The organism is Marimonas lutisalis, assembly GCF_005434965.1.
Lineage (GTDB): Bacteria > Pseudomonadota > Alphaproteobacteria > Rhodobacterales > Rhodobacteraceae > Marimonas_A > Marimonas_A lutisalis.
In genome coordinates, this window is sequence record NZ_SKCI01000001.1 from 1 (window position 1) to 56,280 (window position 56,280).

At 59.2% G+C, this 56,280-nt stretch carries 53 protein-coding genes and 1 tRNA gene (1 of these 54 only partly in view); 27 read left to right on the forward strand and 27 right to left on the reverse strand.

The genetic code is table 11. The features are described from left to right. The first annotated feature begins 713 nt into the window (after window positions 1-713). Complete coding sequence (locus E0501_RS00005) at window positions 714-1,394, forward strand: response regulator (protein WP_137699315.1); 681 nt, start codon at window positions 714-716, stop codon at window positions 1,392-1,394. Window positions 1,395-1,429: 35 nt separating this feature from the next. Here the strand turns inward: E0501_RS00005 and E0501_RS00010 are convergent, their stop codons facing one another. From E0501_RS00010 to E0501_RS00020, 3 genes are all read right to left on the reverse strand, one after another. Continuing rightward, window positions 1,430-3,661: a hypothetical protein gene (locus tag E0501_RS00010; RefSeq protein ID WP_137699316.1), complete on the reverse strand. Its 2,232-nt coding sequence runs from the start codon at window positions 3,659-3,661 to the stop codon at window positions 1,430-1,432. Between the two features lie 271 nt (window positions 3,662-3,932). Then, complete coding sequence (locus E0501_RS00015; protein ID WP_137699317.1) at window positions 3,933-4,523, reverse strand: rhodanese-like domain-containing protein; 591 nt, start codon at window positions 4,521-4,523, stop codon at window positions 3,933-3,935. Window positions 4,524-4,871: 348 nt separating this feature from the next. After that, complete coding sequence (locus E0501_RS00020) at window positions 4,872-5,126, reverse strand: hypothetical protein (protein WP_137699318.1); 255 nt, start codon at window positions 5,124-5,126, stop codon at window positions 4,872-4,874. Window positions 5,127-5,179: 53 nt separating this feature from the next. Here E0501_RS00020 and E0501_RS00025 point away from each other — a divergent pair, with 53 nt between their 5' ends. The 8 genes from E0501_RS00025 (at window position 5,180) to E0501_RS00060 (ending at window position 13,487) form a co-directional block, all read left to right on the forward strand. Then, window positions 5,180-5,794, forward strand: a complete 615-nt coding sequence (locus tag E0501_RS00025; protein WP_137699319.1) for a TetR/AcrR family transcriptional regulator — start codon at window positions 5,180-5,182, stop codon at window positions 5,792-5,794. Beyond that, the gene (locus E0501_RS00030) at window positions 5,791-6,204 is read left to right on the forward strand and encodes an organic hydroperoxide resistance protein (protein ID WP_137699320.1); all 414 of its coding nucleotides are present in this window, start codon (window positions 5,791-5,793) and stop codon (window positions 6,202-6,204) included. Before E0501_RS00025 ends, E0501_RS00030 begins: the two co-directional genes overlap by 4 nt. Window positions 6,205-6,216: 12 nt before the next feature. After that, window positions 6,217-7,254, forward strand: coding sequence for an NADP-dependent oxidoreductase (locus E0501_RS00035; RefSeq protein ID WP_137699321.1), 1,038 nt, complete (start codon window positions 6,217-6,219; stop codon window positions 7,252-7,254). Window positions 7,255-7,333: 79 nt separating this feature from the next. Then, entirely contained in the window at window positions 7,334-9,196 is a 1,863-nt protein-coding gene (locus E0501_RS00040; protein WP_137699322.1) for an AMP-binding protein, read from the forward strand. Between the two features lie 586 nt (window positions 9,197-9,782). Beyond that, window positions 9,783-10,859: a tyrosine-type recombinase/integrase gene (locus tag E0501_RS00045; RefSeq protein WP_137699323.1), complete on the forward strand. Its 1,077-nt coding sequence runs from the start codon at window positions 9,783-9,785 to the stop codon at window positions 10,857-10,859. An 86-nt stretch (window positions 10,860-10,945) separates the two neighbouring features. Continuing rightward, window positions 10,946-11,680: a hypothetical protein gene (locus E0501_RS00050; RefSeq protein WP_137699324.1), complete on the forward strand. Its 735-nt coding sequence runs from the start codon at window positions 10,946-10,948 to the stop codon at window positions 11,678-11,680. Window positions 11,681-11,816: 136 nt separating this feature from the next. After that, on the forward strand, window positions 11,817-12,020 hold the full coding sequence (locus tag E0501_RS00055) for a helix-turn-helix transcriptional regulator (RefSeq protein ID WP_137699325.1): 204 nt from the start codon (window positions 11,817-11,819) through the stop codon (window positions 12,018-12,020). Window positions 12,021-12,104: 84 nt separating this feature from the next. Continuing rightward, window positions 12,105-13,487: a phage/plasmid primase, P4 family gene (locus E0501_RS00060; protein WP_137699326.1), complete on the forward strand. Its 1,383-nt coding sequence runs from the start codon at window positions 12,105-12,107 to the stop codon at window positions 13,485-13,487. Between the two features lie 676 nt (window positions 13,488-14,163). Here E0501_RS00060 and E0501_RS00065 read toward each other — a convergent pair. From E0501_RS00065 to E0501_RS00120, 12 genes are all read right to left on the reverse strand, one after another. Further along, on the reverse strand, window positions 14,164-14,805 hold the full coding sequence (locus E0501_RS00065) for an HPP family protein (protein ID WP_235857777.1): 642 nt from the start codon (window positions 14,803-14,805) through the stop codon (window positions 14,164-14,166). A 357-nt stretch (window positions 14,806-15,162) separates the two neighbouring features. Further along, window positions 15,163-15,396 (reverse strand): hypothetical protein, encoded by a 234-nt coding sequence (locus E0501_RS00070; protein WP_137699328.1) that lies wholly within the window; start codon window positions 15,394-15,396, stop codon window positions 15,163-15,165. Further along, entirely contained in the window at window positions 15,393-16,109 is a 717-nt protein-coding gene (locus E0501_RS00075; RefSeq protein ID WP_137699329.1) for a CbiX/SirB N-terminal domain-containing protein, read from the reverse strand. Before E0501_RS00075 ends, E0501_RS00070 begins: the two co-directional genes overlap by 4 nt. Next, window positions 16,093-17,655 carry a nitrite reductase gene (locus E0501_RS00080; RefSeq protein WP_137699330.1) on the reverse strand — a complete coding sequence of 521 codons (1,563 nt, stop codon included), beginning with the start codon at window positions 17,653-17,655 and terminating at the stop codon, window positions 16,093-16,095. The genes E0501_RS00075 and E0501_RS00080 overlap by 17 nt, the downstream gene beginning before the upstream one ends. Continuing rightward, window positions 17,630-18,856: a heme d1 biosynthesis radical SAM protein NirJ gene (gene nirJ / locus E0501_RS00085; protein ID WP_137699331.1), complete on the reverse strand. Its 1,227-nt coding sequence runs from the start codon at window positions 18,854-18,856 to the stop codon at window positions 17,630-17,632. Before nirJ ends, E0501_RS00080 begins: the two co-directional genes overlap by 26 nt. Continuing rightward, complete coding sequence (gene ahbB / locus E0501_RS00090; protein WP_137699332.1) at window positions 18,856-19,344, reverse strand: siroheme decarboxylase subunit beta; 489 nt, start codon at window positions 19,342-19,344, stop codon at window positions 18,856-18,858. Before ahbB (E0501_RS00090) ends, nirJ begins: the two co-directional genes overlap by 1 nt. Beyond that, window positions 19,341-19,814, reverse strand: coding sequence for an Lrp/AsnC family transcriptional regulator (locus E0501_RS00095; RefSeq protein ID WP_137699333.1), 474 nt, complete (start codon window positions 19,812-19,814; stop codon window positions 19,341-19,343). The genes ahbB (E0501_RS00090) and E0501_RS00095 overlap by 4 nt, the downstream gene beginning before the upstream one ends. A gap of 1 nt (window position 19,815) precedes the next feature. Next, entirely contained in the window at window positions 19,816-20,808 is a 993-nt protein-coding gene (gene ahbB, locus E0501_RS00100) for a siroheme decarboxylase subunit beta (RefSeq protein ID WP_137699334.1), read from the reverse strand. A gap of 2 nt (window positions 20,809-20,810) precedes the next feature. Further along, on the reverse strand, window positions 20,811-21,956 hold the full coding sequence (locus E0501_RS00105; protein WP_137699335.1) for a cytochrome D1 domain-containing protein: 1,146 nt from the start codon (window positions 21,954-21,956) through the stop codon (window positions 20,811-20,813). Then, the gene (locus E0501_RS00110; protein ID WP_235857709.1) at window positions 21,953-22,267 is read right to left on the reverse strand and encodes a c-type cytochrome; all 315 of its coding nucleotides are present in this window, start codon (window positions 22,265-22,267) and stop codon (window positions 21,953-21,955) included. Before E0501_RS00110 ends, E0501_RS00105 begins: the two co-directional genes overlap by 4 nt. Then, on the reverse strand, window positions 22,260-23,027 hold the full coding sequence (cobA, locus tag E0501_RS00115; protein ID WP_137699337.1) for a uroporphyrinogen-III C-methyltransferase: 768 nt from the start codon (window positions 23,025-23,027) through the stop codon (window positions 22,260-22,262). Before cobA ends, E0501_RS00110 begins: the two co-directional genes overlap by 8 nt. Before the next feature lie 77 nt (window positions 23,028-23,104). Further along, window positions 23,105-24,862 carry a nitrite reductase gene (locus E0501_RS00120; protein ID WP_137699338.1) on the reverse strand — a complete coding sequence of 586 codons (1,758 nt, stop codon included), beginning with the start codon at window positions 24,860-24,862 and terminating at the stop codon, window positions 23,105-23,107. A gap of 165 nt (window positions 24,863-25,027) precedes the next feature. On the opposite strand from E0501_RS00120, the gene E0501_RS00125 reads away from it, so the two are divergent. From E0501_RS00125 to E0501_RS00165, 9 genes are all read left to right on the forward strand, one after another. Continuing rightward, complete coding sequence (locus tag E0501_RS00125) at window positions 25,028-27,043, forward strand: NosR/NirI family protein (RefSeq protein WP_137700788.1); 2,016 nt, start codon at window positions 25,028-25,030, stop codon at window positions 27,041-27,043. After that, window positions 27,040-28,239 carry an NnrS family protein gene (locus tag E0501_RS00130; RefSeq protein ID WP_137699339.1) on the forward strand — a complete coding sequence of 400 codons (1,200 nt, stop codon included), beginning with the start codon at window positions 27,040-27,042 and terminating at the stop codon, window positions 28,237-28,239. The genes E0501_RS00125 and E0501_RS00130 overlap by 4 nt, the downstream gene beginning before the upstream one ends. Continuing rightward, on the forward strand, window positions 28,188-29,102 hold the full coding sequence (locus tag E0501_RS00135; RefSeq protein WP_235857710.1) for an FAD:protein FMN transferase: 915 nt from the start codon (window positions 28,188-28,190) through the stop codon (window positions 29,100-29,102). The genes E0501_RS00130 and E0501_RS00135 overlap by 52 nt, the downstream gene beginning before the upstream one ends. A gap of 101 nt (window positions 29,103-29,203) precedes the next feature. Continuing rightward, entirely contained in the window at window positions 29,204-29,656 is a 453-nt protein-coding gene (locus tag E0501_RS00140) for a c-type cytochrome (protein ID WP_137699340.1), read from the forward strand. Window positions 29,657-29,668: 12 nt separating this feature from the next. Continuing rightward, a complete protein-coding gene (locus tag E0501_RS00145; RefSeq protein WP_137699341.1) occupies window positions 29,669-31,054 on the forward strand; it encodes a cbb3-type cytochrome c oxidase subunit I in 1,386 nt (461 codons plus the stop codon). 5 nt (window positions 31,055-31,059) lie between these two features. Continuing rightward, window positions 31,060-31,866, forward strand: coding sequence for a CbbQ/NirQ/NorQ/GpvN family protein (locus E0501_RS00150; protein ID WP_137699342.1), 807 nt, complete (start codon window positions 31,060-31,062; stop codon window positions 31,864-31,866). 9 nt (window positions 31,867-31,875) lie between these two features. After that, complete coding sequence (locus tag E0501_RS00155; RefSeq protein WP_137699343.1) at window positions 31,876-33,837, forward strand: nitric oxide reductase activation protein NorD; 1,962 nt, start codon at window positions 31,876-31,878, stop codon at window positions 33,835-33,837. Then, window positions 33,837-34,379, forward strand: a complete 543-nt coding sequence (locus tag E0501_RS00160) for a cytochrome c oxidase subunit 3 (RefSeq protein ID WP_137699344.1) — start codon at window positions 33,837-33,839, stop codon at window positions 34,377-34,379. The genes E0501_RS00155 and E0501_RS00160 overlap by 1 nt, the downstream gene beginning before the upstream one ends. 4 nt (window positions 34,380-34,383) lie before the next feature. Continuing rightward, a complete protein-coding gene (locus tag E0501_RS00165) occupies window positions 34,384-34,635 on the forward strand; it encodes a cytochrome C oxidase subunit IV family protein (protein ID WP_137699345.1) in 252 nt (83 codons plus the stop codon). Window position 34,636: 1 nt separating this feature from the next. Here the strand turns inward: E0501_RS00165 and E0501_RS00170 are convergent, their stop codons facing one another. Next, complete coding sequence (locus E0501_RS00170) at window positions 34,637-35,338, reverse strand: Crp/Fnr family transcriptional regulator (protein ID WP_137699346.1); 702 nt, start codon at window positions 35,336-35,338, stop codon at window positions 34,637-34,639. Window positions 35,339-36,342: 1,004 nt separating this feature from the next. Here E0501_RS00170 and E0501_RS00175 point away from each other — a divergent pair. Then, entirely contained in the window at window positions 36,343-37,356 is a 1,014-nt protein-coding gene (locus E0501_RS00175) for an arginase family protein (RefSeq protein ID WP_205123434.1), read from the forward strand. Between the two features lie 18 nt (window positions 37,357-37,374). Then, the gene (locus tag E0501_RS00180; RefSeq protein ID WP_137699348.1) at window positions 37,375-38,616 is read left to right on the forward strand and encodes an ester cyclase; all 1,242 of its coding nucleotides are present in this window, start codon (window positions 37,375-37,377) and stop codon (window positions 38,614-38,616) included. Window positions 38,617-38,888: 272 nt separating this feature from the next. Here E0501_RS00180 and E0501_RS00185 read toward each other — a convergent pair whose 3' ends face one another. From E0501_RS00185 to E0501_RS00200, 4 genes are all read right to left on the reverse strand, one after another. Beyond that, window positions 38,889-40,367 (reverse strand): tripartite tricarboxylate transporter permease, encoded by a 1,479-nt coding sequence (locus E0501_RS00185; RefSeq protein ID WP_137699349.1) that lies wholly within the window; start codon window positions 40,365-40,367, stop codon window positions 38,889-38,891. After that, complete coding sequence (locus E0501_RS00190; RefSeq protein WP_137699350.1) at window positions 40,367-40,948, reverse strand: tripartite tricarboxylate transporter TctB family protein; 582 nt, start codon at window positions 40,946-40,948, stop codon at window positions 40,367-40,369. The genes E0501_RS00185 and E0501_RS00190 overlap by 1 nt, the downstream gene beginning before the upstream one ends. A 61-nt stretch (window positions 40,949-41,009) precedes the next feature. Beyond that, window positions 41,010-41,951, reverse strand: a complete 942-nt coding sequence (locus E0501_RS00195) for a tripartite tricarboxylate transporter substrate binding protein (RefSeq protein ID WP_137699351.1) — start codon at window positions 41,949-41,951, stop codon at window positions 41,010-41,012. 26 nt (window positions 41,952-41,977) lie between these two features. Further along, the gene (locus E0501_RS00200) at window positions 41,978-43,384 is read right to left on the reverse strand and encodes an aldehyde dehydrogenase family protein (protein ID WP_137699352.1); all 1,407 of its coding nucleotides are present in this window, start codon (window positions 43,382-43,384) and stop codon (window positions 41,978-41,980) included. Between the two features lie 230 nt (window positions 43,385-43,614). Between E0501_RS00200 and E0501_RS00205 the strand changes: the two genes are divergently transcribed. The 3 genes from E0501_RS00205 (at window position 43,615) to E0501_RS00215 (ending at window position 47,242) form a co-directional block, all read left to right on the forward strand. After that, a complete protein-coding gene (locus E0501_RS00205; protein WP_161594514.1) occupies window positions 43,615-44,685 on the forward strand; it encodes an AraC family transcriptional regulator in 1,071 nt (356 codons plus the stop codon). A gap of 446 nt (window positions 44,686-45,131) precedes the next feature. Then, window positions 45,132-45,205: transfer RNA gene (locus E0501_RS00210), tRNA-Gly, on the forward strand. Between the two features lie 240 nt (window positions 45,206-45,445). Further along, window positions 45,446-47,242 carry an ABC transporter transmembrane domain-containing protein gene (locus E0501_RS00215; RefSeq protein WP_137699354.1) on the forward strand — a complete coding sequence of 599 codons (1,797 nt, stop codon included), beginning with the start codon at window positions 45,446-45,448 and terminating at the stop codon, window positions 47,240-47,242. A gap of 295 nt (window positions 47,243-47,537) precedes the next feature. On the opposite strand, the gene E0501_RS00220 is transcribed toward E0501_RS00215, so the two are convergent. The 3 genes from E0501_RS00220 to E0501_RS00230 are packed head-to-tail and all read right to left on the reverse strand — an operon-like array spanning window position 47,538 to window position 49,466. Beyond that, on the reverse strand, window positions 47,538-48,464 hold the full coding sequence (locus tag E0501_RS00220; protein WP_137699355.1) for an ornithine cyclodeaminase family protein: 927 nt from the start codon (window positions 48,462-48,464) through the stop codon (window positions 47,538-47,540). Between the two features lie 19 nt (window positions 48,465-48,483). Next, on the reverse strand, window positions 48,484-49,068 hold the full coding sequence (locus E0501_RS00225; protein WP_137699356.1) for a GNAT family N-acetyltransferase: 585 nt from the start codon (window positions 49,066-49,068) through the stop codon (window positions 48,484-48,486). Continuing rightward, entirely contained in the window at window positions 49,065-49,466 is a 402-nt protein-coding gene (locus tag E0501_RS00230) for a ketosteroid isomerase-related protein (RefSeq protein WP_137699357.1), read from the reverse strand. Before E0501_RS00230 ends, E0501_RS00225 begins: the two co-directional genes overlap by 4 nt. 172 nt (window positions 49,467-49,638) lie before the next feature. On the opposite strand from E0501_RS00230, the gene E0501_RS00235 reads away from it, so the two are divergent. Then, a complete protein-coding gene (locus tag E0501_RS00235; RefSeq protein ID WP_137699358.1) occupies window positions 49,639-50,835 on the forward strand; it encodes a benzoate/H(+) symporter BenE family transporter in 1,197 nt (398 codons plus the stop codon). Between the two features lie 234 nt (window positions 50,836-51,069). On the opposite strand, the gene E0501_RS00240 is transcribed toward E0501_RS00235, so the two are convergent. Continuing rightward, window positions 51,070-51,765 carry a helix-turn-helix transcriptional regulator gene (locus E0501_RS00240; RefSeq protein ID WP_137699359.1) on the reverse strand — a complete coding sequence of 232 codons (696 nt, stop codon included), beginning with the start codon at window positions 51,763-51,765 and terminating at the stop codon, window positions 51,070-51,072. A 90-nt stretch (window positions 51,766-51,855) separates the two neighbouring features. Here E0501_RS00240 and E0501_RS00245 point away from each other — a divergent pair, with 90 nt between their 5' ends. Then, window positions 51,856-53,463 (forward strand): FAD-dependent monooxygenase, encoded by a 1,608-nt coding sequence (locus tag E0501_RS00245; RefSeq protein ID WP_137699360.1) that lies wholly within the window; start codon window positions 51,856-51,858, stop codon window positions 53,461-53,463. Further along, the gene (locus tag E0501_RS00250) at window positions 53,460-53,639 is read left to right on the forward strand and encodes a DUF2783 domain-containing protein (RefSeq protein WP_137699361.1); all 180 of its coding nucleotides are present in this window, start codon (window positions 53,460-53,462) and stop codon (window positions 53,637-53,639) included. Before E0501_RS00245 ends, E0501_RS00250 begins: the two co-directional genes overlap by 4 nt. A 267-nt stretch (window positions 53,640-53,906) precedes the next feature. Here the strand turns inward: E0501_RS00250 and E0501_RS00255 are convergent, their stop codons facing one another. Beyond that, window positions 53,907-54,377: an arsenate-mycothiol transferase ArsC gene (locus E0501_RS00255; protein WP_137699362.1), complete on the reverse strand. Its 471-nt coding sequence runs from the start codon at window positions 54,375-54,377 to the stop codon at window positions 53,907-53,909. After that, the gene (locus E0501_RS00260; protein ID WP_137699363.1) at window positions 54,374-54,853 is read right to left on the reverse strand and encodes a UPF0262 family protein; all 480 of its coding nucleotides are present in this window, start codon (window positions 54,851-54,853) and stop codon (window positions 54,374-54,376) included. The genes E0501_RS00255 and E0501_RS00260 overlap by 4 nt, the downstream gene beginning before the upstream one ends. A gap of 236 nt (window positions 54,854-55,089) precedes the next feature. Here E0501_RS00260 and E0501_RS00265 point away from each other — a divergent pair, with 236 nt between their 5' ends. Further along, entirely contained in the window at window positions 55,090-55,686 is a 597-nt protein-coding gene (locus E0501_RS00265) for a rhodanese-like domain-containing protein (RefSeq protein WP_137699364.1), read from the forward strand. A gap of 19 nt (window positions 55,687-55,705) precedes the next feature. Here E0501_RS00265 and hisD read toward each other — a convergent pair whose 3' ends face one another. Continuing rightward, on the reverse strand, window positions 55,706-56,280 hold the 3' portion of the coding sequence (gene hisD, locus E0501_RS00270; protein WP_137699365.1) for a histidinol dehydrogenase. The gene runs 730 nt beyond the window's last position; 575 of the gene's 1,305 nt are visible here — the last part of the coding sequence; its start codon lies beyond the right edge, outside the window; it ends in the stop codon at window positions 55,706-55,708.

Consider the following 56,280-nt stretch of genomic DNA (forward strand, 5'->3'; position numbering starts at 1 on the left):
AAGGACCATCGAAACCCGGCGCTTGCTTCACCGCAAATCCGCCGCATAATCACAAAAACTAGATGAGCCAGATCCTCTCTTAGCTCAGGCGGCCATCTGTCCCAAAAACCCTGACGACGGACAATAGACGCAGGCGCCGACGCCATTCGCAGGGCTTTTGAGGAGGCGGTAGAGATTACACTCGACCCCCAGACGTCGCCTGGCTTGAGCGCTGCGCCATTATCCGTTGAGCCGCCGCAACAGCTTTTGTCGCAAATGTCGATGCTGTCGCATGTGTCGTGTCCGTCGCATTTGTCGACATCAATCTTTCATCGTTCCGACTGGGATGAACTCGAAAGGGATTTGTTCGAAGAGCGCGCAGCCATTCTCGAGTGCGAAGCAGGCTACCCGCGAAACTTGGCTGAGTACCTGGCGCGGAAGTTTATGGATTTTTGCCCGACGGATTGAATGAGCCAGGTCCGCGCGGAACAGCGCAATAAATTGCGTGGGGTGCACCCATGGGTCCTTCCGGCAGGGTTTCCTGTAAGCGGTCGCGCCAGCGCGATGCTTCCGTCGCGCTTAACAAATTCGAAAGCCTAAACAAACAATGCTTAACGTTTCTCCGTCTGGCAGTACCTCTTCGAAAAAGGCCATGCTTGAAATCTTTTCCACTTTCGAAAACATTGGACCCAGCGGTGCGTTACACTCGCCTGCTTTTTGAGGAGCAGTAATTCATGCAACGAGCCTTGGTCGTAGATGATCATCTGGAGGCGAGAGCGCGTGTTAGAAGCGCACTTCAGGATGTCTACGAGCCAGAAGAAATCTGCGAGGCATCAACCGCTCAGGCAGCGTCCCGTCAGGTTGATGGTGGCCCGTTCGATTTTGCCGTCATCGACCTGTCTTTGCCTGATGGACGTGGAGAAAGCTTGATTGGCAAACTTCGTGCGGCAAATCCTGACTGCTATGTTGTCGTATGGACGATCCACGACCAGACAGCGCGGTTGATCGATGTTCTGGCTCAGGGCGCAAACGGCTATTTGCTCAAGGACCAGGATGAAGCGTCGCTACGCAACTCTTTCAAGAGAATTCAATTCGGTGAGCCACCGCTTTCTGCTTCCGTTACCCGACGCTTGCTGGAATACGTTCAGCAACAGGGCGGACCGGAACACAGATCGCCTGCTGGAACAGGCAAAATCTCTGGTAACCTGATTGACGATCCTGAATCCTTGCTAACAGATCGTGAACGAGAAATTCTCGTTCTGCTGTCCCAGGGATTCAACCGGCCGGATGTCGCTGGAATCCTCGGAATTTCCAAAAGTACAGTCGCGACACATACGGCAAATATTTATGCGAAACTCAATGTGAACTCGCGATTGGAAGCAATGGAACGCGCCCGTCAGTTTGGCTTCATTTGAAGGATTGCGCTGGTATTAATCGCACGCCTGAAAACTTATGCCTCCAATGGCACCTCCAAACTGACCACGTAACAAAGCCCGCGCTCCTCCGCGCGACCAAACGTTGCGAAGGCACCAATTTCACTTGCGCGCGCCAAGATATTAGGGTGCCCACGACCGCCTGAGGAATCCCATTCGGTCCCTTCACGCGTGCCATTGCTAAGGCGAACGCGAAACGTTCCATCGTCTGAAATCTCACTTTCACAAATAACTGGAATTTCGGGGTCACCATACTTCAAAACGTTGGTAACCATCTCTTCGGCAATCCGCTTGATGTTCACGTAGACCCGACTAGTCACAATCCGACTGAATTGACCGACGGCATGATGTTCGATCTTGAAGCCCTGTCCGTCCAGCCGCGTCTGTTGTTCATCCCAGATTTCGTCCCAGCTGCTGCGGAGGTCGAACTCCCGGTCATTTTCTAACGTCAGAATCGATTCCTTCAGTGCTTCGAGCGTTTCCGAGGCGGCCGATTGTGCCGATTTGCTCTTGGGCAACGTATAAATCAGACTGAGCAGCTTGCCCCCCAGATGATCGTGCAGGTCGCGGGCGATGCGGCTTTTGTCAGTTTTTCTCTGCGCTTCCTGGTTTTCGCGCTGCTCAAACACCCGTAGCGCCATTTCATACAGCAGGTTAACTACTTTCTGATCGTGGGAGGTGAATAACCGACGGCCTCGGTCGCGTCCATGCAGCGTCACGGATCCTTTGCGCACGATAGCCGGAAAACGCAAAGTTAACCCGTTGTCTTCGATCTGCACATCGGAAAGGGGCATGTCCGGATGAAGCGCAATATCATCAACGTTAAACAAGGATTTCATGAACCGCACGAGATAGCCATCGATTTCTCCCGCATCGTCCAGTTGACCAATTTCATCGATAAACTTCAGAGTCACACCTCCCCATTCGATGCGGCTACGTCGCACCACATGATCCAAGATCAAACTTTTGACGGGGAATATTGCCCAACTGGCGACAACAGCAGCTAACGACGCCGCTTGCAGGTTTTCGAACCCCAAGAGCAGCAGAAATAACATATCTGCGAAAAGAAATGTCGTGATGATAACCAACCAAAGCATCACCCCGACCCAAACGGATTGGATCGCAAATAGCTTGAACCTAATTGTACCGAAGACGAATCCGACATAACAGGCGATCATTATGAGACCACCAGTTTCGGGGCCAACAAGCGGACTGGCTCCCAGCAGACCGGGAACAACAAACAATAGAACCCATGGAATTGCCGTTGCACCGATCGACAAGTGCACCCAAAGCATACGCGCCCGTTCTACCGGATCGTTCCGCCATTTAACCCATTGAAAAGCCATCAGCCCCAACCCGAATAGCAGTGCCAGGAAATAGGGCAGCAGATATGGATGGAGTGGTAATGGAAATCCTTCGAAATGGGCGTTAGCAAATGTGATTATGGCAAGTACCGCAGTTGCTATCACAAAAGGAAAGCGCGAAGGCGCGGCCGGCAGGTGCCATAGGATTCCGAGAATTGCAAAAGTGTGCAAAAGCCCCGCCAGGTTTCCAACAAAGTAAAGAGTTGTCCAAAACTCTGGTGGAAATGTCAGGACAAGCGGCGCCTTTACAGCGTGCACAAGCAGATGCACTGAATGGCAAATTGCACCGTATGTTACCACATTCACAGTTGTCGATGCCGGAGCAAACGAGATTAGCCCGACAGCAATACACAGCATCAAAAAACTTAGAACAACATTGTTCCAATACCCAAAAGGCAAATCGCGCCAGCGTGTTGGCCTGTCCGAGGGTAGATCATACTGCCTGCCATCAGTCGCAATTAAAGTGACATCTTCTCGGACAAAATCCCACAGGGCTCTTTTTTGCGACTGAACTTTGCGCCAATCATCGAAAGTGCGAACCTGCCCACGGTAATAGGCCAGAGAGTACCATGATAGCGGAAAGACTTCGCCATCTGACACGCGCAAGAGCTGAACGATGCGCGCGCCTCTAACGACACCAGCCTGATCTGCCGGGCTTCCAGGATGAACCGACGCAACGATCACCCCTTCCTGTCCGGCATTTGCCTCGAACTCAAGACCCCAGTAGGGCACCTTGAAATCTTGCTTGGTCGCAAAAATTAGCACGGCCAGCCAGAGACCAACCGTAACAAAAAAAACGAACACGGGCTTCACAAATCCCGGTCTTATGGTGTTCAAGCCGCTGTTCGATCCGTTCATTTCTGTTGGTTGCATGGTCGTCATCATGTCTGCGAACTCACTTTTCAAAAAGCTTATCATCACAATTCGTCGCAATCCGATGTTTTGACAGTCTTTGGCAAATTTGGCGCACGCTCGCAGTTTTGGTCACGAAAACCGCTTCGTACGCTACAAGCTCGGTCGACGGAAACATTGAGGACACGCCCCACACCAACTAAAGCGAGGGCATGTCATCTTGAAAAAATCGGTTCTACTGCAGCAATGCAGAACTCAGAAATGAAACCTGCGTAGCGACCTATGCCGCACTCGGTCTGGGGCTTCAATTGACGTCATCCGGATAAACTTGGGCTTCGCTTATGCTGTAACGCCAATCCAACCCTGCATTGCGCCAACCGTTCACAGTCCTTTGACCTTTCTGGGGACCTTGGGCGGCCTTGTCGCCTTCAAACCCGTCAACAACGGAATAGACTTTCGCAAATCCCATGTCGGTTAGGATATTGGCAGCTTTCGCGCTGCGACTTCCCGAACGGCAGATAAGAATGATGGGGGTGTCAGCTCGGTGCCCATGTCGCGTTACATAGTCGAGAAACATGTCGGCGAACTCTTCATTCACTTCCAGATTGTAGCCGCCTTTCGAGGCGTTGTACTTGGGAGTTTCTGGCATTGTCATGAACGGGATATTCACGTTCGCGCGTGTTGGCATCCCCAAGAAATTGACCTCTGCCCGGGTCCGAACGTCCACGAAAAGAACGTCTTCGGATTGAAGCATGACACCAGCTTCCGTCGCGGTGAGATAATATCCCGCGATTGTCTTCTTGCTTCTGGGAATGTCTGACGAGTGTACCGATCCAGCGATTGCGCTTATCGCAAGAGCAGCAATGCCAGTGCAAAAGTAACTTTTGGGCTTCATGAGTTTTCTCCTTTAAGCACGCTAATGGCCAACGGAGCCCGAGCGGACTGCACAGACCAGGTTCGCAAGGATTGTCAGACTGGTAAAAAGAGGTTCGGTATCAAATCCCGAAGCTTGAACACTATCCAAGAAACTCGTTCAAAATTTTCAATTTATGCCTGCTGCCACTCGTAAAGCGTTGCGTCCGACAATCGCGAACTCAGAATAAATGACGGACGGCCTGCTAAGAAATCGGCCGACTGGACTAGTCCTGTGAAAAATCCTGCAAAAGGTCATATCGGAGGAGCTTGTATTTAGGCGGGCTAGCGGCCATACGACTGGGTTGCAGCGAACGGCAGCTTCGGGCTCTTAGCCGCCATTTGCTGCGATCGGCTCGAATGACCGCACTGCGGACGGAGCCGACTTTTGCAGACGCAGCTTTCGCTCACACAGCATCCACTCGCGCATGCGGCGATCATTTTTCAAATATGCCGCTGTTTTCACTAAACCAGCCATTTGAGTCGTACCGATCTCGCCAAGTCTCAGGCCGCCCTCTCTCTGCGGGCTGCGCCGGCAATCGAGACGCCAGGTGGAACGGGCCTTCACATTCTCGGCATCACTCATCGGGAATTGCCCAAGGCACTAGACGACCGGTCTATTTTTATGTACTCAGTCGCATGCAGTCTCGTACCGATTCCACCAAAGAACACATACTAAGCACTGGCAGATGCCTTGTTGCACAACGGGGATTTGCGGGTATGGGTTTGAACGAGCTGCTAAAAAACGCGTCGGTACCCAAGGGGTCATTTTACCATTATTTCTCCTCGAAAGAAGATTTTGGCCGCCAATTGCTTGAGCAATACCTGACGCAATACCTGCTCCGGCTTGACGAGATACTAAGCGTCGATGGCCCCAATGCACGTGCGCGGTTGATGCACTACTGGTCCCTTTGGATCAGCACGCAAACATCGGGAGATGCCTGCGCACAATGTCTGATCGTGAAGATTGGCGCAGAGATATCTGACGTCTCGGATGAAATGCGTTCGATACTTGAGAAGGGAACACGCCAGATTGGTGCTCGCCTTTCTCAAGCGATTGTCGATGGGCAGGCGGACCACTCAATATCCCATACCTTACAGCCGAATCTCCTTGGCCCGGCGCTGTACGAAATGTGGTTGGGCGCGAGCCTGATGGCGAAGCTGTCACGTACAAGCGACCCGTTTCTGAATGCCATGGAAACAACCGAACTTTTGTTGTCTCCGCCTTCCCAAAATCCAAAGGAAAAACCTTGAAAATCATATACAAAGCCAGCGCTACGGCGACTGGCGGGCGTTCCGGCGTCAGCAAACTCGATGACGGTAGTTTTCAAGTCAACACCGTGCCCCCGGGCAGCAAGACAGAAGGCGTGAACCCCGAACAGCTTTTTGCGCTTGGCTACAGCGCGTGTTTTGACAATGCGATGCTGAGGGTGGCGCAGCGCATGAATCTGGCACCAACCGCGTGTTCGACAACAATTGAAGTCGGACTCGCGCAGCTTGAAAGCGGCGGCTTTGGGCTTGATGTCGATCTCTATGCAAACATCGTGGGCCTGTCTGAAACAGAGGCACAATCTCTCCTGACCGCCGCGCATAAGGTTTGTCCTTACTCCAACGCCTTGCAGGGCAACGTCGATGTCCGCCTGCATCTCAACCATTCATCGTGAAAAGAGAACTCCATGACACAAGCTACCGACACAAACCGCCAAATCGTACTTGCCCAACGCCCGGTTGGCGCGCCAAATGCCGATACACTACGCCTTGAGTCATCAGACGTGCCGGTTCCTGGTAGGGGTGAAATGCTGCTGCGTACCGAGTACCTGTCGCTTGATCCCTACATGCGCGGCCGGATGAACGATACCAAATCCTATGCCGAGCCTGTGAAGATCGGTGAAGTAATGACCGGTCAGGTCGTAGCAGAGGTCGTCACTTCAAATATCGAAGAATATCAGCCGGGTGATTACGTCCTGGCTGGTAGCGGGTGGCAGGATTATGCGATCTCGGACGGGTCAATGGTCGTGAACCTGGGCAAGAACCCGCAAAACCCGTCCTGGTCTCTGGGTATTTTAGGAATGCCGGGATACACGGCCTATGCGGGGCTGCTGAAAATAGGTGAGCCGAAACCCGGCGAGACCGTCGTGGTTGCTGCAGCGTCTGGCCCGGTTGGCGCCACTGTTGGCCAGATAGCAAAGATCAAGGGGTGCCGCGTGGTGGGCATTGCAGGCGGTGCGGAAAAATGCGCCCACGCTGTCGATAACCTCGGCTTTGATGCGTGCATTGACCACAAAGCTGACGACTTTGCCGGGCAACTGGCGGCAGCATGCCCCGACGGCATTGATGTCTATTTCGAAAATGTCGGCGGCAAGGTGCTGTATGGTGTTCTGCCTCTGCTTAATCCGTTTGCCCGTATGCCGGTCTGCGGTTTGGCCGCCTGGTACAATCTTCCCGGACTGCCGGAAGGGCCCGATATGGCGCCTGCCATCATGGGGGCAATCCTGCGCATGAAAGTGAAGGTACAGGGCTTCATCATTTTCGACAGTTTCGGCCCCGAGACCTACAAGGAATTTGTGGGTGATATGACGGCTTGGCTGAAAGAGGGCAAAGTTCAATATAAAGAACAGGTTGTGAAAGGGCTCGAAAATGCGCCCTCTGCGCTCAACGATCTCCTGGTCGGCAAGAACTTCGGCAAGATGGTGGTCAAGGTTGGCAACACCTGAGCCTTAGGTTGGGTTCAGAGCCGAAACACCTGTCGGCATCGCAACACATTCTGAATTCATGCGTGATAGGGACGTAAATATGGCTGTTTTGAATGGTGAAGCAATTCGTACCCGGGACGATCTGGCGCGATTTGAAACTGAAATGACGCTTGATCAACGCCTGCCGGAACGCAGTATTCTGGATGTGTTCATTGCCAGCGCCGCGCAGCATCCAACCTCCACCGCGATTACCATGCTAATGACCGGCGCGGTGGACGAACAACCGCGCCGGGTAAACTATAGCCAGTTGCTGGGGATGATCCGCAGCGCCGCCAATTTGTTTTCCTCGCTGGCTGGTCCTGCGCCCGGCGTCGCATACATGCTGCCCTCTCTCATCGAAACCCACGTGACGCTGTGGGGCGCTGAAACAGCGGGTTACGGGGTCCCGATCAATTTTCTTCTGCAATCTGACAGCATCGCCGAACTGATCAAGGCGTCGGGTGCCAAAATCTTGGTGGCCCTTGGCCCGCACCCACAACTGGACATCTGGGAAAAGGCGCTGGAATTGCGCGAGCAAATCCCCGGCCTGATCCTGATCCGGGTTTCCCCACCAGGCACCCCGGCCGAAGATGGCATCATTGATTTTGGTACGGCCATGGCGGAGCAGCCGGATGACCACCTTATCTTTGGCGAACCGCGTGGCGGCGACGATGTTGCGGCCTATTTTCATACCGGCGGAACGACAGGTGTGCCAAAACTTGTCACACACACCCACCGCAGCCAGCTCGTCTCGGCGTTTGGTGGCGCGGCCCTGTGTGGGTACAGGTCAGACGATATCATGACCGCAACGCTGCCGCTGTTTCACGTGGCTGGCACCATTGTTGGCGGGCTCAGCGCCTTCATGGCCGGGGTCGAGCTTGTCGTGATGTCCCCCGGCGGCCTGCGCAATCCTGCAATTGTCGAAGGGTTCTGGCGTCTTGTCGCACAGCACAAAGTGACCATTTTGGGCGGTGTTCCGACTGCCCTTGGCGCGGTATTGCAAGTGCCCGTTGGCGACAATGACATCAGCGCCGTGCGGACCGGCCTGACAGGCGCGGCATTGCTGCCTCCTGCTGTTGGGACGCGTTTCAAGGACATAACCGGATGCCATCTGCATGAAGTTCTTGGAATGACGGAATCGTCTGGGTTGGTCAGCATTGATCCTTTGTCCGGCCCCGGTTCGGTTGGTTCTGTTGGATGGGCACTGCCATACACCCAGGTTGAGGTTTTGCGTGTGAACGAAGACGGAAGCTTGGGTGAGACATGCGCCACCGACGAGATCGGCGTGATAGCAATCCAAGGAGATCATGTTTCGCCCGGCTACCGCGACCCAAAACACAATGACGGCGTTTTCGATGCTGGCCGGTTGAATTCCGGCGATTTGGGATACAAGGACGCCCAAGGCCGGATCTACATCGCGGGCCGGTCAAAAGACATCATCATCCGCAGTGGTCATAACATTGACCCGGCCATGATCGAGAACGCGATGGCCTCACACCCGGCAGTTGCCCTTGCCGCAGCCGTTGGAATGCCTGATGCCTATGCCGGCGAGCTTCCGGTTTGTTTTGTCGAATTGCTCCCGGGTGCGGATGTGAGCGTGGAAGATCTGCACCAGCATGCGCAGAGTTCAATTGACGAACGACCTGCTTGGCCAAAACTCATTCAGGTCGTAGATGCCATTCCCCTGACCACTGTCGGCAAGATCTTCAAGCCAGACCTGCGCTGTGATGCGGCCAAACAAAAGGTGACGGATCTGGTGCAGAGTGAATTGGGGATTGCCAATGCCCGCATCGAAGTCGTCGCTGGTGGTAGCCGCGGCATGCGCGTTACCGTCACCCTTTCCGAAGGTGATCGAACATCTGTCGAGAAACTTGAGAACGCTCTGGCGGCCTTTTTGTTCGAGGCACAGGTCCAAGTGGGCTAGTACAGAACTGAATTAGCAGCCCCCCCCCCCGGCGTTTTTCGGATCGAGTGCTAGAACCAGGTAACCGATCCTGAAACGCACAAGTGATGCGTTGCTGGCTCAACATTTCTCGCTTCGACGCCAAAGCGGTCGGTCAGCAAAGGCTATTTAATGGCTGGGAGTCCCGCAATCCGTAAATTGACCATCAGCAAATTGCTACAGGATCGACGAATGTCCGTGTTTCTAGCTGCCCTGCGGGATTGACATCTAAGCACCCGCAGCAATTTCTGTGCAGTGCGCTCGCGCCGCAAATACTTGGCGAGTCCGGTGTGGGCTCTTAGCCGCCGTTCGCGGCGCAATGCCTGAATGTCTGCTATGGACCGGTATCGGACTTGTAGCTTGACCTAATCTTAACGTTGAACTAAGCAGACTAAGGTCTTGAGCGGGTATAGCTTAATGGTAAAGCCCCTGCCTTCCAAGCAAAGTAGTTGAGTTTCATTGAGTATCATCTACTTGCCAAGAGTTTCATTTAATTGAATAATATTTTTCATCTGGTTGCATCCAGTATCACCTAATTGCATGTAGTTACCTACAAAAAGCCGACAAAATGCCAAAGCTAACAGAGACCTATGCACGCAAGGTTCCGCAGACAAAAAACGGGACCGACAAACATTGGGACAATGAAGTGAAGGGGCTGGTCCTCTTCGTTGGGAAGAAGGCCAAGACCTGGTATTTCCAGAAAGACGTGGGTGGCCAGACCAAGCGTGTTCTGATTGGCCGCTTCCCAGTGATCAGTGCAGCGGCTGCGCGGGAAACAGCGCTTGGCTTTGCATTGGAGTGGGGCAGGGGAGCTGGCAAGCACATCCAGATCGGTGCACCCACTTTAGAAGCCGCAATGGAGGGATACCTTGCTCGCCCCAAGCTCCGGTCAGATGCGCATCGGTTGAGTGTGCGTCAGCAGTTCGGACTGCACTTGAAAGATTGGATGGGGCTACCGCTGGATGAGATCACCAAGGCGATGGTGGTGGAGCGGCACCGATCTATGGCGAAGTACCCGTCTGCCGCCAACCATACGCTCAAGTATTTTCGCACTGTGTGGAACCATGCGCGCCGCATTCATGATCTCCCTGAAAGCCCGACCATGGCGATCGAATGGTATGAGGAACAGCCGAGCGGGCAGATCATCGAAGATTTAGTGGAATGGCGCAAAGCAGTCGATGGTTTGTACAACCCGATCCACAAGGTGTTCTACGAACTCATCCTGTTCACGGGGCTGCGCAAAACCGAGGCGCTGACGCTCGAATGGAAGAATGTGCGCGAAGACCACATTCATCTACCCATGACCAAGAACGGTCGCAGCTTTGACCTGCCGATCCTGCAGCACCATCACGAGATCCTTGCACCGATGCGCGGGTTAAGCCGTCAATGGGTGTTTCCGTCACCGAAATCCAAAACGGGATATGTGACGGGACCAGAGAAGATCCAATGGTCACCGCATGCACATCGCCGCACATTTGCGACTGTCGCCATGGAGTCGGGCATCCTAGAGGAGATTGTGGGTCGGCTCCTGAACCACACGCCGTTGTCGATCACTGGTCAGCGCTATGTGAAGCCGAGCCTGGACGCGCTGAGGCCCTCCATGGAAACTGTGTGTGACGAGCTGCGACGGCGAGGAGCGTATTGAAAAGGAAAACCATGCTAATGTTCAGCGGATTCGTGAGCGGAAAGAATTTGTTTTAGAAAATGCATGACACCCAGCCGTCGCCTCAAATGTCGATAGAAGAACCTGAAGGGATTCAAATGCTGGGGGCTGCACTCTGGCTGGGGCGCAGGCGATTTCCAAGGTGTCGCATCACGGACGAAGAAAATGAACTCATCTCTGAGTTTGACGTTAAGTTCCAACTTGAGAGGTTAAACACCTCAGACGACGTGATTGAAGCGGCCGAGAAGGTCAGATTGGATGATTTCCAGTTTGAGTGGTATCACTTGTATAAGTACAAGGAGTTGGTGCTATTTCTGCTCCGAAGGACGACGGAAGATTTCCCTCGATTGAACCGAGTATCGCCGATTTCAAGAAACGATGACCTGTGCCAGAGAAGTTCACCGTTCCGATTGTTTTTCGAGGTTTCCGAACAGTTTTTGAACCCTTCTATCGCGATTGATAAAACTCCTCGTTCATTCGATGAAATCGTGTTTGAACAGATGCTGTTTTCCTGCCTTCCGGTGGCAAAGAAACCAAGGGGCCGACCAACAGGTCGTCAATGGGACGACTCTCTGCAGGAAGCCGCCCTGGAGGCATTCAAGCTGTGGAAATACGAAGGTCACAGCAAAATGAGATCGGTCAAATTGGCTCTCAGTTGGTACGACGTGGTCCGTTCACTTGAAGAAGCAACGTCAAAAAACTTCATCGTCACCAACGATAATGAAGGTGCCTACCAACCCCTGATGCGCGAATTGAACAAACTCATAGCACTGGACGAAGCGGGCGAACTCGGCATGGAGTGACAATGACCGCAATTGTTAAGCGGCTTTGTTAAGGCAGTGACGAAACGCATCAAATACTCGGATTTTTTGAACTCTACCGTTAAGCCATGTTTCCTGACTATTTCCCCAATAGTTCACGGCTACTGGAGGTTAGGAAATGGGGTTGCAAGCGATGAACCCGGACAAGTTGCTGTCCCGCGCAGAGGTGGAGGAGCAGTACGGGATTTCAAAACGTTTTCTCGAACGATCAATGAATGACGGGAATGGGGTGCGGTATGTTCGCGTGGGACGTCTTGTGCGCTATCGCGCCAGTGATGTCGTGGCTTGGATCGAGCAAAACTCGATGGGAGGCCATAAATGATGCAGCGCCAGATAACTTCACGCAAAACTTGGCTGGCACGGTGGGGTGCGTTGAACGCAAAACTAAGCGATAGGGTGATTTAGGATGCCTGCCCGACTTGATGCTGTGGAGCGGCGTTTGTGTGTCTCTGAGGACGTCGCTCTAGGTGGCGATCTAACGCAAATAGAGCCGACTGAAGACGGTGTAGCGAAAGAGTTTGCAGCGCGCTTCAGAGATAGAATCCGCTTCGATCATGACGTGAGGGCTTGGTTCATCTGGCATGAAGATCACTGGGTGCAAGACAAGACGAAGAAAGCCTTCGAGTGGGCGAGGCAATTGAGTAGAGAGGCATCGGAAGCGTTGCCACATGCTGCGTCAAAAAGTGTTCGCAAAGCCGGATTTGCCTACGGGGTCGAGCGTTTTGCTCAATCTGATCCCAGTTTAGCAGGCACGCGAGAGTTCTGGGACCAGGATGCTTTCCTTTTGGGCGTTCCAGGGGGCACTCTAAACCTAAAAACTGGTGAAATTCTCGAGCCACACCCATCAGATGGGATCACGAAAAGAGCAGCTGTAGCGCCTGGAGAAGGTGATCCAACAAAGTGGTTGGACTTCTTGTCGACTGTGAGTGGAGGCGATGAAGACGTTGTACATTTCATCCAAATCTGGTGCGGGTACTTACTTACTGGAGAAACATCTGAACAGACACTTTTGTTTCTCTACGGTCCTGGCGGAAATGGAAAAAGCCTCTTTCTCAACATCGTTTCAAGGGTATTGGGAGACTACGCTGTTCAGGCTAACATGGACACTTTTACGGCGTCACGACTTGATCGGCATCCGACCGACTTGGCCATGCTGGCCGGAGCCCGCATGGTATCTGCCTCTGAAACGACAGAAGGGCGCTCGTGGGACGAAGGCCGAATAAAGTCTCTCACCGGTGGCGATCCGATTACAGCCAGATATATGCGTAAGGACTTCTTTACCTACCTTCCGTCTTTTAAATTGACCTTCGTTGGGAACAATCAACCCGTTCTTCGCAACGTTGACCAAGCGATGAGGCGGCGCATTTTGATGCTGGCGTTCAACCATCAGCCGGAAAAACCGGATCCAGAGTTGGAAAAAAAGATATGGGCTGAGGCCCCACAAATCCTGAAATGGATGATACGCGGGTGTCTGGAGTGGTTGGAACGCGGATTGCCTAGGCCAAGCGCGATCACTTCACTGACCGAACAATACTTCGAAGATCAGGATACTTTCGGTGAATGGCTGGCTAACCATTGCCGAGTTGATGATCGGGCCGGCCAAACTTCCTCAGCTGATCTATTTTCGTCATGGAAAGAATACGCGGAAGCCCACGGAGAACAGCCCGGGAGCGCAAAGGCGTTGGGGCAGCGCTTACGTCGGCGTGGTCTGCAAAACGGCGATGCTCGGATCGATGGAAAGGTACGAAAAGTTTGGTTCGGGATAGCGTTGTTGGATCGCATTGGATAGGTTCCGCGTTGCCCGTTGCTAATGTCGCGATAGAACCTGAACGCAATACTTGCGCGCGCGTGAGAGACAACCGGTTGTGTCGCAACATCCGCAACGAAGGAGTGCGGGTCCTTCCAGGGGATTGAATGTTAAGCGATCGCGCCAGCGCGATGCCTCCGTCGCGCTTAACAAATTCGAAAGCCTAAACAAACAATGCTTAACGATTACCTGATTACGTGCTGTTCAAGCCCGAACGCTTTCCAACGGTGAAGAAGGTAATCAAGGACCTTGAAAAGGCCCGGACGGACAGGTAGCTTTTAGCCGCTTTCCGCGATGCAGTACGCCTCCCCAAACCGGTCATTGAACACGTCCGAACGTGCCAAAATCCATACCGGTCGTTCCCCGCGTGGACTTCAAACAGTCTGTAAGGTTTACTTGGCTTGAGGCGGGCAGGGGACTTTCATTGCATCCGGACATGACCAAATGCTCGCCTCTCGAGTTCTTCAAAAAAGCCCAGAAATCATCCGCTTGACGGTGGTGCTGTATGTTCGGTTTCCGCGGCCTTCTGCAAGAGCAGGCAGCGATTTGAGCCATGGAACCATGCGCTCCCGGTGGAGCAAGTTCCGGCGGATGTTTGCGTCCGAGAGCCGTCGGCGGCATGCCCAAGAAGCGCGCGCTTGTTGAGATACCTGCAGGCTCAGCGGCGCCGCGTGGCGTACCGGTAGATACGTAGCAGGTCTTCCTCGGAGATGTCGACGAAGGTGTCAATCTCGGCCAGCGCCGCGACGAAATCGGCGTGACTGATATCCGGATAACTCGCTACCTGCCCAGTTGTTTTGGTGGTCTTGGGCCTCAGCGGCAGGGGGTAGCGGCGCCAACCGAATGGCAGGTTGAAAAGCATGGCGAGCAGGATCATCGCCAACGCGCTGGTGCCGATGGGAAACAGAACGAGAATCAATCCATAACTTTCCCCGGCCGGTCCGAGGATGATCGGGATCAGGGAGGTGGCGCCGCCAGGAGGGTGGAGGCAGCGTAGGTAATGCATTGCGATAATTGCCAACCCCACGGCCAGGCCACTTGCCAGCGCGGTGTCGGCGACAAGCCGGTGAACCACAACTCCGATCAATGCCGACACCAGATGCCCACCGATCACGTTCCAAGGCTGCGACAAGAGGCTGTGTGGTGCCGCGAACAAGAGCACTGCGCTCGCACCCATCGACGCGATTAGCACAATATCGCCCTGCACCGACAATTCAGCCTGCAGAGTTAGCGTGAACACAACCAGGATCGCTAAGCCGCCGCCAATTCCAGCGATGATCCGCTCTTTGTGTGAGTTCACCAAGACGTCTTTTCCTTCGTTTTCCTTTGGGCGCGGGCGCCCGCGCACCCCAAGTATGCGTACCAGCAGAAATCGTCAGCGTTAGCGCAAAGCGCCACAGGTTTTCCCTATCAACCATCCTAGCGAAAGACTGCGGCATGTTCTAATCTCGTGGAACCAAACTGCGTTGATATCCCAGTCGAAGACCGGCTGAGCAGCCCGATCTGATTTGGGTCCTGTCTAACTAAACCGGCTTGAGACAGGTAGGACCGTTCAACCTCATTGAGGAACGAGCAACATGGGCCGAGACTCGTAAGAAAAAAGTGCGTTGTCGGATTCCATCGTGGAAACTCGCTTCATCCTCTCGAATAGTTCAGTTCACTTTTCGGCTTCTGCAACAAGCTTGGATACCCAACGTGCCGAGAGCCACGTCGTGGGGATTCCTAGCGGCATGGCCCCAAAAAGCGCCTTCATGGGTGGTATTGCAGGCAACCCTAGGGATTGTACCGCCAACCCAAGCATGAACAGGTTGACCGCGACCGCGGCGGAAACGAAAGGGTAAAGGAAAAGAAACAAACGGAAGCTTGCTCCACGGGCTCTTGTTTTTTTCATGCGGCTCTCCTGTCACACCGTGCACGGGCAAGAGATTTTGCTATGAGATCGGCAAGACCATGATACTTGATGAGAGGCGGAAGAACCGAACCTTCAAAGCCAGCTTCGCTCAGTGCCTCGGGAATATCCTGTGTGACATGGCCAGCCTCGGCCGCGAAGAAAGGCACGCAGATCGCTGGTTCTTCGATGCGGGCAACGTCCTTCAGATATGGCGGCTCCTCGATAAAGCCCAGGTTCACGCAACGTGGGTTCAGCTGACTTTTCAGGGTAGATGCAAATTGCCGAACGGCCTGACCGTTTTCCGGATGTCGCGGGCTGCCATGAGCCGCGAGGACAAGAGATGTCTCTCTTGCAGTCAGCTCTTTTGCGGAAAGGGTGTCCAGTAGCTTGTTTCGAACAAGTGCCGGTAGCTCTGGATCGCACCCCAGCGGCGCAAGTATCTTGCCGATACGGGGGCCAAGACGCTTTGGCAAACAGACATCCACGAACCAGCCGGGCGCCATGAAAAAGGGATAGACCAGTGGCCGCTCGAGCTCCGCTATTGCCTGTTCGACAGCGCCGGGTGCGGCAACCGTAGCGCCGCGTACGGTCCAGCCCGTAAGCGAGGCGGATACCAGTGTGGCCAGGTCCGTCAAGGCTGCTTCCTGTACGTCCGGTTCAGACGGGCTGCCATGGGCAACGATCAGGGCGTGATGTTCAGTGACTTGTGCCATCGGAAAACGTGACCTTGTTCCAGACGTTGTATTTGCCCGAGGGTTTACGCATTGGGAGGCGCGTAACCTCATCAAGGGTCTCCGCGTCATATACAATTACCGCGCCATCATCCTCCCATATTGAAACGAGGGCATGGCTACCGTCACGGTTGAACTCAATATGTGCCACGGTTTTTCCCGGTTCGGGATCCAGCGTGCGCACGATTTCGAGGCTATCCTTGTCGATGATGTGCATCTTGTCCTTGTTAGGTCCGAAAAAAACATCCGCCCATACGTATCGCGTGTTTTCGTGGCTGCGCAGGAAAAAGCCGGGACCCATCGTTTCAATCGTTTTCACCAGCGACCAGTCCTTGGTATCGATGACCGAAAGCCGCCCCTCGCGCAGGTGCGGTGTCGCCATCACCTGGCGGCCCCTGCTTTCCCAACTGATACCCGAGCCAAGATGCGGCATACCCGGCAATGGTAGCTCGGCGATCTCGCGTCCGACGATCAGATTCACCACCACGCCCTTGTCGCCGTTGCGGTTGGTGCCGATCAGGTTTCGGTAATCGGGAGTGAAGAAGAAGTCATCGAGCGGTTCGGCGACCTTGATCCGGCGGCGCGCAAACAGGCCTTCCTCAGCCGCAAGGGATTCCTCCATGCCCTTTTCATAGCTATGCACGAATCCCTCATGGAACGGCCCCGCATCTTCCGTTGTCGCGATCTCCCAGATCTCGGGTGCGTCCTTCAGCGCGAGGATGAAGCTTTTACGCTGTGGCGCCTGGTAGACGGCCGAAACGCGGCTTTCACGGCCGTCAACGGCGGTGACCGTCCTCACCTGGGCAACGGATAGATCGGCTGTCGACAGGAGCGTAAGCGTATGCGGCAGGTAATTCGCTACAGCCAGCCATTTTCCATCATGGCTCATCGCGATATTGCGCGCGTTCAATCCTGCACGAACGCGTCCGACCTCTTGCAGGGACCAGATGTCATATTTCTGCACCCAACCATCACGCGACATGACGAAAACGAAGCGTCCGTCGGGGGAAAACTTCGGACCACCATGCACGGCATAAGGCGTTGCAAAGCGGTCCAGCACTTCGAACGTATCACCGTCAAGGACACTGATATGGTGATCGCCGGTTTCCACGACCAGCGTAATGTTCATCGGATCACCACTGAAGACCGGGGCGTCTGCCGGAACGTAATCATCGCGCAGTTCTCGCGTGGCTTCGATTTCGGCCTCGTCCCAGTCGGGGATTTCGTCGAGCGATTGCGATATGTAGGCCGCGACGGCGGCGATTTCGTGTTCAGACAGCGTAGCGGAAAAGGCTGGCATCTGCGTCGCCACCCGACCGTTGGCGATGACCGCTTCAAGCTTTTCGCCGCGCAGGCGGCGAAGGGATTCGGGTATCAGGGCCGGCCCGGTTCCGCCCAGCCGGGTTTCAGAATGGCAGGAAGCGCAGAGATCGTTGTAGATCGTCTTCCCGTCTGGATCGGCGCAGGCCGGACCCGCTAGTGCAATGGCGATCGCTGCGAACCTAGAAAAAGCGGTGTGCCGGATCATGGCGTTTTCCTCGGAAGGGGGTCACTTTCAGGCGGTCGGTGAATTCCTCATCACCCAGCCCGATCTCGGCGTTCGAGAGATAACAGGCCGGATCCTCGGCCCAGGGGTCGCCCGAAACCTGCAGGGCGCGGATCCGGGTGTTACCGCCGCATACCTGTTTGAACGCGCAGGCGCCGCAGCGGCCCTTGAGGGGGCGGGGGCGCTGACGCAGGGTGGCCAGCATGGGATCCTCCCCGGTCCAGAGCGCCGAGAAAGGTGTCTGCTTGACGTTACCCACGGTGTAGTCTGACCAGTAGGTATCGGGGTGGACTTGGCCCAGCGGGTCGATATTGGCCACGCCCAGCCCCGAGGAGTTTCCGCCCCATGCCCCGAGGTGCTCTTCGACATGCGCCGCGCGCTTTTCGTCGAAATTGCGCTGCACCCATTTCAGGAAATAAACCGCATCGGCATCGTTGTTGCCGGTCACGATTTCCAGGGGTTCGTTCTCGGCCACGGCCACCCAGGCACGATCGATCAGGATGTCCATCGCCCGCCGAGTACGGGCGTGCTGGGTGTCGTCGCCGCGGTGCTTGTCTCCGCGCCCCGCGTAAACCAGGTGTGAAAGGTAGAACTTGTCGACCCCTTCGCTGTCGCACAGGTCCAGCATGTCTTCGAGCATGTGGGCATTGCCATCGGTGATGGTGAAGCGCAAGCCCACCTTCACACCGCGTTTCTTGCATTCGCGCACACCGTGGAGTGCAGCGGCATAGGCTCCGTCGACACCGCGAAACCAGTCGTTCTTGGCGCCGATGCCGTCGATCGAGATGCCGACATAGTCAAAGCCCAGTTCGGCCACGCGCTCGGCGGCGCTGTCCATGATCCTGGTGCCGTTTGTGGACAAGGCCAGATAGCGGAAGCCGAGCGCCTTGGCGTGGTCTGCCAATTCGAAGAAGTCCGGCCTCGACATCGGTTCGCCCCCCGAAAGGATGAGGGCAGGGATGCCGAACTCCTTCAGGTCCTGCATCACGCCCTTGACTTGGTCGGTCGACAGCTCGCCAGGGAAACTCACATCGGCCGAGGTGGTATAGCAGTGTCGGCAGCGCAGGTTGCAACGCCGTGTCAGGTTCCAGATCACAACCGGTTTCACCGGTCCGGAGCCGCGACGCTCGCGGATCGGTGTCGGTTCGACCAGTTCGCGCATATACTGGGTGAGGCGGAACATCAGGAAGCCTCCTTTCTGAGGCGCACACCGGTTTTTTTCAGGATGCGCGTGGAATAGAGAATGTCGCGGGTCCGGCAGGCCGGCCCGAGGATTTTTTCGATCTCGGCGCGATGGGATTCTACCTCGTCGCGGTTTGTGCCGTGGATCATCGCGAACAGGTTGTAGGGCCATTCCGGCAATGCGCGCGGACGCAGATAGCAATGGGACACGAAGTCGAGAGCGCCCACCTGCGCGCCAAGCGTCTCGGCTATTTCGTCGGCTACGTCCCAGACACTCATGCCGTTGGCGATCATGCCCAGCGCGTAGTGGTTCGGTGCCGCCGCGATGCGGCGAATGATGCCCTGTTCCTGCATCGCGCTGACCCGCGCGATCACCTCGGCCTCATCCAGGCCGATCCAGCTACCGACGACCGCGAAGGGACGAGGTGCAAGGGGAAGGCCACCTTGCGTGGCGGTCAGGATCTTTCGGTCTGTTGCGTCAATGCTCATGCCGGAACCCGGAAGCCGATGAAGAACTCTTTGAGTTTCGGAAAGCGCAGAACCGTGATCCCGGTTTCCTGCTCGATCCGGTCCGCCACCCTGGTGATTTCGCTTTCGCTTTCACAGGCCAGAACGAACCACATGTTCAGGCGGTGGACGCGTTCATAATTGTGGGCCACCTCATCATGCGCATTGACTAAAGTCAGGACCGTTTCGAACCGATCCCCGGGCACTTCCATTGCGCAAAGGCAAAACGCTCCGCCCATAGCCGCAGCATCGATGAAGGGACCGAACCGGGTGAGCGCTCCGATGCCGCGCAACCGCTCGATCCGGGTCAACACATCATCTTCGCTCAGGCCCATTTCCGTGCCGAGCATCGCATAGGGCGTTTGCGTGACCAAGATCCCGTCCTGAAGGCGGTTGATCAGCGCCCGGTCGATGTCATCCAGTGCATCCGGAGTGAGCGGGGTCCGTCGCATGTCAGGCCAACCTTTCTGGTCGGTGCTCGATCTGTGCGCCGGTTTGCTTGAAGCAGCGGGTCGAGAATAGGACCTGGTGCTCGGCGCGGGCCAGTTCCGGGAGCCTGGCTGCCTTTTCGAGAACGGCATGGGCATCGCGGCGCGATTGTGCGTGGATCATCGAAAAAAGGCTATAATGCCAGACCCCGGGTACGGTTTCGCGCTGATAGCATAGGGTGACACCTGGAACCTCGGCCAACTTCTCGCCCGCGGCGACGATTTGTTCTTCAGGAAGCTTCCAGACAACCATCGCGTTGGCACTCCACCCTACCGCACGATGACGCACGATGACGCCCATACGCGTGATCACTTTCGCATCACACAGCACTCGAATGCGCTCGATTAGGCTTGTCTCGTTCAGCCCCAGATCTTGGGCCAATGCCTTGAACGGGAGTGGTACCAGCGCCAACCCTCGAGAAAGCGCGTGAAGGATCGGGCGGTCGATTTCCCGGAGCACCGACAGATCCGCTTGCTGGTTGGAACGCGACCGCGCCGCGCCCCCTCGAAGAGAAAACCCGAGATCAATGTTGAACGGGCGCTTCAGACGCAGGTCGAGCACGCGCAAGCCGCTTTGGTTTTCGATCCGTGTGAGCGTTTCACTTAGTGTGGTCATATCAGGCGCCGTCGCGACGAACCAAAGGTTCCAGTCATGTTCGCGCAGGTAGGAATGATTCACACCTTCCTCGCAGCCAACCACCGTAGCAACCTCGTCGATACGTTCTTCGGGCACCGAAAGGGCTGCAAGGGTGGATGCCCCAGCCGTGTTCGGTCGGACAGTCGCACCTACCCGTGTTATCGCGCCCCCGTCTCTAAGCATTGCAAGTCGGCTTATGACTTCTTTCTCACTGATCCCGATTTGCCGCGCGATTTCGGCAAAAGGACGTGAAACCAGGGGGAAGCCGCGCTGGAAATCGTCGAGCAGCGATTGATCGGTGCTATGAAGGCGGTCCAGCATTCTCAAAGCCCTGGTTGATGGGCGCGCGCGGTGAAAAAGATACCCGAAGGCGCCTGCGCTTCGATTTCGCCCTTTTTTTCGAAACTGCGGGTGTCGTAGACGATCACCTTGTTATCGTCGCGTACGGATACCCAGACCTCGGCCCCACGCGGTGCGAATTCCATGTGCAGCACGGCCTTGCCCGGCTCCAGTGTCCTGACCACTTCGTGCGTGCGGCTGTCGACGATCTGGACCACGCCATTGCTCGGGGTAGCGAAATTTACCCAGACATAGGGCGAGGCCGGTTGCGCGATGATGAACACGGGCTGACCATGCATTGCCGTGCGACCCTTCTCCTGCAGCGTTTCGCGATCGACCCAAAGCAGTTCGTGCTGGCCCACGGCTGGCAAGACGAACTGCCCTCCGGTAAAAGCCCATCCCTGCAGGTGGGGCATCTTGTAGACAGGCATGTCCTCTTCCTTCTTGCCGTAGTCTTTCAGGAAGCGGACGGGTTTGGGGTTTTCTTCCCAGAGGTCGATCGCGGTGACGCCCTTTTCACCGAAAAGCCCGATCAGGTAGGTATGCGCGTCATCGGTGACCACCGCGTCGAACGGGTTGGCTCCGACGTGTCCCAAGTCCGTGATAACCGGGCCCTCGCCCGAGAAATCGCCCAGATAGGCATGTCCATTATCCCAAACCGCCCAGATAAAGCGGCGACCGGGCAGATCTGCTAGGCCTATGGTCTTGCCCTCGGCCGGAATGTCCGCCACCAGTGCGAGAGTTTCCGTATCGAAGACCTTCACGCCCCCCGGCTTGTAGTTCGACACGGCCACCAATTTGCCGTCGTCCGAAATGGCCCCGCCGATGGAGTTGCCCGCCTGGATGGTGCGCGCAACGATCGCGCGGTCCAGCAGGTCTACCTTGGTCAGCCCGCCGTCGCGGCCGAATACAAAAGCAAAACGTTCATCGGGTGAGTAGGTCAGAGAAGCATGGCTGAGATCGCCCAGGCCTTCAATTCGGGCAAGGGCAGCATGGTCCGAGCGATCGACCAGAAGAACCGAGCCGCTGGCCCGTTCCACGACCAATCCAAGATCGCCGGTGGCACAGCACGGACTGTCTGCGAACGCAGGCGCGGCACAAAGAGCGAGAGCGGCAAGGAAGTGTTTCATGGGTCCACCTTCAGAAGATAATCAGCAATCCAGAGCGCCTCTTCCTCCGTGAGAAGCGGACGCCACGGTGGCATCGCCGTCTCCGGCACGCCGTCCAGGATGATGAGGGCAAGCCCTTCTGGCTCTGCGTGGGACAGTGCGGCGGGAGTAAGCGGGCTCCCAAGGCCACCTTTGCGGGTCAACCCGTGACACGAGCCGCAGTCCTGGATCACCATGTGCTCCAGTTCGGTCGCGCGCGGGGCGGGTATTTCGGCCATGGCGGGCGCCGCGACGAGCGCAGCCAGCGTGGACATCATCGCGAACCTAGGCATAGTTCATCGCCTTTGCAGGCTGGAGCACGTCACACAAAGACACGACGCGCCCGATGATGAACAGAACCGGTGCCTCGGGGTGCGCGGTGGCGACGTCGGCTGCGACGGCGCCCAGCGTCGAGACGATGCGGGCTTCGCGGGGGGTCGTTGCCGCGGACACAGCCATGACCGGCGTGCTGGCCGGCAGTTTCCGGCGCATCAGTTCGAACGCGATTTCGGCGATGTTGGCGCCCCCCATGTAGACGACCAGAGTGGTGTCGGGGTCGGCCAGACTGTTCCAGTCGAGATCGAGCCGTGCATCGCGAGCGCGGTGGCCGGTTACGTAACGTACGCCGGTCGCCAGGCCGCGATGGGTAAGTGGCACGCCGGTCGAAGCCGCTGCACCTTGGGCTGATGTGATGCCCGGAACATATTCGAACGGCACCCCCGCGGCTGCCAGTTCGGCAGCTTCTTCGCTGCCCCGTCCGAAGATCAGTGGATCACCGCCTTTTAGGCGCACCACACGTTGGCCTTGCACGGCGAGCTGCGTCAGAAGCGCGTTGATGCCGTCTTGTGGCAGGGTGTGGTTGCCTGCTGCCTTGCCAACGTTGATCAGACGTGTGCCTTCGGGGATTAGGGCCATAATTTCAGGTGAGACCAGCCGGTCAAAAACCACCACATCGGCGCCTTGCAGAAGCCGCAGCGCCTTGACGGTGAGCAGGTCCGGGTCGCCGGGGCCTGCGCCGATGAGGAAGACTTTGCCGTGAGTTGTATCTTTCATCTTGATGCCTCGCAGGACTGATTGACGAGAGCGGAATGCGGACGGGGCGAGGGAGAGCCCCGTCCGCACGGGGCACATCAGTAGATGTCTTTCTGGGTGTTCAGGACGTTGAACTTGCCCGTGGGAGTAATCAGGCGTGGGTCCTTGATCACCTGCTTCAGCTCAAGCGTCTTGTCATCCACCACCACGATGGCCGATTCCTTGTCCTTCGCGTTCCAAACCGAGAACCACACTTCGGTGCCCTGTTTGTTGAACTCAGGCTGCACGACGCGTGGCTGACCGTCAGCGATACCGGCCCATTCGCCGATCGGCAGAACGGTGTATTCCGGGTCTTCGCCATCTTTCAGCGCGCTGATCTTGAACACGGCCACTGACGAGGACACCTCGGCATCCGGGTTCAGCGGTGCATCGACATAGAGATTGTCCGAGTTCGGGTGAGTCTTGATGAACAGCGATCCCCCTCCCAGCGCCTCGAAGGTGTCGACGATCTTCCATGCCTTGTCGGCATGACCCTCGGGGTCGGTGCCGATGAGGGCAACGCTTTCGTCGCCAAGGTGAGATGTCGCCCAGACCGGCCCCAGGTCGGGGTGAACGAAGTTTGCGCCCCGGCCGGGGTGCGGGGTCATCCCTTCAGTGTCGGTGATCGCGACAAGCTTGCCTTCCTTGGTATCGATCACGACCAGCTTGTTGCGCGCGTTCGCCGCGGTGATGAAATACCGGTGCGTGCTGTCCAGACCGCCATCGTGAAGGAAGCGTTCAGCCTCGATCTCGGTCGTCTTCAGGTTCTTCAGGTCGGTATAGTCGACCAGAAGGATCTTGCCGGTTTCCTTGACGTTGACGATGAACTCCGGGCGGTAGTGGCTCGACAGGATTGCCGCAACGCGTGGTTCGGGGTGGTACGACTGCTCGTCATAGATGTTCCCGCGCGTCGAAACGATCTTCTTCGGTTCGAGCGTGTCGCCATCCATGATCACGTATTGCGGCGGCCAGTAGGCGCCTGCGATGGCGTATTTGTCTTCCCAACCTTCCATCTTGGAGGTTTCGACAGAACGCGCCTCCATGCCGATCTTGATCTCGGCCACGGTCGCAGGCGTTTCCATCCAAAGGTCGATCATGTTCACGCGCGCATCGCGCCCGATCACGAAGAGATACCGGCCCGACGCTGAAATCCGGCTGATGTGCACGGCGTAGCCGGTCTTAAGTACGGCTCGGATTTCGTAGTTATTACCATCGATCAAGGCAATCTCGCCGGCGTCCCGGAGCGTCACCGACATCAGGTTCTCGATGTCTATGTCGTTCATCTTCTCTTTTGGGCGATCCTCGGGCGCAACGAGGACCTTCCAGCTCTCGCGCATGTCGGCCATGCCGAACTCGGGCGGCGCCGGCGGTTCGAGCAGCAGGTAGCGCGCCATCAGGTCGATGTCTTCTTCGGTCAACTCGCCCGAAGTACCCCAGTTTGGCATACCTGCAGGCGAGCCATAGGTGATGAAGCTGTGCAGGTAGTCATAGCCGTTTTCACGGGTGATGTCGGTGGTCAGCGGCTTGCCCGTGGCCCCTTTGCGCAGCACCCCATGGCAGCCGGCGCAGCGCTCGAAGTAAATCTTGGTGCCGCGCTGGAACTCGTCCTGCGTCATCACCGGGTCGCCTTCCTTGCGGCCGGGAATCTCAACCTGGATCTGGCCCAGCGTTGTCATCGACGGCTCATAGGCGGCCGCAGGGCCATCCGCATGTTCCTTGGGTTTCTCCTGGGCCGCGATCGGCTGTGCGATCAGGGCCAGTGCAATCGCGGCGCTGGACATCAGCACGCGTCTTGCAGGGGTGAGTCGAAGTGTCATCAGTTTCTCTCCGTTGAGCTGGTGAGGCCTGACACGATGATCGCGACTCGAGCCGCGCGACGCCTTGACTATTGTTAAGGATTGTCAGCGGACCCCGCGGCAAGCTCGGCCGAAACAACTGGCGAGCCTGTGGCAATGCGCGCTATTCTCAAATTTTTTGTCATCATGGCCGGGCTCTGGGTCGCGGCGCTGCCATCCCGGCCGGTTGCGCAGCAGGAAATACCGATGGACGGCGGCCCTTACGTTCCAAGACAGGAGGTGGCTGCCACGCTCATGAAGACATCCCCGCCAGTGCAGGTCACGCGCCAGAGCGAGGGGGTTCCCGGCTGGCAAATCGCAAAGGATGGCGTCGTTCTCGGGTATATCGGCTCGACCTGGGAAATCGCCAATTCGCTCGGTTATTCCGGCCGCCCGCTCGAGGTGTTGGTTGGCATCGATACCGAAGGAAGCATAAGTGCGGCAAAGCTCGTTCGTCACAACGAGCCGGTTCTGACCCTAGGCATTTCTGACGAAGACATCGCCGCCTATGTCGGCGGCTTTGCCGGGCACGATCTCAAACAGTCGTTCGGGACAAATAAAAACTCCCTGCCAGATGTGATCAGCCGCGCCACGGTGTCCACTGGGGTGATACGCGATGGCATTCTGCGCACCGCGCGCACCTTGGCTGCGGCGCGCGGCGTGATCGCGGCCAAGGCGGGGATCGACCGAGTCAGTTTTGAACCGATGGATTGGTCTGCTCTGCTTGAAGCCGGGGCTCTGACGCAGGCACACACCAGCATGAGCGAGGCCTCACGGGCTTTTGCAGGGGCCAAGGTGCCGGTGACTGCAGGTGAGGGTGATTTCCTGCGGGTCTGGGCGGGGCTCGTGGATACCCCGACCGTCGGTCAGAATCTCTTGGGGCAGCAGGCGTTCACCGGCGCCGTCGGCAATCTCGGCCACGGTGAATCGGCGTTGCTTGTTGTCAGTCGCGGGCTCTATTCCCACCGGGGTACCGAGTGGCGGCGCAGTGGCACCTTCGAGCGCATCGCCATCATTCAGAACGACACGCCCTGGCACCCGACCGCTGAAAGCTATCACATGATAAGGCGCTTGCGGATCGACGGGGCGCCGGACGTAAAAGAAATCAGCCTCTTCCGGCTGCCCGCCACGATCGATCCTCTTGAGCCTTTCCGCATTGAAGTGGTCGCTACCCGGCCTTCAGATCAGGGCGATCTGAGCATGACCTTAGGCGTCGATTACCGACTGCCCGATGCCTTCCGCACCTTGCCGCCGCCATACGATGTTCCGCTGTGGCAGATCAACTGGCGGGAAAAGCGACTCGCGGTCGTTTTCGTGGCGACAATGCTGGCCGTGCTGTGGCTGATTTTCTTTGCCCAGGAATGGATCGTGCGCCGGCCCCGGCTTTGGCGCGGTATGCGGCTTTCATTCCTGACCATGACACTGTTTGTATTGGGCTGGGGACTCAATGCACAGTTGTCTGTGGTGCAGGTCGTGGCCTTCATCCATTCGCTCCTCGGTGGCTTCCGTTGGGAGACCTTCCTGATCGAGCCTCTGATTTTCCTGCTCTGGGGGTTTGTGGCACTGGGGCTGCTTTTCTGGGGTCGCGGCGTCTATTGCGGATGGTTGTGCCCGTTCGGTGCGTTGCAGGAGTTGCTCAATGCCCTCGCTGTCCGGCTGGGGATCAAGCAGGTCGCGGTGCCACGCGCCCTGCATGAACGGCTATGGGTGCTGAAATACACGGCCTTCGTAGCCATTCTCGCGCTCAGCTTCTACTCGATGCATGACGCGCTGGTCCTGGCCGAGGTCGAACCCTTCAAGACCGCGATCTCTCTCAGGATGATGCGGGCCTGGCCGTTCATCCTTTTCGTTCTGGCGCTTCTGGCGGCCGGTCTTTTTGTAGAGCGTTTCCACTGCCGCTATCTCTGCCCATTGGGGGCGGGCCTTGCCATTCCGGCCAAGCTCAAGATTTTCGACTGGCTTCACCGCCGCCCGCAATGCGGACGTGAGTGCCGGATGTGCGAAACCAAATGCACCGTCGGTGCGATCGACGAAGTCGGCCGGATAAACCCCAACGAATGCGTCTTGTGCCTGCGATGCCAGGTCATCATGCTGGATGGCACGCAATGCCCCATCCTGAAGCGACGCGCCCGAGCGCAACAGAATACGGAGGCAGCCAAATGACCGGAATGCAGCGCCTGTTTACGGCCGGCTACCGAGTTTTCTTTCTCGCGGCCGGTCTTTTTGCGGTGTTCGCTATGATCGTTTGGGAGAGCTGGCTTGCCATCCATGCCGCGGGTGGGATGGTTTCCGACATGCCGTTTTCGATGGCGCCCCATCTGTGGCACGCGCATGAGCTGATCTTCGGCTACGCGGCTGCAGCGATTGCCGGGTTCCTGATGACAGCGGCCCCTTCCTGGGTGGGTGGAGAGAACGCCAAGACGAAGTTCTTTGTGCTTGCAGCCGGCATCTGGCTGGCAGGGCGGCTGGCGATCTGGTTCTCGGCCAGTCTTCCGTCGCTGTTGGTCATGATGATTGACCTGGCCTTTGTGCCAGTGATCGGCACCAAGGTGCTTTTGCTTCTTTTGAAACGGCCAAAACCCCGGCAAATGATATTTTTGGCCGTGCTGGTAATCTTCTTTTCAACCAACCTGATGGTGCACCTCGAATGGGTGGGGGCCACCGGCGACACCGCCAATGGTGGTCTGCGTGGTGGGCTTCTGACGCTGACAGCACTGATCATGATCCTTGGGGGGCGCGTGACCCCGGCCTTCACGCGCAATGCCATGCGGCAAACCGGGCGTGAAACGGGCTTGCCCGAAGACACCATGCCGCTGGCAGTGGTTTCCATCGTCGGGGCGCTGATCTTGCCGCTGATGGCGACCGCCGGACTGCAAGGGGCCGTTTTCGGGATCGTCGCACTCTTGGCAGGGCTGGCTGGCCTGGTGAGGCTTTCCCGGTGGCGCACGCGCTGGACATTCTCGCAGCCCATCCTCTGGTCGCTGCATCTGGGCTATGGGTTCAACGCGGCGGGCCTTGTCGCTCTTGGTCTTTCCGCCCTGGACCGGGGGTCCGAAGTCGCCGCTCTGCATATTCTTGGCGTTGGAGCCGTCGGTAGCATGACACTGGCCGTGATGTCCCGAGCTGCGCTTGGGCATTCCGGGCGGCCCCTGATCGCACCATGGCCCGTCGCACTTGGCTATGCCGCGCTGCCACTGGCGGCACTTGCCCGTTTCGCCGGATCCGAATGGCCTGAGCTTTATTACTGGGGGGTTCTGACCTCCGGCGCGCTCTGGATACTGGCTTTCGCGCTCTACGTGGTCGAACTGTGGCCGGTATTCACGGGTCCTCGGCTTTCCAAAAGCAAGGAGTCGGTCTGATGCTTACACGTCGTCGATTTCTCACCATCACCGCCGCCTCCGCAGTCTGTCGAGCAAGTGCCACGCGCGCGCACTGGCAGGGCCGCGCCCTGGGCGCCGATGTAACCCTGCGCTTGGGCGGCGCGGCCGATCCGGTAGGCCGCACCTGGCGCAAGGTCGCGCGCACCCTCGCGCAGGTCGAAGATCATTTTTCGCTTCATATTGACTCCGAGCTTGCGCGCCTAAATGCCCATGGCCGGCTTGCCTGGCCCTCGGATGATATGCGCGCGCTGATAAACCTTTCAAACACCTTGCACGGTGCAACGAACGGCGCCTTCGACCCCACGGTTCAACCTCTCTGGCGGGCTATTTCTCGCGGTCAAGATCCCGGGCCTGCCCGCCTCGGTACTGGGTGGGAAAAGGTGCTCTTCTCGGACCGGGAAATCGTTCTGCAACCTGGCATGGCGCTGACCTTCAACGGAATCGCGCAGGGCCTTGCCGCCGACAAACTGGCGGCGCTTTTGCGTGGCGAGGGCTTTGACGATGTGTTGATCGATGCGGGCGAGATCCAGGCCCTGGGGCGCCACGGGGCGGACGATTGGCAGGCCGGCATCGCCACGCCGCAAGGCCGGATTTTGCGCCGTGTTGCGTTGCGCGATCGTGCCCTGGCGACTTCGTCCCCGATGGGAACACGCATCGGGCTTGGCCAACCGCACATCCTGCATCCCGATGGCCGGCCCCCGCTCTGGCAGACCGTCTCGGTCTCGGCGCCCTCGGCAGCCTTGGCCGATGCACTTTCGACTGCGTTCTGCCTGATGCCGCGCGCAGAGATCGACGCCACGCTGGCTCGTTTTCCGGGGGTCCGGATGGAGTATCTGGGCTGATCGCGCGGAAATCCGGGAGGCGATTGACTTTGGTTAAGGATACGCCGCCGAGCCCGACACAAAACAGATGCACACGACATGCAACGGGAAGGATAAGCGCTATGCGTGAAGTCATGACCAAGAGCATGGCCCGCAATATCTTCTATGGCGGTTCCCTGTTCTTCATTCTCATATTTCTTGGGCTCTCGGCTCACTCTCACAGGTATATCCGAACCACTTCGACGGATGCGGCGACGCTGACTGACAGCGTGGCGGCAGGCAAACACCTGTGGGAGAAACACGCCTGCATCAACTGTCATACGATCCTGGGTGAAGGCGCCTACTTCGCGCCCGAACTGGCCAACGTCATGACGCGTTGGGGTGTAGCCGATGATCCGGAGGCAGCGTTCGAAAGCCTCAAGGGGTGGATGGATTCCATGCCGACGGGAATCGAAGGCCGCAGGCAGATGCCGAACTTCAACCTGACAGACGAAGAATACCGCGAACTGGCGGACTTCCTGCTTTGGGTCGACACGATCCGCGCGCAGGACTGGCCGCCGAATGACGCGGGCTAAGGAGTGGGGACGATGAAATATCAAACTCAGAAAATCGCCTACGCCTATTTCGTCACCGCAATGGCTCTCTTTGCCGTGCAGGTGACGCTTGGGCTGATCATGGGGTGGATCTATGTCGACGGGAACTTCCTGACCGAGATCCTTCCCTTCAACATCGCGCGGATGCTGCACACCAACAGCCTCATTGTCTGGCTTCTGCTGGGCTTCTTCGGGGCGGCCTACTACCTGCTGCCGGAAGAGGCCGAACGCGAGATACATTCGCCAACGCTAGCCTATATTCAGCTTGCGATCTTCATCCTCGGCACCGCAGGTGTCGTCGTAACCTATCTCTTCAACCTTTTCGAAGGCAATTTCCTGCTGGGCAAGGAGGGGCGCGAGTTCCTTGAACAACCCAAGTGGGTCAAGGCCGGGATCGTCGTGGCCGCGCTCATCTTCCTTTTCAACGTCTCGATGACAGTTCTTAAGGGCAAGAAAACAGCGATCACCAACATCCTCTTGATGGGGCTCTGGGGGCTGGCGCTGTTGTTCCTCTTCGCCTTCTACAACCCGTCGAACCTCGCGCTGGACAAGATGTACTGGTGGTATGTCGTCCATCTCTGGGTCGAGGCGACCTGGGAGTTGGTGATGGCCTCGATCCTGGCCTTCCTGATGCTCAAGCTCACCGGTGTTGACCGTGAAGTGATCGAGAAATGGCTCTACGTCATCGTCGCCACCGCGCTCTTTTCCGGCGTGCTGGGCACAGGGCACCACTACTACTGGATCGGCACGCCCGGCTATTGGCAGTGGATTGGTACGATCTTCTCCAGTCTCGAGGTGATCCCCTTCTTCGGAATGATGGCGTTTGCCTTCGTGATGGTATGGAAGGGCCGCCGCGATCACCCGAACAAGGCTGCGCTTCTGTGGGCGCTGGGCTGTGCGACTCTGGCCTTCTTCGGTGCCGGTGTCTGGGGCTTCCTGCACACGCTGCACCCGGTCAACTACTACACCCACGGCACGCAGATCACCGCGGCGCACGGCCACCTGGCATTCTATGGGGCTTATGTCGCGCTGAACCTGGCGATCATCACCTATGCCTTCCCGGTGCTGCGCGGGCGTGACCCCTACAACCAGGTACTCAACATGGCTTCGTTCTGGCTGATGTCGGGCGGCATGGTGTTCATGACCTTCACGCTGACCTTTGCCGGCACGGTGCAGACCCACCTGCAGCGGGTGAACGGTGATTACTTCATGGACGTGCAGGATCAGCTTTGGCTGTTCTACGCCATGCGCTTCGGTTCAGGTGTGGCGGTGGTGCTGGGTGCGCTGCTCTTCATCTACGCGGTGATGGTGCCGCGGCGTGAAGTGATCGAACCCGGTCCGGCCGAACGCGCCAAGGCCGAACAGGTAGCCGCGGAGTGAAACCGATGGACGGATCCATGAACCTGAAGGGGGCGGCAGATGCCCCCTTCTATCTCCCCCAGGGCGACGAGTGCGAGATTTTCTCAGCCGCCGCCGAGAACGATCTGCCGGTCCTGCTCAAGGGGCCGACGGGCTGCGGCAAGACCCGCTTCGTCACGCACATGGCCGCACGTCTGGACCGCCCGCTTCATACCGTGGCCTGCCATGATGACCTGTCTGCCGCCGACCTGATCGGGCGCTACCTGCTCAAGGGCGGTGAAACCGTCTGGGTCGATGGCCCGCTGACCCGCGCGGTGCGCGAAGGCGCGATCTGCTACCTTGACGAGGTGGTTGAGGCCCGCAAGGACGTCACCGTGGTGCTGCACCCTCTGACCGATGACCGCCGCATCCTGCCCATTGACCGGACCGGTGAAGAGCTGGAAGCGGCGCCCGGCTTCATGCTGGTGGCCTCTTACAACCCCGGCTACCAGAACATCCTCAAGACGTTGAAGCCTTCGACGCGGCAACGGTTTGTCGCGTTGGAGTTCGATTTTCCGGCCCCCGAGCACGAGGTTCCGGTTGTCATCCGCGAAAGCGGGTTGTCGGAGGATCGCGCGAAGCTGCTTGTGCGGTTGGCGAACAAGTTGCGCGATCTCAAGGGCCAGGATCTCGAGGAAGGCGTTTCGACCCGGCTGGTGATCTATGCGGCCAGCCTCATCAACAAGGGCATGCCGATGGAACGTGCCATCCTTGCCGCGATGATCGAACCGCTGACCGATGACCCGGACGTGAAACATGGGCTCCTCGATCTCGTCACTGCTGTTCTTGGGTGAGGCAAGGCGATGACCGAGATCGACATCGAACCATGGGAACCCGAAGAGACTGTTGGGAAACTGTGGCATCGGTGGGCCAGCCGCCTTGATGCACCCCAGGTGCATGACGGAGCCCGTGTCGACCTCTCCGAGGTTGGCGGGCGGCTGGCCATATTATTCCGAGGCCTGGGCGGCGACCGCACGGTCGAGTTGAAGCCGGTTTCGACGGAAACGAGCCACCACCGTCTGTCGCTGCGCCGGCGTCTGGGCACTTGGGCCGAAGACACCCCGCGCGCCAGCTTCGACGGCGCCGCGCTGAGGCTTCCCGAAAGCCTGGCGCTCTTTCCAGCGCGCGAAGCGAACGCCGCGCTCTACCTGTGGCTCACCGCAGCGGCCGCCGCTGCAGGGCCGGGACACGCTCGCGCAGATGATCCGCTGCAGGTCGATCTGGCCGCCTTGTCTGAGGCCTGCGGAATGGTCGCCGATGCCCTCCACGAAGCCCCTGGCTTCACCGGGCTCTACCGCGATCTCTGCGCCGCCGTTCTCGCCACGCGTGCTGTGCCCGCACTTCCAGCGCAAGAAGCCGCCGTGGAGGCCGTGATCCGTCACATGCTGGGCGACTGCGCGGCGCTGACAGGCCCGGCCGCGGCCATGTGGGCTGCGGTTCAGTCTGGCGAGGTCGACGGCTTCACGGCTCCCCGCAAATATCGGCCGTTCCGCCCGGTGCCCCTCTGGCCGGACCTGCGCGAGATGCAGCTCTCCGAGGCCCATGCCGTTGCCGATGAGGCCACGCCCGGCGGGCAGAAACAGGAAGAAGGTGAGGGCAAGACCCACCGGGCGCGACGTCGCAAGGCCGACCAGACCGAACGTACGGACAGTTTCATCCTCCATAAGTTCGAGGCCATTCTCAGCTGGGCTGAGTTCCTGAACCTCAATCGTCGCGTCGACGACGATGAAAACGACGACGCAAAAAAAGCAGCCGATGATCAGGATGAGGTCGGGCTGGGCCAGATCTCCAAGGCCCCTGCCACGCGGCTCAAGCTGCATCTAGATCTCGCCCCCGAAGATGCCGAACGCGAAGCGCTGTCGGCCAAGTATACCTACCCCGAATGGGATGTCCGCGCTGGTGCCTACCTGCCCGCGCATGCCCGAGTCCTGGCTTCGTTCGCTGAACCCGGGCCCGAGATCCCTCCGTTTCGGGACGACCCGCGCGCCAATGCGCGCATCCGTGCCGTTCGCAAACAGTTCGAGGCCCTTCGTCCTGGCCGGATTTTGACAAGCGGACATCGCGACGGCGACGAGCTTGATACGGAGCGTGCCGTGCGCGCGCGGGTCGACTTTTTCGCCACCGGCGAAAGCTGCGATCGGGTCTGGCTGCAAACGCGCCCCGAGAAACGCGACCTTGCCGTTTCAATTCTCCTCGACGCGTCGCGCTCGACCGAGGCCGCCGTGCCCGGCCATGGCCATGACGGCCGCGCCGTGATCGACGTTGAGCGCGAGGCGCTTGCCGCACTGGCGTGGGGACTCGAGGCCTGCGGCGACGATTTTGCCATCCACGCCTTTTCGTCTCTCAAGCGTAACCGCGTCTATGTGCAAGAGGCCAAAAGCTTCGGCGAACCGATGTCGACGGTTGTCGAACGTCGGATCGGCGGGCTGCACCCCGGATTCTACACCCGGCTGGGCGCCGCTGTCCGGCATGTCTCGCGCGACCTCTCACAGCAGGCCCGAAAGCGGCGGCTTCTTCTAGTCATCACCGACGGCAAGCCCAACGATCTCGATCACTACGAAGGCCGCCACGGCATCGCGGACAGCCGCAAGGCCGTGCAGGAGGCCCGCCGCGCCGGTCATTCGGTTTTCGGTATCACTGTCGATCGCAATGGCCGCTCCTGGTTCCCGCGCATTTTTGGCCAAGGCGGCTTCGCGGTCATTTCGCATCCTGACAAGCTAACCAGCGCCCTGCCACAGATCTATCGCGAGCTTGTGGGCGCGTGATGGACGACACGCGAAACGCCTTCGACGATCTTCCGGGAGACCTGATGATGTGGATCCTGATCGTGTCGGAGCTTCTGGTGTTCGGCGCCGGCCTCATTGCCTACCTGTCCGTGCGCGTAACCGATCCTGCCGGCTTTGCCGAAGCACAGGCCAGCCTGCATCGCGCCGAGGCAGGTATGAATACCCTCGTCCTCGTCACCTCGGGATGGCTTGCCGCGCTGGCCACGAGGGCGGGAACGCTCGCCCTGACCCGGCTTTACCTGGGCGCTGCGGCCGCGCTTGGGGTGGTCTTCCTGTTCGTGAAAGGAATGGAATACGCCGACAAGGCCGCGCATGGCGTAACCTTCGAAACCGATCCGTTCTTCACCTTCTACTACCTGCTGACCGGGTTTCACGCGGCACATGTGCTGGCCGGGATCGTGATCCTTGGCCTTGTGGCTATTCAGTGCCAGCGTCGCACCGTCGAGGCCGGTACGGCTTTCTGGCATATGGTCGATCTCGTCTGGGTGATCCTTTTCCCGATCCTTTACCTGCTAGGGTAAGGCGATGAGGATCACAAGGGCATGGATCTTCCTCGTGGCGCTCTCAGCCGGCAGCACCGTCATCGCCGTCAGTGGTCAAACCGGGTTGGCGATATCACTGGCCATTCTTCTGCTCGCCTGGGCCAAGGCATTGATCATCGTGCGCAGCTACCTGGGGCTAGCCGAGGCGCCCGCGTGGGGGCGAGGCTTCGCGATGGTGCTCGGCGGTTACATGCTGCTTGCCATGGCGCTTGTGGTCATGGCCGGTCCGGTCTGATTCAGGGCTTTGCCCATGCATTTGCCGGGTCTTCTTCGGAAAAGATCCGGAGATGCTTGATGTCGTCGATCTTTGCGCGGTTTTGATGGATCGTAACGCCTTCGTTCCTGAGTTTCGAAAAGGCTCGGCTGAGGCTTTCAGGCTTCATACCAAGGCGACCTGCGATCAGAACCTTGTCGTAGGGTAGGATAACCTCGCATCTGCCATTTTCGCAATTGCTCAACTCGCACAGAAACTCAGCGACTCTCTGTGCGCCAGTACGTGCTTTCAGCGCCTCTACCTGAGCGACCAAACTGTGCAGATGCGCAAATGTTGCCGACAACAAAGAAATAGCCGCCTCGGGCGAAGTGCGGATCTGTCGTAAATAGTCTTCGGCCTCGATCCGCATCAAGCTACAATTGGTCACGGCTTCGGCCGAGACCGGGTAGACATCCCCGCGAAATGCTACCGCCTCACCAAAGCTGCGTCCCTTCGTGAAGACGCCCACAACAGCTTCTGCGCCGCTGGGTGCAATCCGGTACAGCTTCACCCAGCCGTCCATGACGATATAAACCGCTTTGGCAACTTCGCCCTGCAAGAATATTGTCTGGCCGCGGTCGAACTCGATCACTCGGGCGTTCGAAAGGATTGCTTCGGCTTCCTTAGCTGGCATGCTGCTGAACAACAGTGAGCCGCATGCCAATGCTTTTTCGTCCGTGCGCATACGTTCTGTACCCTTGATTTCTTAGTCTGCGTTGATGACGCGTTTGCCGTGAACCGAATTAACACTCTCTGAAAACTACCAAACAGTGCCAACAATAGTTGAAGGATGCAAACTACCGGGTTCAGTTATGTCGCCGACAAAGACGAGCAAAGAATCACAGTAACTTGCCTTGAGGCGGATATCTTCTACGTGTGGGTCCAGCTTTCACATTCCAAATACCGAAGACCTGCTGCACAAACGAGGCATCGACATCAGCCAAGAATCGATCCGGTTCTGGGGTAACCAGTCCCAGCCGTTCATACTATGAGTTTCTCTCAACGTAGTCCTGCAACCGCTTGTCGCGTCCGCTTCGGGCTCGGAGCTGCCGTTCGCTGCGTTGTATATGATTGACCGCTCAGCGGACAAAGCGAACATTTGCCGCGCTAGCTCCAATGCCAGCTTTCTGCACATTGCGTCTCCAGTGAAAAGCACCAAGAGCGGCTAGTGTGAATTCGCCGCTGCGCAAGCTACTTTGGTTGAAAAATTGAAAGCGGACGTTCACTTCACCGGTTGTTCCGGCTCCGTTCCGCGCCACCACAAGTCGTTTCTGAGCCCAAAGACACCTATGTCAAATATCTCAGAAACAGTCGTAAGAATCGCGAGCGGCAACTCTTAACCGGGGCGACCGGAAAAGTCCGCATTGCCTAGAGCATGTGCTCAATCGTTGCCGATCTCACAGCCTGCTCACTCCTAACGCAAGACCAATTTTGATTGGGAGCAGAATGGGGCTGGACTTCTTGCTGTTCGAATTCCTCCGCAGTGATCGCTCTTCACGCTCCAAATGCGTAATGGCCTGAATTCACATCAATTGGTCCACTACTCAAATACCTTGGACGGCCACTCGCCATATCCTTGTCGCGCAGAATTATTGTTCCAGGATCAAGAAGAAAGGCCGCGTAACCAAAATGGAAAAAGAAACGGCACTTACCCGATACGCAGAACTTGCGCAGGTTCCCTCGATGGAGATGCGGAACAAGGCCGCAGGAGCGATCTACAATCGCATGGAACGCGAGGGAGCTCCTGTCCGGGATATGCGGGCTGATCACCTTGGCATGTTCCAGGCCCCGTTCAGCACCGAATTACCCGAGATTGACATCGCGGTGGTTGGCATCCCGTTGGAAAACTCTATCCCGCTTCGCGTGAGCACACACAAGGGACCCCAGGCCGTGCGCGAATGGTCGCAATGGATGGGCCCGGTCCACCCACGCTGGGGCACCATTCCCTTTGACACCTTCAGCATCGCCGATTTCGGAGATCTCAGCTTTGACTCCGAGGATCTGCCAGAGCGCGTGGAGGAAATCGCAGAGGTCTACGATGGATTTGCCAAGGCCGGGATCAACACCCTGTCCGTAGGCGGCGAACACACGATGACCTATCCGATCATGCGTGCCCTGGCCTCCGGCGGGCCGCTGGGGATGTTGATGATCGACGCCCATTCCGATACCGGGGGCGGGATCATCCCGTGGGACGACACGGTGCTGGCGATCAATGATGCCAGCCCCTTTCGTTTCGCGGTGATGGAGGGGCTTCTCGACCCAAAACGCTGCGTTCAGATCGGCATTCGCGGGCGCGCCAGCCATTTCTGGGACTTCGGCCACGAGGTCGGCATCAGGATCGTCACCGCCGAGGAACTGGAGGATCGCGGCGTCAACGATGTGATTGCGGAAGCGATCGCGATCATCGGCGACGGGCCGGCCTATCTGTCGGTCGACAACGATGGCATCGACCCTTCCGAAATGCCAGCCACTGGCCTGCCGGAACCGTTTGGCGTTTCGGCGCGCGACACGCGCAAGATCATCCGCTCGGCGCGCGACCTCGACATTGTTGGTGCCGATTTCGTCGAGCTAAGCCCGGACAACGATCCGACCGGACAATCCACCAATATCGCGGCGGCGCTGTGTTTCGAGATGCTTTGCGTTCTGACCGAAGCGCGGGCGCGGCGCACAACGAAGCGCCGCAAAACCAAATGGGCACGTTGATCCCAGGAAGGACAAAGAATGACCAAAACCCCTGAAATCCAGTGGAAACGCCGTGACGGCTATGGTGGCCCGGAATCGTTTCCCGAAGACGATCTGGCGGAATTCTCCGTCGGGCAGACCAAGGACCTCGCCGACAAGAGCTTCGAACTTCACCTGTCGGATGGTCGCAGGTTGGACTATCGGATTCTCAATCTCGACACGCTGGAAGTAGTAGAACGGACCGGGAAACGCGCCAAGAAGCCCCGCACCGCCAAATACTGGGCGTCGGAGCCAGCCGACGGCATCTTTTTCCTCAAACACGACACGCCGCAGGACAAGCGGCAGACAACCTGTATCGCGCTTGACTTCAACCGAGATCAGGTCGTTCTCGTGCATGGTGAAGTGCCCAAACCCGGCGAATCCGAGCACAGCATCCGCAAGGTTCATGTGGGTGGCGTGATCGGCGCACCCCGGACCTCCGGCGAAATCCAAGGCCCGCCCTTTCCGCCGGACCTTGTCGGCAAACGTTTCGTGGCCGAATACTCCGGACGCTATGCTTGGGAGCTGATCTACCTCAACAAGACCAAGGTCGCGTGGCACGGGCTGAAGGGCAATCCCGGCATCGGCGATGTCGAGGAATACAACGCCAGCCAGCTTGCCCCCGGCATCTATTTAGTCAGCTGGTCCGAAGACGCTGAGACCCTGGCGGCGGTGTTCCTCTATAATACCAACACAAACACGATCACCGGCCATATGTGGGGCTTTGCGCCTGCGACGGGGCAGTACATTCACGCGCCGCTAGGCGGCCGCATCGTAGACAGCTCCGCCTTCGGATTGTCGATCACCGACGTTGGTGGTGCCGACGCCGCCCGGGATGCCAGGCAGACGGCAAAGGATGTCGTCTTGCGCGCGCATTACGAGGTCTGGAACCGCGCCAACTATGATCTGATCGACGAGCTTTATTCGCCAGAATTCCGGGCGCATTTCATCTGCGGAACCGAGGTGCGCGGATGCGACGGGATGCGCGCGTTCATCGAAGGGCACCACCGTTCTTTCCCCGACTGGACGGAACGCGTCGTCGACATCGTGGCCGAAGGGGACCGGGTGGTCACGCGCTACATCTCAACCGGCACGCACAAGGGCGATTTCAACGGCATTGCGCCCACCGGCCGAAGGACCGAAATCGCCGAAGTGTCCATTCACAAGGTCATGAACGGCAAGATCGTCGAACAATGGGGCTTTCCCGACGGGTTGCATCATGTGCAGCAGCTAACCGGTTAACGGGGATCGACCGAGTGAAATGGAAAAGCCCCGTGGCTGGAAGGTCACGGGGCTTTTTGCGTTGAGAGAGTGTGGAAGGTTGGAAACGGGTTGATAACTTCCGCCTCGGCCTATCTACTCAACCCGAAGCAATCTTGTGTCGCCGCCGCCGGGCAAAGGCGATGGTCCTTGTTGTCTTTCGTTTTGCTTTTACGTCGGGGCATTGACGCTATGCAACGCACCCGATGAAGATTTCTCGCAAGGCAGCGCTCCACCGTCCCAGCGTTGGTCCCTCAATGCGCTTTCGACCTGAGATGCGACCACACAAAGCCGCCCACCGCGATCAAGGCAAAGCACAGGAAGATCGCCGCCAGGGGACGGGTCAGGAAGATCGTCGGATCGCCGCCCGAAATGCTCATCGACTGTTTCAGCCGTTGTTCTAGCATCGGCCCCAGCACAAGCCCCACGACCATGGGGAAGGCCGGAATGCCGTTCTTCAGCATGAAGCGCCCGGCAATTGCGAAGACAAGCGTGAAGAGGGCATCGGTGATCCGGTAGTTCTGCGTATAGGTTCCGATGAACCCCAGCACCATGATCGTGGCCCCCACCACCTGCGGCGTAATCGAGGACAGCTTCACGATATGCTTGGTGAAGACCAGGAGCAGGCCCAGGACGAAAACGTTCAGAACAAAGAGCGAGATATAAAGCCCCGATATGAAATCGGCATGTTCGGCAAAGAGCAGCGGGCCCGGAATGATGTTGTGGATCATGAACACGGCTAACAGCATCGCCATGAGCGGATCGGTCGGGATTCCCAGCGACAGCAACGGCACAAGGACCGTCGAGGTGCAGGCGTTGATGGAAACCTCGGAGGCTACCACGCCCTCTGGTGAACCGTTCCCGAACTCTTCGGGTTTCTTCGAGAACCGCCGCGCCAATGAATACGACAAAAACTGTGCCCCGAACTCACCGACACCGGGCAGCATACCCATGACGACGCCAAGCGTGCTCGACCGGATGACCGTGGCACGATAGGTAAAGACCTCCCACAACCCGGCGAAGCGGCCGGTGGACCCTAGGTCGGCTGGGCCTTCACGCCGCGTCTTGGTTTCCATCAGGACAAAGGCTTGGCTCATGGCGAACAGGCCGATAACCATCGGAACCATCGGAACACCACCGACCAACCATGTCTGATCAAACGTGTAACGGAGAGTGTTGTGCGGGCTTTCAAACCCCACAGTTCCAAGAAAGGCGCCCAAGCCAAAAGTCAGAATCGCACTGGGGATGTTCTCGTGATGCGCGAGGACTACAGAAACCGTCGCCAATACCATGACCATCGCGTATTCTGGCGGCCCGAACCTCGCCGCGATTTGCGCCATGAAGGGCGCCAGAAAGATCAGTGCGACAATTGAAACGACACCGCCCACGAAAGACGACGAATAGGCCAGCGACAGCGCCCGCATCGGCTGACCCTTCTGAGCAAGTGGATGGCCGTCATAGGTTGTCAGAACGTTAACGGGCGTGCCAGGCACCCGGATCAGGATCGCGGGGATCGCCCCGCCGTACCACGCGCCGCCATAGCAGCCCAGCAACAGGATGATCCCCGCCAGCGGGTCCATCGTCAGTGAAAAGGGCAGCGCAATGGCCATTGCGCCGGCGGGCTCCATGCCGGGGACCGCGCCGATCAGGATGCCGACGACGGCCCCAATACACAGCGCGACAAGCACTTGCCATTGTGCAACTTCCTGAAGTCCAAGAAGGAAAGCGTCCATTACAGGTATTCTCCGAAACGGTTCCCAACCCAGTCGGGCAGGTAATCCATCACCCGCGGAAGTGGAAACCAGATGCCAAGACCGCCGCGAAAGGCCAGCAGGACAACAAGGCTCACCGCCAGCGCGATCCATGGCCAGCGGCCACCACGCAGACCGGACATGCGATAGAGCACCTGCATGTAGATCAGCGTGGACAGCGTGAAACCGATCCATACCACCGACAGCAGAAAGACCAGAAACGACCCGCAATAGGCCATCACACGTCCCATCCCTTCGAACGCCGTTAGGGCACGCGCGGCAAACCCCGGTTGTCCGCGCAAAGACCACAGCCGCCGCGGCAGCCAGATCCCGCCGACCAGCGCCACCACAAGCACGATTGACGGCCAGGTCGCGGGCTCTTGGAACCAGCCAAGGTCGCGGCGGCCGTCGCGGGTTGCGATTGGAAGCACCACAAGCGCCAGAAGCCCGATCAGCCAAAAGACCAACGCGCCAAGACCGGCGGCCTCGGCGGGAGCTTCGTCGTCGAAGTATTTGTGCTCGGCATCGGCCAGGGTCGCTACGTGGTCAATATGATCCGGCATGGCTTGTCCTTGGGGTCAGGGATCAGGAGTGGCCTTTAATGCCACCCCCGAAATGCGCGCTCTACTTGCCCATTTTTTCGAATAGGGCCTTGATCTCCGCATAGTCCTGGGCGATCCGCGCCTTGGACTCTTCAGCCCCAAGCCAGTAGACTTCAACGCCGGTTTGCTTGGCAATCTCATGCGCCTTTTCGGATTTCATCGCCGCTTCGGCGATCCTGGCGATCTTGTCCTTCACCTCTTGCGGTGTACCGGCCGGGACAAACAGACCGCTCCACAGCGGAAAGGTCGGCCCCTGCATCTGGTCGCGCAGCAGCGGTGCGTCCGGGAAAAGCGAAATCGGCTTCTCGGTGTATGCGGCCAGAACCTTGAGCTCGTCGAGACAGGGCAAGACCCAGCCAAGCGTGGCATTCATGACATCCGCATCGCCATTGGCGAGCGTCGCGCAATCGGTGATGTCATAGCCAGTCTCAGTCGCGAACTCGAAACCCAGTTGGCGCGCGGCCTCGAAGGTCTGTTGCGCCGGGATCGTTTCAAACCCGAAATGCGCAAAGCGTACGGGATTCGATTTCGCATAGTCTGCCATCTCGGCCAGGGTCGAGTACGGCGCGTCGGCCGGGGCCGCCAGCACGAAGGGGAAGTTCATGAAAAGGCCAATCACCTCGAAATCCTCTGCCTTGTAAGGCGCGACATCCTGGATGATGTAGCTAGTCGGAATGTCGATCAGCAGGTTGGCGACTGTATAGCCGTCGGCACGCGACGACGCCAATGCCTGTGCGCCTTCGATGCCGAACCCGCCGGGCCTGTTGACGACCTTGGCCGGGACGCCGGTCTCCTGCGAAAACGCATCCGCGATGACCCGAAGAAGCTGGTCATCCACGTCCCCGGGCGGCCAAGGCAGGATCATGGTCACGGGGCGCTGGGGATAGTCGGCCGCTATCACCGCCGACGAAAGACCTACTGTAGCGGCGACCGCGAGGCCGAGTGCTGCGATGGTATTTTTCATGCTATTTCTCCCTGTTGTCCAGACATTTAACAGAAGACGGTCTGGATGTTGGTGTTTTCGAAAAGTCCTTCTTCCCCGAACTCGACACCGACGCCCGAGTTCTTGACACCACCAAAGGGGGCGTTGGGTTGGATGGTGCCATGCCTGTTGATCCAGACCGATCCGCATTCCATCCGACCGGCGATCTCTTTGGCGCGTTCGATATCGTTGGACCAGACGGATCCGCCCAGCCCGTTGGGGTTGTCATTGGCCATGCGGATGGCCTCGTCGATATCAGAGTACCGGACAATCGGCAGGGCGGGACCGAACTGTTCTTCGTCCACCAGCCGATCGCCGTTCTTCATGTCCGACAGGATCGTCACCGGATAGAAAAGGCTGTCGCCGCCATCGGGATCGGCACCCATCAGCACTGTGCCTCCGCCTGCCATGGCCTCCGATACGAGATTCGCGACGATCTGGAACTGTTCCCGGTTTTGTACCGGGCCAAGGATGCTGTTTTCGTCAAGCCCGTTGCCCATGGGAATGTTCCGGGCAAAGGCCACGAGTTCCTCGCAAACCGCATCGTGCACATCCTCGTGGACGTAAAGCCGCTTCAGCGCCGCGCAAGTCTGGCCGCTATTGATGAATGCCCCCCAAAAAAGCCCCTCTGCGATCTGCCTGGGATCGACATCAGGTAGCACGATACCGGCATCATTTCCGCCTAGTTCCAGAGTCAACCGCTTGAGCGTTTCCGAGGCGCTCGCCATGACCTTCTTGCCGGTCGCGCAAGAGCCGGTGAAGATGATTTTACCAATGCCTTCATGTTCCGACATCGCCTTGCCAAGGGCATCGTCGCCGGACACGCAGTTCACCACGCCTGCTGGTAGAACCTCGTTCATCAATTCGACCATGCGCAGGGTCGAAAGTGGCGTCTGAGGTGCGGGCTTGTTGACCACAGTGTTGCCAGCGCGAATGGCTGGAAGGATATGCCACACGGCAATCATGACCGGCCAGTTCCAGGGCGTGATCGACCCGACCACGCCGATGGGCTTGCGGTGCAGTTCCACCCGACCCTCGTTGTTGTCCTGAAGCACCTTGACCGGCATCTCCAAATCGGCGGTGTAGTGGGCCCAGGCCCCGGCCCCGCCCAGCTCGAACCGCGACCCCAGACCGTTGAGCGGCTTGCCCTGCTCGCGGGTCAGCAGTTCCGCGAGTTCCTCCGAGTGTTCTTCGATCTTGGCGGCGGCAGCGTGACAAGCGGCCTTGCGGTCCTCGTCCGAAAGGGCCGACCACGCGGGAAAGGCTTGCGCTGCGGCGGCCACGGCGGCGTTCAGTTCTTCGACGCCGGCGCCCGGAGCACGCCCCACCAGCGACCCGTCCGCGGGATTGAGCACGTCGAATGTCCCCGAAACGCTATGCGCCGAGCCATTCAAGATGATACCAAAGTCTTTCATGTCGTTCTCCCCGTTGAAATGCGTTCGTGTCGGGCAGTTCGTCTCACCACTCCGATGTCTTTCCGACCCAGCCTAGCAGCGGCTCGGACGGGTTTTATCGTAGGTTCGGACGAATATATGTGGAAAGCGGCCAGAATATCCATAAAATACCCTCCTACGGCAAGTCGCGCGCGCCCTTCTGCGTGGGACGACCAATGCCAGAGCAAAAATCAAGAGAGGTTTGCGACCCGATGGATCCGATGACGGGCCCCAGCAATGTCAGTGATCTCGACATCTATGCCCCGATCGAACCCGCGATCTATGCCAACCTGTTTCTGGAAACCCTGTCCGAAGAAGGCATAGACCCGCGCATTGCGCTAGAGGGAACGGAACTATCGGTGAGTTACCTAGCGAACCCCGCCAACAGGATTTCCCTGGCGCAGCAGATCAAGATCTACGAGAACATCGGACAGTTGAAGGACTGCACGCGCCTAGCCCTGTTGCACGGATCAAGAATTCAACCCCATCACCACGGTTCCTGGGGATACGCAATACGATCCTCTGCCACGGTTCGGGACGCGTTGTGCAATTTCAATACGTATTTCAACGTGATTGGACCAATCGCAATGATGGCCCTCGTGGAAGGCAAGGATGTCGCGCGCTGGGTCGCGGTGAACGTCATCACCTCTGGCCCCGCGCGCCGGGTGGCGATTGCCGAGATGCTTGGTGGGAACCTCGCGCTCATGAAGCGCACGACCAAAGGCGCCTTCGAGTTAAGAGAACTCTGGCTTGATGACGTTTCCGAGAGCGACCTGCCGTACTACCAAGACTATTTCAGCTGCCCTGTACGGCATGGCATGGACAGCATCGAGATGCGGCTCGATCCACAGCTTCTTTCTTTGAAACAGCCCTATGCCGATTCTGAAACCGAAGCCGAATGCGTTGAAATGTGTCGGCGTCAGATTGCTCGGATCGACAGCTACACGGGTGTCTCCGGTGCCACCAGACGTCTTATTCGAGAAAAAATCGCCGACGGCATAACTCTGGAAGAGGTCGCGTCAGAATTGAACCTGTCCGGTAGATCATTGCGACGAAAGCTACGACAAGAAGGCTCGTCTTTCACGGAAATCCGCGACGAGACAAGGCTTACAATCGCGAAGAATTACCTGACCGAGTCTTCGATCTCAATTGACGAAATCGCATTCGTTCTTGGCTACGTGGAACCATCGAACTTCCGTCATGCATTTAAGAAATGGACTGGCCACGCGCCAGGGAGCTATCGAAAGGCTTTGTCCAACGCCAGTACAAATGGGAAAGTCTAGGGCAGGTCGAACAAGCCATCTTCCAAGCCATCCGCAAGCGCTACTCAACCGACGAAAAGCTCAAGTCTCGAAAATGAGAGGTGGGAGCGATACCAAAACCTGACAAGTTCAGTTCGCGTTGGATGCAATTAGTCAAACGAAAGTCCCTTTAATCCTGCGTCCGTATGCTAGGTGGATGAAAGATTGTGCGATTGCAGCGAATGGCTGGTTCGACGGACTGCACTGCAGCACGGAACTCACTTGGCAAAAGGCGACCTTGGTCCGCCCCTGCCCACGCCAATGTCGGCTTTCTGCGGTTCGCGGCTATGTATGTATATCGCAGCATTCGTGATTTTGGGCTCTTAGCCGCCGTTCGCGGCGCAATGCCTGAATGTCTGCTATGGACCGGTATCGGACTTGTAGCTTGACCTAATCTTAACGTTGAACTAAGCAGACAAAGGTCTTGAGCGGGTATAGCTTAATGGTAAAGCCCCTGCCTTCCAAGCAGGCTATGTCGGTTCGATTCCGTCTACCCGCTCCAGAAATTTCTTTCCTGCAAATTTCCTGCAAAATGTAGGATTCTTGATTTTTATCCCATTGAAAAAAATAGATAATGTGAGTTATGATCGCTTGCCTTCCAAGCTCTTGGTGCGGGTTCGATTCCCGCTGCCCGCTCCAGCGATCCCCTGATTTCCGGCACACTGCGGCAAGACGTGGCTTGACCCGCGCGGGTTGCGCCGCCATGAAGCCCGGCAACGCAAGAGACGAACAGGAGCCGCGCATGGCGAGGGGAGTGACGCCGCAGGCAGGCGAGGCGGAGCGCGAGAAATCGAAACGCGTGGGCGCATTGAAGGGGCTGGGGCCGTTCCTGGCGCCCTATCGCGTGCTGGTGGCTCTGGCGGGGCTGGCACTGATGCTGACGGCGGGGCTGTCGCTGGCGCTACCGATGGCGGTGCGCCGCGTGGTCGACAATTTCGGCACGGAAAGCGATGCGCTTCTCGACAAGTATTTCGGCGCCGCGGTGGTGATCGCGGGTCTTCTGGCTCTGGGCACGGGGCTGCGCTATGCGCTGGTCACCCGCCTGGGTGAGCGCGTGGTGGCCGATATCCGCAAGGCGGTGTTCGACCGCGTCGTGGGGATGAGCCCGGGTTTCTTCGAAAACGTCATGACCGGCGAGGTGCTGAGCCGGATTACCACCGACACCACACTGATTCTGAGCGTGATCGGCTCGTCCATCTCGGTGGCGCTGCGCAATGTGCTGATTTTCCTTGGCGGCCTGGTGCTGATGCTTTTCACCTCGGCCAAGCTGACCGGGCTTGTCCTGCTGATCGTGCCGCTGGTGATCGTGCCGATCCTGACCATGGGTCGGCGGCTGCGCGTGCTGAGCCGTGAGAACCAGGACTGGATCGCGGCAAGCTCGGGCAATGCGAGCGAGGCGCTGTTGAGCGTGCAGACGGTGCAGGCCTTTACCCACGAGGCGGCAAGCCAGACCGAGTTTTCGGACGTGACCGAAAAAAGCTATGACGCGGCGCGCCGGCGGATCACGGTGCGCGCGGTGATGACAGTGCTGGTGATGTTTTTGGTGTTTTCCGGCGTTGTGGGCGTGCTGTGGATCGGCGCGCGCGACGTGCGCGGCGGGGTGATGAGCTCGGGGCAACTGGTGCAGTTCGTGATCTACGCGGTGATGGTCGCGGGGTCGGTCGCCGCGCTGAGCGAGATCTGGGGCGAATTGCAGCGCGCCGCGGGCGCGACCGAGCGGTTGGTCGAACTCTTGGAGGCTGAGGACGCGGTGAACGACCCGGCGCAGCCGGCGGTGCTGAAACGCCCCGTGAAGGGCGAGATTCGCTTCGAGGACGTGCGTTTCGCTTATCCCTCGCGGCGCGATACGGCAGCATTGGATGGCGTGAACCTGACCATTGCCCCGGGCGAGACGGTGGCCCTGGTCGGCCCGTCGGGGGCGGGCAAGACGACGATCATCCAGCTGATCCAGCGGTTCTATGACCCCGATAGCGGGCGTGTCTGCCTCGATGGTCAGGACCTGACGACGCTGGCACGGGCCGATTTCCGGCGCGAGATCGCGCTGGTGCCACAGGACCCGGTGATTTTCGCCGCCTCCGCACGCGAAAACATCCGCTTCGGCCGCGAGGATGCGAGCGATGCCGAGGTCGAGGCGGCCGCGAAGGCCGCCGCCGCGCACGAATTCATCAACGCGCTGCCGCAGGGCTATGACAGCCCGCTTGGCGAACGCGGCGTCCTGCTCTCGGGCGGGCAGAAGCAACGCATCGCGATTGCGCGGGCGATCCTGCGCGACGCGCCCGTGCTGCTTCTGGACGAGGCGACAAGCGCGCTCGATGCCGAAAGCGAACGCGCGGTGCAGGCGGCGGTGGACGAGCTTTCGCAAGATCGCACGACGATCGTGGTGGCGCACCGGCTGGCAACGGTGAAAAAGGCCGACCGGATCGTGGTGATGGAAGCCGGCCGTATCGCCTCGATCGGCACGCACGAGGCGCTGGTGGCCGAGGACGGTCTTTACGCGCGGCTGGCGCGGTTGCAGTTCACCGACGGGCAGGGCGTCTGACCGCCCCCCCGGCCATACGCCCGCCCACCCACCCCGTTTGCCCGAGGGGGCTTTGTGCCCACCCGTGATGTCGTGCATAGGTGATGACCTGGAAATTGAGTATTTGGACCAAGAAAGAGCGGGCAGCGACCCGATTTGATCTGGCTCTTTCTTGGTGAAAATACTCATTTCGCGACCTTTCCGGCAGCACCACTTCTTTGGGGCGGACCAAAGGGAGACGAAGCTGCGGGGCCGAGCGAAGCGAGGCCCCGCCCCCGGGCGACGCGCGAAGGCGCGGCGCAATACCTGAGTGATGTCAGAGACCCGCGCCGGAGAGGATCGCACGGGCAGCGGCGAGATCGCCCAGGGCGTGGCCGCGAAAGACGAAGCCCGCAGGCCCGGTACCGGACCGAGGCGTCAGGCGGCCCATGACGAGGTCCGCGAGATCGCCTGCGACCTGCGCCGGATCAGAGAGGCGTTTGCCGGGCGGGAGTGAGGCCTCCTGGGCAAGATCGTCGACCAGCAGTGGAGAGAGGCGCGAGAGGCTGTCGCGCGCCCAGTGATGGCCGAGATCGGGCAGCGCGGCGAAGCTGCGGGGCCCGAGCCAGTCGGCGCGGATGGCGCCGGAGGGCGCCGCGTCGCGCGAGAGCGCGCTGACCACGATGTCGGCGCCTTCGATGGCCTCTTGCGCCGAGGTGGCGATTCGGGGCGCGAGGCCGAGGCCGCGCGCGGCGGCCGCGAGCCGGTCGATGCCCGGCTGGCCGCGCCCCAGAATGCGCAGCTCTTGCAGCGGGAAAAGCTCGGCCAGGGCCTGCAGGTGGCTGTGCGCCTGCACCCCGGCGCCGAGCATGGCGAGCACCCGGGCCCGGGGTGGCGCGAGGTATCGCGCGGCCGTGGCCGAGAGCGCGGCGGTGCGCCGCGCGGTGAGCCAGGGACCGTCGATCAGCGCGACGGGCTGGCCCGTGCGGGCATCGAGCACGGAGACGAGCCCGTCGATATAGGGCAGGCCCGCGGCCGGGTTGGCCGGGTTCTGGACCATGGATTTCACCACCATGAACCGGTCATCGGCGGCCATGGTCGTCATCATGTAGCGCCCGTCGGGCCGGTCGAGCATCGCCTTGGGAGCACTTGCCGCGCGACCGGCATCGGCTTCGCGGATCGTTTCTTCGATCGCGTCGCAGAGCGTGGCGGCCGAGAGGCCGAGCGCGTCGAGACCGGCGGCGGTGAGATGGGGCAGGGTCATGCCTCATCCCTAGCATGGATCACAGGTCTCGCATCCAGAATTGCAGCGGGTGATCGGTTTCCGCGGGCTGGTCGATGTCTTTCCAGCGAAACTGCGCGACGACACCGGGCAGGGGGGCATAGCCGCGCTTTCTCCAGAAGGGGTCGAGAGGGGCGTAATCGGCCGGCATCAGCGGGTGGTTATCCGGGCGGAGGACACCGCAGAAGGCAGATTTCGTGAAGCCGAGGCGTCGGGCATGATCCTCGCGCGCGTCAAAGAAGGCATGACCCAGTCCCTGGCCGCGATAGGCGGGCAGCAGCACGGATTCCGCGCAGTAGAATATCTCGGACAGGTCGAGCCCGGTGCCTGCGAAGGCGGCGGCGAATTCATCGGCATGATCGCCCATTGGCGTGCCGGTGGAGGCGCCGACGAGCCTGTCACCATCATAGGCGCCAACGAGGATCGCCCCGGCGCTGTCGCGGTAGGATTGCAGGTAGTCACGCTCATACGCAACATCGCCATCGTAGAGATAGGGCCAGTCGCGGAAGACGGTGATCCGGAGTTGGGCCACGTCGTCCAGGGCGGCGTCGAGCGCCGCGCCGGTCAGGACGCGCGTGGCGATCATGCCGAGACCTGCGCGACCCAGTCGGCAAGGTTGTAATAGGTGGTTACGCGGCTGATCTGGCCGTCTTTCAGCGTAAAGAACGATCCGGCGGGCAGGCGGTAGGCCTGGCCGCGGGCCGCGGGCAACCCTTCATCGGTTTCCAGGTAGGTGCCGTTGACGATGTATTCGGCGGCCGCGCGGGTGCCGTTCTCGGCCTCGAAGATCACCATGTCGGTCAGTTCTTCGGCGTAGCAGCGGCTCATATGCGCGCAAAAATCGGCGAATCTTTCCTTGCCCGTGCGGATTTGGCCTTCGTTCACGTGGTGGGCCACGTCATCGGCGAGGCAGGCGAGCATGCCGTCGGTATCGCCCGCGTTGAAGGCGGTGAAATAGGCGCGGATCGTGTCGGTGGCGGTCATGGGGCCTCGCATCTCTGAGGGGTCGGATCGCGAAATCGCTAGTGAAAAACGCGGGCGAGATCAATGGGCGGATGCGGGCATGTTCTTGACCCTGTGCGATCATCACGGCTACCCATTCGGGAACGAGCGAGGGCACCGCGCCGCGGCGGCCCGGAAAAGCGACAGGGACGGCATGACAGAACCGAGCGACGCCAGCGCGCCCATGCGCCTGCCCGTGACCGAGACGGCCAATGCCTTCGTGGCGTTCCTGTTTGCCGCCTCGGCGCCGGTGGCGATCATCCTGAGCGCCGGGGTGCGCGGCGGGCTGAGCGAGGCGGACCTTGCCTCCTGGATCTTTGCGGCCTTCGCGGTGAACGGGGTGCTGACCATCGGGATGTCGGCCTTCTACCGTCAGCCGCTGGCGTTTTTCTGGACCATTCCGGGGACGGTCCTGGTGGGCACGGCGCTCCAGTCGCTGAGCTTTGAAGAGGTGATCGGGGCCTATCTGCTGACCGGTCTGCTGCTGCTGGTGCTGGGGTTGACCGGGTGGGTCAGGGTCGCGATGGCTCGGTTGCCGATGCCCATCGTCATGGGCATGGTGGCCGGCGTTTTCGTGCGCTTCGGGCTCGACTGGATCCGCGCTTTCGAGACGGATTTCGTGCTGGTCGCGGCGATGACGGCCACGTTTTTCGGGCTGACGGCGCTGCCCGGTGTCCGCGACAGGTTTCCACCGATGATCGGGGTTCTGCTGGTCGGGCTGGTGATCCTGGTGAGCCAGGATGGTGGCACGGCAGCGGGCAGCGGCGGACCCGTCTTTGCCGCGCCACATCTCTATCGGCCTGCGTTTTCGCTGGCCGCCGCGCTGGAACTGGTGGTGCCGCTGGCGATCACCGTGATCGCGGCGCAGAATGCCCAGGGCATCGTGATCCTGCGCCAGGCAGGGCATGCTCCACCGGTGAGTGCGATCACCACGGCCTGCGGCGGCACATCGCTCATTACCGGGCTGTTGGGCAGCGTCTCCACATGCCTGACCGGGCCGTCGAACGCGATCCTGGTGTCGAGCGGGAAGGTGGCACGGCACTGGATCGCGGCGGTGCTGCTGGGCGGGCTGGCCATCGTCTTTGGCATCTTCGCGCCGGCGGTCACGAACCTGCTTCTGGCCACGCCGGCGGCGTTTCTGAGCACGCTGGCCGGTCTGGCGCTCTTGCGCACGCTTCAGGCTGCGTTCCAGACGGCCTTTGGCCCGGGTTTCCCGCTGGGGGCGCTGATCGCCTTCCTGGTGACGCTGGCGGGGGTGCCCGTGTTCAATATCGGGGCGCCGTTCTGGGGGCTGGTCTTTGGCGTGCTGGCGAGCCTGGTGATGGAGCGCGAGGCGTTCGGCAGGCGGTAAGACGGCTGGAGAGAAACTTCCAGGGGATGAGGACCAATTTGCGGCCCGACGCACCCGACGACCGCTTTTCCCGGTAGTGGATATGGGGTGAGAATCGGGCTATGGCTGCTGTGCGGACAAACCGGCCAATGGCCAAGAGTATTGGCAGCCCGCGCAGCAAGATGGAGCATCTGGGACTTCCAAGCGAGTCGAAGCTATCGTTCTCGGTCGGTAAGCACCCACGCGACTGCAAATCTACCCCGAGCAGATAGCAAACAGGCCCGCGCGCGATGTGATCCCCAGTTTTCCATAGGCGCGCTTTCGGTAGGTCACCACGCTGGACGGTGCAACGCCGAGATCGGCTGCAATGGCCTCGGTCTTGCGGCCCGACAGGATACCCAGGCACACTGCCTGCTCGCGGTCGCTGAGAACCGTCAGCGGCGCCGGGGTGCCGGTTTCTTCCGTGCGCTCGAAATGCATCAAGGCAAGTCGTCCGGCGAGGCGCGAGAGATCCGGGTCGCAGGCGCCGGAAGACTCTTCCGAGGAATAGAAGCTGACGAACAGGCGCAGCGTTTCTCCGACCGCAAGAACGGTTGTCTTGGCCATGAGGCCGGGCGCATCAAAAAACATGCGGCGATAGTCATCGTCCATCTCGCTGGCGATCTCGTCGAAGCTTCGCAACTGCACGCTGTTTCGCTCGGCGGCTTGAAGGGCAGGAAGTAGGGGGTCGCGCTGAAACGATCCCTCGAGGTAGGCCGCGGCAAGTTTTCCGGCGAGAGCCGTATTAGAGAAGTGATATGAAAGCAGACAGCGCGCGCGGTCACTCTCAATAGAGAAGACCATGATCTGGTCGACGCCGAGTGTGGCGACAAAATCAACGTAGACCGGCGCGAAGACATCGGAGCCGAGTGTTTCGAGACAGGCGTCGATCTTGCGAACAGTCGGAGACATGCGTCAGTGATATCATGTCCCCCCAAAAAGGGGACAGACATTGCTCCGGCTGGTTCGTTATGTCTCCTCTGCAAAGAGGGAGAAGCTCAAATGAGACCAGCCGGACGGGCCGAGACGGACTCGCTTTATTTCGACTACCCGCATTTCGACGCCCCCAAGGATCGGTCGCGCCTGGATGCTTCGGCTCCGGTTGCCATCGTCGGAGCAGGCCCTGTGGGCCTGACCGCCGCGCTCGCACTCGCACGGGACGGCATTGCTTCCGTCATGTTTGATGCGAAGTCCACGTTCAATGACGGGAGCCGCGCCATCTGCATTGCGCGCCAGAGCTATTACATACTTGAACGTATTGGTGCTGTCGCACCGTTCCTCGAGAAGTCTCTAGGCTGGACGACCGGCCGCAGCTTCTACCGGGGCCAACAAATCCTGGAATTCGAGATGCCGGACAGTCCGCGCGAGAAGTATCGCCCCATGTACAACATCGAACAGCAGTACATCGAGCAATACCTCTGGGACGCGATAGAACGCGAACCGCTGATCGAGACCCGGTGGCAGAGCGAAGTGACGGGTATCGAAGATCTCGATGGCGGAGTGCGCCTAACCGTGCGCGATCCAAACGGCAGCTACGACATTGCCGCCGACTGGGTGCTCGCAGCAGACGGCGCCCGTAGTAGCGTTCGCAAACTGCGGGGGCTGAGCCTCAAGGGGGAGAACTACGAAGGCCGGTACGTCATTGCCGATGTTCAGATGGATCATGACTATCCCACCATTCGTCGAGCGCTCTTCGACCCTGATTGCCGGCGTGGCGGCACGGTGCTGGTGCACAAGCAGCCCGACAACATCTGGCGGATCGACTATCAACTCCGCGACGGCGAGGACGAAGCAGACGCTGTTGCCGAAGACAACGTGCGCGCCTCGGTGGCCGCGGTTTTGGCCGATCTCGGTTTCACTGGCGACTGGGAGTTGGAATGGTGGAGTGTCTATTCAGCCAACACGCTTGCTCTCGACGACTACCGCGACGGACGGATTTTCTTCATCGGAGACAGTGCTCATATCGTGCCGATCTTCGGGGTGCGCGGACTGAACAACGGCCTCGCGGACGCCCAGAACATCGCTTGGAAACTGGCTCGTATGATCGAGGGCCAAGCCGGGGAGGCACTTCTGGACAGCTATACGCCGGAACGCCGTGGCGCGACGCTGGATGTCTTTGCCAACGCGTCAAAATCGGCCCGTTTCATGACGCCGCCGACACCCGGCTGGCAGCTGATGAGGGACGCGGCCCTGAACCTTGCGCTGACCCACCCCTTCGCCGGAGAGCTCGCCAACCCGCGTCAGATGACACCCTACACCTATGCCGACAGTCCGATCGTTTCGCCCGACGACCCGGGTTTCTATGGCGGGCCGGTGCCTGGAGCACCATTGCCTGAGGCGCGCGTCGGTGACGGTTTCTTGTCCGACTTGTCAGGCCCAGGGTTCACGTTGATCACCTTTGATCCCGACCTTGCCGAAACGGTTGCGGACAGCGACCTCACCACGGTCGCGCTGCAGCCCGGTTCAGAAGCGGCCGAAGTCCTCGCTGCCGGTCCTGAAAGCGCCTATCTGGTCCGGCCGGACGGGCATATCGTGTCGCGTTGGACGCGCCCTTCATCGACGCTGGTATGTGAGGCTTTGAAAAGATCCCTTGGGAGAGACCGGACATGACACCAAGAGACGTTGAAACCGTGTACGAGGCTCTTGCGTTGAAACTTGACGCTGTAGGTGACACGCAGCGCGAACTCTTCCTCGCGAAACTTGCCCTTTTGTTGTCGCATGACCTTGGAGACGCTGAACGTGTTTGCCTGCGTATCGATGAGGCGGCGCTGAATATCGATAGCTGAGTAGGGCCATCTGTCCAGTTGCCGCCTGCTGCAGCGGAAGTTCCGGGCGAGCGCATACTGTCCGTTTCGGGCTCCAAGCCGCCGTTCGCTGTGTTGCGTGTGAACGACCAAAATGAGCCGGTTCTCCCGCCTGGCACTCAAGCGACAAAGCTCGACTTGGCCCGTTTTGCAGGTAGCGACTGGCCGAATTGTGCGCCAAAGCGCCAAGCCATAAGCCTGCAGCATGTCACCGTATGACAAGACCGGTCGATCGCGCCGTAAGTGGAGCTACTCTTCCGTCTCAAAGCGGCCGCCGAAGCGCCGGGTCAGGTTCTCGATGATCTCGTCGCGGGTGCGGCGATAGGCGTCGAGTTTCTGTTCGCGGGTTTCGCCCTGGGCGGTGGGGTCGGTGATCGGCCAGAATTCCACCTCGGTGTGGAAGGGGCGGGTCAGGTCCTGCGCGCGGGCGTGGCTGGCGGGCGACAGGGCAACGATCAGGTCATAAGAGCTGAGATCGTCGCCATATTCGCCCATTTCGTCGAAGCTGCGCGACTGGTGGCGGGAAAGCTCCACGCCGATCTCATCGCAGACGGCGATAGCGAAGCCGTCGATTTCCAGATCGTTCTTGAGCCCGGCCGATTGCAGGTAGGCGCGCGCGCCGTAGAGCTTTTTCGCGATCGCCTCGGCCATGGGCGAGCGCACCGCGTTGTGATCGCAGCAAAACAGGATCGACTGGGGCAGCGGTTCGGCCACGCTCATCCCCCGAAATGCAGCACGCAGACCAGGGTGAAGAGGCGTCGGGCGGTATCGTTGTCGATCTCGGCCTTGCCTTCGAGGCGTTCCTGCAGGATGCGCGCGCCTTCGTTGTGGATGCCGCGGCGGGCCATGTCGATGGTTTCGATCTGGCTGGGCGGCATGTTTTTCACCGCGTCGTAATAGCTTTCGCAGATTGCCCAGTAATCCTTGACCACCTGGCGGAAGGGCGACAGCGACAGGTGGAACTCGGCCGCCTTTTCGCCGGCTTCGGTGGCGATGTCGAAAACCAGCCGCTTGTCGCGGATCGACAGATCGACATGGTAGGGGCCGTCGGGCACCATCCGGTCATCGCGCCTGGGCAGGGTAAAGCTGTTTTCTTCCAGCAGGTCGAACATGGCGACCTTGCGCTCCTGCTCGATCTCGGGCGTGGGCGGCGGCAGGTTGGAATCGTCAAGCGCGATATTGGTGATGTGGGACATGGGGCGCAGGCCTTCCCGGTGATTCAGGTTTCCCCACGTGATACTTGAGCGGTTGGCCCGGGACAATCCGCTTTAGCCTGACGCGGGAGCGCGTCGGGTAGGGGAAACCTGACTTTGGAGAACGGGGCAGTTGCCGTAGGATTGTTCGTGTTCGGTGACGATTTCATGCTGAACCCCGGGTGGGCCAATTACCGGCCCTGCGTTTCCCGGACAATCCATTTGAAAGGATCTTACTCATGAAACGTGCAAGTTTCTTGCCGGCCATTCTGGCCGGGTGCTTATTGGCAACTTCGGGTCTTGCCGAGACCGGGTTGCCGGCCAAGAAGCAGACCCTGAACGGGCTCTATATGACCGCAGCCGAGGCCGCGGACATGCTGCAGGACGACAATGTTTTGTTCGTCGATGTGCGCAGCCGGCCCGAGCTGGCCTTCACTGGCGTGGCCGAGCGGGTGGACGTGCATATCCCGCTGATGGTGATGCCGGAAAAGGCGGTCTACAGCCCGCAAAAGGGCGGCTACCGGATGCGCTTCAATCCCGATTTCGTCCTCGCCTTCGAATCCTACCTGATGGAAAACGGTTATGACGAGACGGTGCCGATCGTTCTGATCTGCCGCTCGGGTGCGCGCAGCGCCAAGGCCGCGAACATCCTGCGCGAAATGGGCTATGCCAATGTCTGGTCGGTGACCGACGGGTTCGAGGGCGACAAAGCCAAGGACGGACCCGGCAAGGGCCAGCGCGTGCTCAACGGCTGGAAGAACGCGGGCCTGGCCTGGAGTTATGCGATCCGGTCCGATCAGGCCTATCCTATGGATCTGGGTGCGAGCGGTAGCTGAGCTGACGCGAAAGACCTGATCAGAGCTCGTTCAGGCGATTGAGGCGCGCGCGTACCGAAAGGCCGTGCGCCTCGAGGCTTTCCGAGATGGCGAGCGTTTCGGCCGCCGGGCCGATCTTGCGCAGCGCCTCGGGCGTCATCTGCGCCAGCGTGGTGCGCTTGAGGAAATCGAGCACGTTGAGACCGGACGAGAACCGCGCCGAGCGGGCGGTGGGCAGCACGTGGTTGGGCCCGCCGACATAATCGCCGATCGCCTCGGGCGTCCAGGCGCCGAGGAAGATGGCGCCGGCATGGGTGATCTCTTCGGCCAGTTTCATCGGCTCGGCCGCGCAAAGCTCGAGATGTTCGGGCGCGACGCGGTTCGAGAGCCGGGCCGCGGTCGAGAGATCCGGCACGGTGATCACCGCTCCGTAGTCGCGCCAGCTCGCCCCCGCGATGGCGCGACGTTCAAGCGTGGCGAGGTTGCGTTCGATCGCCTCGGTCACGGCCTGGGCCATGGCCGGGCTGTCGGTGATCAGGATGGATTGCGCGCTTTCGTCATGCTCGGCCTGGCTGAGCATGTCGAGCGCGATCCAGTCGGGATCATTGTCGCCGT

What these genes read in the sequence shown, in the direction of transcription:
- E0501_RS00005 (WP_137699315.1), top strand. Translation starts at nt 714, where the DNA reads ATGCAACGAGCCTTGGTCGTAGATGATCATCTGGAGGCGAGAGCGCGT.
- E0501_RS00010 (WP_137699316.1), bottom strand. Translation starts at nt 3,661, where the DNA reads ATGATGACGACCATGCAACCAACAGAAATGAACGGATCGAACAGCGGC.
- E0501_RS00015 (WP_137699317.1), bottom strand. Translation starts at nt 4,523, where the DNA reads ATGAAGCCCAAAAGTTACTTTTGCACTGGCATTGCTGCTCTTGCGATA.
- E0501_RS00020 (WP_137699318.1), bottom strand. Translation starts at nt 5,126, where the DNA reads ATGAGTGATGCCGAGAATGTGAAGGCCCGTTCCACCTGGCGTCTCGAT.
- E0501_RS00025 (WP_137699319.1), top strand. Translation starts at nt 5,180, where the DNA reads ATGCAGTCTCGTACCGATTCCACCAAAGAACACATACTAAGCACTGGC.
- E0501_RS00035 (WP_137699321.1), top strand. Translation starts at nt 6,217, where the DNA reads ATGACACAAGCTACCGACACAAACCGCCAAATCGTACTTGCCCAACGC.
- E0501_RS00040 (WP_137699322.1), top strand. Translation starts at nt 7,334, where the DNA reads ATGGCTGTTTTGAATGGTGAAGCAATTCGTACCCGGGACGATCTGGCG.
- E0501_RS00045 (WP_137699323.1), top strand. Translation starts at nt 9,783, where the DNA reads ATGCCAAAGCTAACAGAGACCTATGCACGCAAGGTTCCGCAGACAAAA.
- E0501_RS00050 (WP_137699324.1), top strand. Translation starts at nt 10,946, where the DNA reads ATGTCGATAGAAGAACCTGAAGGGATTCAAATGCTGGGGGCTGCACTC.
- E0501_RS00055 (WP_137699325.1), top strand. Translation starts at nt 11,817, where the DNA reads ATGGGGTTGCAAGCGATGAACCCGGACAAGTTGCTGTCCCGCGCAGAG.
- E0501_RS00060 (WP_137699326.1), top strand. Translation starts at nt 12,105, where the DNA reads ATGCCTGCCCGACTTGATGCTGTGGAGCGGCGTTTGTGTGTCTCTGAG.
- E0501_RS00070 (WP_137699328.1), bottom strand. Translation starts at nt 15,396, where the DNA reads ATGAAAAAAACAAGAGCCCGTGGAGCAAGCTTCCGTTTGTTTCTTTTC.
- E0501_RS00075 (WP_137699329.1), bottom strand. Translation starts at nt 16,109, where the DNA reads ATGGCACAAGTCACTGAACATCACGCCCTGATCGTTGCCCATGGCAGC.
- E0501_RS00080 (WP_137699330.1), bottom strand. Translation starts at nt 17,655, where the DNA reads ATGATCCGGCACACCGCTTTTTCTAGGTTCGCAGCGATCGCCATTGCA.
- nirJ (WP_137699331.1), bottom strand. Translation starts at nt 18,856, where the DNA reads ATGTTCCGCCTCACCCAGTATATGCGCGAACTGGTCGAACCGACACCG.
- ahbB (WP_137699332.1), bottom strand. Translation starts at nt 19,344, where the DNA reads ATGAGCATTGACGCAACAGACCGAAAGATCCTGACCGCCACGCAAGGT.
- E0501_RS00095 (WP_137699333.1), bottom strand. Translation starts at nt 19,814, where the DNA reads ATGCGACGGACCCCGCTCACTCCGGATGCACTGGATGACATCGACCGG.
- ahbB (WP_137699334.1), bottom strand. Translation starts at nt 20,808, where the DNA reads ATGCTGGACCGCCTTCATAGCACCGATCAATCGCTGCTCGACGATTTC.
- E0501_RS00105 (WP_137699335.1), bottom strand. Translation starts at nt 21,956, where the DNA reads ATGAAACACTTCCTTGCCGCTCTCGCTCTTTGTGCCGCGCCTGCGTTC.
- E0501_RS00110 (WP_235857709.1), bottom strand. Translation starts at nt 22,267, where the DNA reads ATGCCTAGGTTCGCGATGATGTCCACGCTGGCTGCGCTCGTCGCGGCG.
- cobA (WP_137699337.1), bottom strand. Translation starts at nt 23,027, where the DNA reads ATGAAAGATACAACTCACGGCAAAGTCTTCCTCATCGGCGCAGGCCCC.
- E0501_RS00120 (WP_137699338.1), bottom strand. Translation starts at nt 24,862, where the DNA reads ATGACACTTCGACTCACCCCTGCAAGACGCGTGCTGATGTCCAGCGCC.
- E0501_RS00125 (WP_137700788.1), top strand. Translation starts at nt 25,028, where the DNA reads ATGGCCGGGCTCTGGGTCGCGGCGCTGCCATCCCGGCCGGTTGCGCAG.
- E0501_RS00130 (WP_137699339.1), top strand. Translation starts at nt 27,040, where the DNA reads ATGACCGGAATGCAGCGCCTGTTTACGGCCGGCTACCGAGTTTTCTTT.
- E0501_RS00140 (WP_137699340.1), top strand. Translation starts at nt 29,204, where the DNA reads ATGCGTGAAGTCATGACCAAGAGCATGGCCCGCAATATCTTCTATGGC.
- E0501_RS00145 (WP_137699341.1), top strand. Translation starts at nt 29,669, where the DNA reads ATGAAATATCAAACTCAGAAAATCGCCTACGCCTATTTCGTCACCGCA.
- E0501_RS00150 (WP_137699342.1), top strand. Translation starts at nt 31,060, where the DNA reads ATGGACGGATCCATGAACCTGAAGGGGGCGGCAGATGCCCCCTTCTAT.
- E0501_RS00155 (WP_137699343.1), top strand. Translation starts at nt 31,876, where the DNA reads ATGACCGAGATCGACATCGAACCATGGGAACCCGAAGAGACTGTTGGG.
- E0501_RS00160 (WP_137699344.1), top strand. Translation starts at nt 33,837, where the DNA reads ATGGACGACACGCGAAACGCCTTCGACGATCTTCCGGGAGACCTGATG.
- E0501_RS00165 (WP_137699345.1), top strand. Translation starts at nt 34,384, where the DNA reads ATGAGGATCACAAGGGCATGGATCTTCCTCGTGGCGCTCTCAGCCGGC.
- E0501_RS00170 (WP_137699346.1), bottom strand. Translation starts at nt 35,338, where the DNA reads ATGCGCACGGACGAAAAAGCATTGGCATGCGGCTCACTGTTGTTCAGC.
- E0501_RS00175 (WP_205123434.1), top strand. Translation starts at nt 36,343, where the DNA reads ATGCGGAACAAGGCCGCAGGAGCGATCTACAATCGCATGGAACGCGAG.
- E0501_RS00180 (WP_137699348.1), top strand. Translation starts at nt 37,375, where the DNA reads ATGACCAAAACCCCTGAAATCCAGTGGAAACGCCGTGACGGCTATGGT.
- E0501_RS00185 (WP_137699349.1), bottom strand. Translation starts at nt 40,367, where the DNA reads ATGGACGCTTTCCTTCTTGGACTTCAGGAAGTTGCACAATGGCAAGTG.
- E0501_RS00190 (WP_137699350.1), bottom strand. Translation starts at nt 40,948, where the DNA reads ATGCCGGATCATATTGACCACGTAGCGACCCTGGCCGATGCCGAGCAC.
- E0501_RS00195 (WP_137699351.1), bottom strand. Translation starts at nt 41,951, where the DNA reads ATGAAAAATACCATCGCAGCACTCGGCCTCGCGGTCGCCGCTACAGTA.
- E0501_RS00200 (WP_137699352.1), bottom strand. Translation starts at nt 43,384, where the DNA reads ATGAAAGACTTTGGTATCATCTTGAATGGCTCGGCGCATAGCGTTTCG.
- E0501_RS00205 (WP_161594514.1), top strand. Translation starts at nt 43,615, where the DNA reads ATGGATCCGATGACGGGCCCCAGCAATGTCAGTGATCTCGACATCTAT.
- E0501_RS00215 (WP_137699354.1), top strand. Translation starts at nt 45,446, where the DNA reads ATGGCGAGGGGAGTGACGCCGCAGGCAGGCGAGGCGGAGCGCGAGAAA.
- E0501_RS00220 (WP_137699355.1), bottom strand. Translation starts at nt 48,464, where the DNA reads ATGACCCTGCCCCATCTCACCGCCGCCGGTCTCGACGCGCTCGGCCTC.
- E0501_RS00225 (WP_137699356.1), bottom strand. Translation starts at nt 49,068, where the DNA reads ATGATCGCCACGCGCGTCCTGACCGGCGCGGCGCTCGACGCCGCCCTG.
- E0501_RS00230 (WP_137699357.1), bottom strand. Translation starts at nt 49,466, where the DNA reads ATGACCGCCACCGACACGATCCGCGCCTATTTCACCGCCTTCAACGCG.
- E0501_RS00235 (WP_137699358.1), top strand. Translation starts at nt 49,639, where the DNA reads ATGACAGAACCGAGCGACGCCAGCGCGCCCATGCGCCTGCCCGTGACC.
- E0501_RS00240 (WP_137699359.1), bottom strand. Translation starts at nt 51,765, where the DNA reads ATGTCTCCGACTGTTCGCAAGATCGACGCCTGTCTCGAAACACTCGGC.
- E0501_RS00245 (WP_137699360.1), top strand. Translation starts at nt 51,856, where the DNA reads ATGAGACCAGCCGGACGGGCCGAGACGGACTCGCTTTATTTCGACTAC.
- E0501_RS00250 (WP_137699361.1), top strand. Translation starts at nt 53,460, where the DNA reads ATGACACCAAGAGACGTTGAAACCGTGTACGAGGCTCTTGCGTTGAAA.
- E0501_RS00255 (WP_137699362.1), bottom strand. Translation starts at nt 54,377, where the DNA reads ATGAGCGTGGCCGAACCGCTGCCCCAGTCGATCCTGTTTTGCTGCGAT.
- E0501_RS00260 (WP_137699363.1), bottom strand. Translation starts at nt 54,853, where the DNA reads ATGTCCCACATCACCAATATCGCGCTTGACGATTCCAACCTGCCGCCG.
- E0501_RS00265 (WP_137699364.1), top strand. Translation starts at nt 55,090, where the DNA reads ATGAAACGTGCAAGTTTCTTGCCGGCCATTCTGGCCGGGTGCTTATTG.